The organism is Desulfovibrio sp. (assembly GCF_009712225.1).
Lineage (GTDB): Bacteria > Desulfobacterota > Desulfovibrionia > Desulfovibrionales > Desulfovibrionaceae > Desulfovibrio.
The window spans coordinates 645273-702943 of sequence record NZ_WASP01000006.1 but is presented as its reverse complement, the minus strand read 5'-3'; the positions used below and the strand labels follow the sequence as shown (position 1 = coordinate 702943).

Genomic DNA, 57671 nt, shown 5'->3' with positions numbered 1-57671 from the left:
GGCTCGCCCAGCTTCGGCTGTATTCGCAGTGAGAGGCTGGAGCGGCAGCGCCGTGCGGGCATGTGCCCTTGGGGTACGGCGAAATGTTTCATAAGTTCCAATCACGCCACAGAAGTTGCGGATCACTTGCCTGATCCTGCATCCAGCAAGGGTGAACATTTTTGTTCATGCCCTTCCTGTTTTGCGGCCTGTGTGCGGTGAAAAATACGAGTGAATAAGAAAATTGTTTAATTAAAACAGCTAATTGCTTTGAGTCTAGGATATGTTTTTTTTACGTATTCATTGACACGGTACAAGTCTTTTGAGATTTTCTAGACATTGAAAGCGCCAAGAGCTTAATAGGGAATTCCCGTGAAAATCGGGAGCGGACCCGCCGCCGTATGTCTGATCACAACCGCGTTTCATCACACGCCACTGGGTAAAACCGGGAAGGCCGAAACGCGGCAGGCAAGCCGGAAGACCTGCTTTCAACCGTTCTTAGAAAAGGATCGTCTGCAACGGGCTTTTGCAGAGGAACCGCCACAAATAGGCCAGCATTGGCCTGTCCGCCCGTTTATCCGGGCGGCCTTTTTGTTCATAGCCCAGAAGTTGGAGCGAATTACCCATGCTCGCCAGCATTATAAAGCGCGACGGCACGGAAGTGCCTTTTGATTCGGTCAAGATTCTTAATGCCATCACCAAGGCCAACCAGGCGGTTGGCGGTGAAGACATGTCTCCTACCGACCTGCTCTTTGTCACCGAAAAGGTGTGCAAAAAGCTTGAGTCGCGCAATTTGAAGCATGTGGAAGAAATTCAGGACGTTGTTGAAGAAACCCTGATCCAGTACGACTACGCCAAGAGCGCCAAGGCCTATATACTTTACCGAGCCGAGCATACGAAAATCCGCAACGCGGAATCGTATCTCATGGATATCTATAAAAAACTTACCTATTCGCCTGCACTGCAGGAAGACATAAAGCGCGAAAACGCCAATATCGACGGCGACACGGCCATGGGAACCATGCTCAAATACGGTTCCGAAGGCTCCAAGTTTTTCATCGACAATTACATTCTGCCCAAGGATGCCTCTGCAGCGCATATCAACGGCGACATCCATATTCACGACAAAGATTTTTACATGCTCACGGAAACGTGCTGCCAGATCGACCTTATCCCCCTGTTTAAAAACGGGTTTTCCACGGGGCACGGGCATCTGCGTGAACCCAATTCCATCGAAAGCTACTCGGCTCTTGCCTGCATTGCCATTCAGGCCAACCAGAATGAAATGCACGGTGGCCAGAGCGTGCCGCATTTTGAATTTGCCATGGCCGAGGGCGTCATCAAGACCTACCGCAAGGAATACGAACGCGCCTTTGCCGCCTTTTTGCGCATTGCCGACAACCTTGATGAGCAGGCGGCCATAGACGCTGCCAGGGCCTTCATTGGCCTGCTGCCCGAAGGCCCGCGCCTTGGCACGTGCGACGATTTTGGTACGACTCTGGTGGCTGCCGCTCCCGCAGCGCAGCGTCCCATGGTCGAGCGCGCCCATGCATACGCCACTGGCGAAGCCCTCAAGTACACCGAGCGCCGTACCTATCAGGCCATGGAAGCCCTTATCCATAACCTGAACACCATGAACTCTCGCGCTGGCGCACAGGTTCCTTTCAGCTCCATCAACTACGGTACCGATATTTCCGCCGAGGGCCGCATGGTTGTCAAAAACCTGCTGCGCGCCACCAAGGCCGGGCTTGGTAATGGAGAAACCTCCATCTTTCCCGTGCAGATTTTCAAGGTCAAGGCGGGGATCAACTATAATCCGGAAGATCCCAACTACGACCTTTTCAAGCAGGCCATGGACGTTTCGGCCATGCGGCTTTTCCCAAATTTCAGCTTCCTCGATGCACCGTTCAACCTCCAGTACTACCACGAGGGTGACTACAACACCGAGGTGGCCTACATGGGCTGCCGCACTCGCGTGCTCGGCAACGTGTACGACAAGGACCGGCAGGTTACCTGCGGTCGCGGCAACCTGAGTTTCACGTCCATCAACCTCCCGCGTCTGGGGCTCGACGCCAAGGGCGACCTTGACCGTTTTTACGCCCTGCTGGACGACAAAATTGATCTGGTGTTTCGCCAGTTGCTGCACAGACTCAAAATTCAGAGCGCCAAAAAGGTGCGCAACTATCCCTTCCTCATGGGTGAGGGCATCTGGCTTGATTCAGACAAACTGGGGTGGGACGACAGTATCGAAGAAGTGCTCAAGCACGGCACGCTGACCGTGGGCTTTATCGGCCTGGCCGAAACGCTCAAGGCTCTAGTGGGCAAGCACCACGGTGAGAGCGAAGAGGCCCAGAAACTGGGTATCGAAATCGTCACGCATCTGCGTAAGCGCTGTGACGACGAGGCGGAAAAAACCGGTCTTAACTTCTCGCTTATTGCCACCCCGGCGGAAAGCCTGAGTGGCCGTTTTGTGAACCTCGACAAGGCCAAGTTCGGCAGCATTTCCGGCATTACCGATAAGGATTACTACACCAACTCCTTCCATGTGCCGGTGTACTGCCCCATCAAGGCCTTTAAAAAGATCCAGATCGAGGCCCCTTACCACGCGCTCACCAATGCTGGCCACATTACCTATGTGGAGCTGGACGGCGATACCTGCAAGAACCTTGAGGCCTTTGAAAGCATTATCCGCTACATGCACGATAATGGCGTTGGCTACGGTTCCATCAACCATCCGCTCGACCGCGACCCGGTCTGCGGTTATGTGGGTGTGATCAACGGCACCTGCCCCCGCTGCGGACGCAAGGAAGGCGAAGGCGTGAGCGCCGAACTGCTTGACGAATTACGTAAAAAATTCCCGCACACCCCCAAGTGGGACTAGCGGTCGTATACATTTTTTCACCAACTTTTGCATAAGAGCAAGGAGAGAGCACATGCTGATGAAATCGCGTCTGTTCGAGGAAACCAAGCCCGCACAGAAATTTGTTGGGCAGGATGTGGGCTTTGAACGCACCCGTCGTATCACCGGTTACCTTGTGGGAACGCTTGACCGTTTCAACAACGCCAAACGCTCCGAAGAGCGTGACCGCGTCAAGCATGCCTAAAGCAGGCAGTACCGCGCTTATCAGGGTTTCGGGCATTGTGGATGAATCCATAGTGGACGGGCCGGGGCTGCGGTATGTAGTGTTCACGCAGGGTTGCCCGCACCACTGCAAGGGGTGCCACAATCCGCAGACGCACAGTTTTGAGGGCGGCTTTCTGCTATCGGCAGAGGCCGCCCTTGACCAGATGCAGGAAAACCCCCTGCTGTCGGGCATTACGCTTTCTGGAGGCGAACCTTTTGAACAGGCCGAAGCGCTCTGCGCCCTGGCCGAAGGTGCGAAGGCTCAGGGAAAAAACGTGATGACCTACACAGGCTACGTTTTTGAGGACCTGCTGGCCCGCAACGACCCTTGGACGGACCGGTTGCTGGATTTGACGGATATACTTGTGGATGGTCCCTACAGGGAAGGACTGCGCGATCTTGAGTTGCAGTTCAGGGGCAGCTCAAACCAGCGTCTGCTTGACCGGGCCGAAAGGGAAAAGCTGGCGGCCGCATTTCACAGCCGTTAAACCTGCAAGGCATTAAATCTGCGCATTGCTGCGCACATCGACCCCGCAATGCGGGGCTTTTTTTTTTGTCCAGCGGCAAGGGCAGATGCGTCTGTATGTGGGACGCGCACTGGCGTAAGGCCAGACCCGCGGCAGCACAAAAGGGTGGTGCTGTGGCAGGGCTGCCCCAATGCCTGGAGTCTGCCTGTTACGGTAACCTACTTTGAGCCCCGCTCACTATCGGTCACATAGGGAGCAAAGCCCGCATCAATGCGCTGTATGTGTTCCACAAGCCATGTCTTGAGGTACTCCAGCAGGGCGATGTCGATAAAGGCCTTGCCGTCAAGCACAGCATCGCGCAGCTGGATCACTGTGTTGCGGAAATGCTGGTGTTCTTCAATGTGTTTTTCTGTAAGCGGATAGGCCGAGCGGACGAAGAATATCTCTTCGGTTGCAAAATGGGTAAAGGCGTAGCCCGTAAGATCGTCGAGAATTTCGAGCAGCATGGCTTTGTCGCAGCCATTTTGTATACCGTAGTGTAGCCTGTTGATATACGACAGCAACAACTTGTGCTGTCCGTCAATGACGGGAATATTGGTGCTGTAACTTGCCTTCCACGGAAAGACTTCCACAATGGCCGAATCTGCATTTTCAGCCTCGTTGTTCCCGCTCCAGAATTGCCCGGCGTGGAGCAGAGTTTTTTCGCTTCGGCGCAGGTCCGAGGCAATCTTGAAGAACAGCTGCGGATCATTCCACGGTTCTGCCGCGCCATTGCCCTTGGCCGCGGCCAGGGGAACGGCCAGAGCGTTCAGCTCGGCCTGGGCCTTGCACAACGTTTCCAAAACAGCCAGCTGCGATTGAAGCTCTACAGCGTGTTTTTCGCGTAACTCCTTTATCTCCTGGCGCAGCTTTTCCTGCGTTTTGCGGTTTTCTTCTGTGTCACGCATTATGGCCGAATGCTGAGCGCGCAGGCTTTCTTCCAGCGCGCGCACATGATCGCACGCGGCGTTTATGGTGGGTATTTCCTTACAGCCAGAGCGTGTGATGGCGGAGGTCAGCGTGTTCAGGGGGCGTAGCAGGTATTTGTAGAGCAGGTAAAGGCCGCAAGCGGAAAATACGAGCGAAAGAATCGCAGCAATGCCTGAAAAAGGCGGCATGAGCTGCATGGCGATAATGCCAGCAAGAGGAGCAATAATTAAAAAAATGATCGGAACGCCCATGCATGCTCCTTGAAGAGCGGGGCAAGGCCCAGGCTCCGTTTGGGTATCAGGCGGCTCCGGCCGTATCGCCGCACAACCTGCGCATGACCACAAAGTTGGCAGCAGCCCTGCGCTGGGCGCGAATGCGCGCCCTGTTGACCCGTACCACGTTGTCGGCAAGCAGTGCCACCACGTTGGCGTCAAGGTAACTGAGTTCGGCCATGGACTGGATGATACCCATGGCCTGGGCCAGAGGCATGCCCGCGCGATAGGGGCGGTCTTCTGTGAGGGCGGTAAAAACGTCCGCCACGGCAATAATACGCACGGGCAGGCTCAGGCTGGGGCCGCTAATACCGTGAGGGTAACCTGTGCCGTCGAGGCGCTCGTGATGTCTGCCGCCCCAGTCGCGCACGCAGGTAAACCCGGGTATGGAACCCAGCAGATCAAGGCTGGTTTGCGCATGCTGCTGGATCAGGGAGAGTTCCTCGGGGGTAAGGGCCGCCGGTTTTTCGAGAATTTCGTGCGGAATGGCCAGTTTGCCGATATCGTGCAGCAGCCCGGCAATGAACATGGTTGTAAGGTCGCCTTCATCGGCCATGCGACTGAGTTTGAGCAGCATGCGCGCCGTGTGTGCCACGCCAAGCGAGTGCGTAGCCGTAAAGGGACTTTTGGAGTCGATGGTTTGCGAAAACAGGCCGCACAGGTCCACAAGCTGCACCGGGCCAAGAATTACCGAACCAAAGAGCGAGGCAAGGTGTATCTGCATGTTCTGGGGGCTGGCCAGGCGCGCAACAAGTTCGGCATCGTCGGCAAGGCTGCCCAGAACATTGAGGCAGGCAGGTGCGTATTCACGTTGTCTGGTCTGAAGCGTGGCGCATATGCAGTTCAGGTCTGAAGCATGCTTGTTGCGCAGGGCTACGTCAAGCCTGTCGGCCAGATGAATGCAGTTGGCGGGTAGGGCGTTCTGGTCGTCCTCGCCATAGCTGCACCATTCGGTATGGTGGTTCAGCACCATGTCGCACACCGCGCGGGGCAGCCCGGCGGTTTTGCAAAAAGCCCAGCCGGCCCTGCAGTGCAGCGCCTTGTTGTGCTCGAATATGAGGTCGCGCGTATCGCTTTTGAGCGGTATGGCACCTATATCGTGCAGCATGCTGGCCATGAGCATGTATTTGCGAGTGGCGTGCGAAAGCTGCAGGCGTTCGGCAAGAGCCTGGGCAAGAAAGGCAACCCGCAGGTGATGGCCTGCAAGAACAGGCGAAACCATATCAAGCGCGCGGGAAAAACCCATCAGAAGATCAAAAAGGCGAATGGAACGCATGCAAACCTGTCTCCCGAAACTGGACGGCTATTCAAAGTAAAACGATAGGACAATCTTTGACCGGAAGCAATAGTCTTTATCGTAACGTAGCGCCAAGAAAACAAAAATATACCTTCAGGCAACCAGACTGCACCGTTGCAAGCATGTGACATGAAGACATGGCTTGATGCGAAAACTGTTGATGCGTTAAAGCCCAAAAAAGCAGTGCCGTTCCCACAATGGTGACGGCACTGCCCTTTATTTAGTGTCGTTGCTGCTTTTACGCAGTCCGCTTTACCCGGATTAATCCTTGAAAGGCGAAATCATGCGCAATGTCTTGATCACGCCGGGGAAGTTTTCAATCACAAAGTCAACTTCTTCCTGCGTGGAGTAGCGCGAAAGCGAAAGGCGGATTGAGCCGTGCGCGTAGGTAAAGGGCACGCCCATGGCCCGGAGCACGTGCGAGGGCTCAAGGCTGCCCGAGGTGCAGGCAGAGCCGGAGCTGGCGCACACGCCAAGCCGGTCAAGCATCAGCAGAATGGCTTCGCCTTCTACGTTCTTGAAGGCAATATTGGTCGTATTGGGCAGGCGGTTTTCCATATCGCCGTTGACCATGCAATCGGGAATCCGCTCCAGCAGGCCCTTTTCAAGCCTGTCGCGCAGCATGGCCACGTTGACGCGTTCTTCCTGCATGTGGTCGGCAGCAAGCTTGGCAGCAGCGCCAAGGCCCACGATGTAGGGCACGTTTTCCGTACCGGCACGGCGGCCCTTTTCCTGATGACCCCCCCGCAAAAACGGACGGAAGCGCACTCCCTTGCGCACATAGAGCACGCCAATGCCCTTGGGCGCGTGCAGCTTGTGGCCAGAGAGCGAAAGCATGTCAGCGGGCAGGTGGGCAAGGTCAATGGGGGTTTTGCCCACGGCCTGCACGGCGTCGGTGTGGAACAAAACGCCCTTTTCCTTGGCCATCTCTGCCATTCGCTGGATGGGATAGATGTTGCCCACCTCGTTGTTGGCAAACATGATGGATGCCAGCGCCGTATCGGGTGTGAGGGCAGCCGCGTATTCGTCAAGATCAAGGCGGCCCTTGTTGTCTACCCCAAGATAGGTAACGCGGTAGCCCTGACGTTCCCAGTGCTGCATGACGCTGAGAATGGCCGGGTGTTCCACGCGCGTGGTGATCAGGTGGCGCTTTTCGGGCTGGGTCTGAATGGCTGACCAGATGGCCGCGTTGTCGCTCTCGGATCCGCACGAGGTAAAGATTATCTCGTCCGGGCTGGCTCCCAGCAGGTTGGCCATGGTTTCGCGCGCTGTTTCAACCGCATCAGCCACTTGCCCGCCAAAGGTGTGCATGCTCGAAGGGTTGCCATAAAACTCGCCCAGGTAGGGCAGTATGGCTTCACGAACTTCAGGTGCAACAGCCGTAGTGGCGTTGTTGTCAAAATAGATGGTCTTCATGGCTTTTAGGCCTCCTCAACCACGATGTCGGCTTCAACATGCTCGCGCAGCAGGCGCTGCACCAGATCGCGGATGGTTACCTCGCTCGAGCGGCAGTGCGCGCAGCGTCCCTTGAGGGCAACCACAATGCGCAGGCCGTCCACATCAACCAGTTCAATGTCGCCGCCGTCTGCGGCGAGCTGCGGACGAATTTCTTCATCAATGGTCTTGAGCACCAGCTGCATGCGCTGCACATTGGTGAGGCGCGGCTTGGGCTTGAGCTCTATCAGCGGCTTCTGCTTGAGCTGGGCCGCCAGAATCTCGCCAATTTCATCAAGGCATTCGCCACAGGCGCCGCCAGCCTTGGTGTAGTTGGTGATTTCTTCAACGGTTTTGAGGCCGTTTTCGGTGATGGCGCGTATGATCTGGGCATCGGTAATGCCAAAGCACTTGCACACAAGCTTGCCGTCTTCGTGGGCGTGCGGCACCGGGGGTTCGCCCTTCCACTGACGGATGGCGGCTTCAAGAGCCTCCTGCCCCATAACGGAGCAGTGCATCTTCTGCTTGGGCAGACCGCCAAGGGCATTGGTAATGTCCTTATTGGTGATCTTGAGGGCGTCTTCGACCGACATGCCCTTTACCATGTCTGTGAGCACAGAGCTGGAGGCAATGGCGCTGGCGCAGCCAAAGGTTTCAAAGCTGGCGTCCTCGATGATCTGCTGGTCGTTGATCTTGAGGTAGAGCTTGAGGGCGTCACCACAGGTCAGGCTGCCCACTTCGCCGATGGCGTTGGCACCTTCAAGAGGACCCACATTGTGCGGATGCAGAAAGTGGTCATGAACTGCTTTAGTGTAATTCCACATGATTGCCTCCCGTTACGGAGCATTTCTCTGAATCTATTATTTCCTGCAGGGTGCGCCTTTGCAGGAATGAGCGTATGTGAGCATCAAGTTCTGTCCAGAATCCCCGCGTGGAGCAGTGGGCTTCCCTCTGACAGTGGCGGCCCTTGCTCAAGCAGCGCACAGGGGAGATTTCTCCCTCAAGGTGCTGAAAGACTTCTTCTATGTTAATGTCGGCCGGCGATTTGGCAAGGGAGTAGCCGCCGCCAGATCCGCGTACAGCCCGCAGAATGCCCATGGGGCGCAATGCCCGCACTATCTGTTCCAGATAGCCCGAAGAAATATTTTCTTCGCGGGCCACCTGCCCCAGTTGCAAAAGAGAGCCCTGGGGCTGGGCCGCCAGACGCAGCAAAAAGCGCAATCCGTAACGGGTTCTGGTAGAAAATCGCATAGGCATCCTCGTATCCTAGATGTGTTCAGGAATGAATCTTACTGGCCCTGCCGGTTGCGGGCGATTGCTGTAAGGCTGAAAGGCGTTTCCTGATAGACGTAGTAGTTGAGCCAGTTGCAATAGAACAGGTGCGCGTGAGCCCGCCAGTTTACGCGGGGCAGGTTTGCGGGATCATTGCCAGGGTAGTAGTGACTGGGAGGGATCGGGTTCATGCCCCTCTCCTGATCGCGTCTGAATTCCGCATCGAGGGTGTCCCTGTCGTATTCGAGGTGGCCGGTCATGAAGACCTGCGAGTGGTCGAGGCTTTCGGCTAGGGCGAGACCCGCTTCTTGCGATTCGGCAAGAATGCGCAGGCCGGGCTGCTTGATCAGGTCATTGGCGCGCACTTCCGTGTGGCGCGAATGCGGGGCAGTGAACGTGTCGTCAAAACCCCGGAACAGGCGGCAGCCAGGCTGCAAAATATCGTGTTCAAACACGCCCGATACCTTGGAAGGCAGGGTGTATTTGGGAATACCGTAAAAATGGTACAGGGCCGCCTGCGCCGCCCAGCATATGTACAGGGTAGAGTACACGCGGCTTTGCGCAAAAGCCATGATGTCGAGCAGCTCGTGCCAGTAGTCCACATCCTCGAAAGGCAGATGTTCCACGGGCGCACCGGTCACGATCATGCCGTCAAAGCTGCCGTGGCGTATTTCGGCAAAGGTTTTGTAAAAGCGCTCAAGATGCTGTGCGGGCGTATTTTTTGATTCGTGGGCTTCGGTACGCAACAGGGTAATGTTAACCTGAAGGGGCGAATTACTCAAAAGCCGCAAAAGCTGCGTTTCTGTGGCGATCTTGGTGGGCATGAGATTGACGATGGCTATTTCCAGCGGGCGGATGTCCTGCTGGACAGCGCGGTCTTCCGTCATCACAAAAATATTTTCGCTCTCAAGCGCTGCACAGGCGGGAAGATCCGCAGGAATCTTGATAGGCATGTTTACAGTCCTTCACAGAAAAGCAGTCTTTTTGGGTAGCGCCGTTTGCACCGCCCCCTAACGGCCCCGTCTGCGGGCTTAAGGTTTTGGGCTTATACGTTAATCGAAGCCCGCCCTGAAAACATAGCACTACACTATGTTTTGTCAAGGCGGGCTTAATCAATTTTTTACATGGGGCTCAGAAGATCACATCTGAAACCTGATTGCTGATTACAATTGTACAATATGCGTCTCCGGCGTCAAGGTGCTTCCTGCCGCTTCGATGGCGCGGTGCACGAGTCTTTCAAGCCCACCGCAGCAGGGTACGCTCATGCGCAGTACGGTAATGCCCGAAATGCCGCCATGCTTGATGATGGCGGTCAGCTTTTCTGCCAGCACTTCGTTATCTTCAAGTTTGGGGCAGGCAATAATGGGCACGCGACCACGCATCCATTCGCTGTGCAGGTTGGGCAGGGCAAAACCCGCGCAGTGTGCTGCCAGCAGAATGTTCGCGCCCTTCAGAAACGGGGCGCTTGGGGGCAGCAGGCGCAGCTGTATGGGCCAGGTGGGAACCTGTGCCCGCAGGTCGCCTGCGCCAGCAGCAGCCGGGCCGCCCGTAAGCGGCGTGAGGGTACGGGCCATGCTGCCAGGGCAGCCGCCGTGGTGGTGGCGGGTCGCTGTTGCACCTTCACGTTTGGCCTTGGCGGTCAGTGCTGCTTCTTCGTCAAATTCGGGAGCTTCCCGTTCCACAAGGCGCAGTGCGCCTTCTGGGCAGTTAAGGCAGGCCCCGAGCCCGTCGCAGTATACATCGCTGATAAGCTTGGCCTTGCCGTCAATGATGGCAAGAGCGCCCTCTGCACAATCAAGCACACACTGTCCGCAGCCGTTGCACTTTTCTTCGTCGATCTCGATGATGGGACGTTTCATACTATGCCTCCATGGCAAGGCGCGTCAGCGCCTCTGGTGTTTCGATGACATGATCTGCCTGGGCCGCGCGCAGTTCTTCTGCACCGCGAAAACCCCAGGCAACACCGATTGAGGTCATACCCGCATTGCGGGCGGTGAATATGTCCACGTTGCTGTCGCCCACATAGAAGCTTGCCGAGGGCAAAACCGCCATGTGTCGCAGCATGTCTAGGGGGGCATCTGCCTCGGGCTTGAGGGGCACGCCTTCACGTCCACCGCGCACAAGGGCAAATGGCACGTCTGGAAAGTAACGGCGAACCAGCTCAACAGTGAGGTCGTCGGGCTTGTTTGAAAGCACCGCCAGGGAGTGCCCCTGACCGGCCAGCGTGTGCAGCGCTTCGGTGATACCCTCGTAGGGCTTTGTGCGCACGCACATGTTTTTGCCGTACTGGGCACGTGCCTCGGCAATCAGCGCAGCGAGATCGCCAGAAGAAAGTCTGGCTGTTTCCCCTTCAGGCAGGGCGTCCCCAACAAGCTTGTGAAAGCCTCGACCCACATAGAACCTGTACTTTGGCAGGGGGTGGACGGGGTAACCGTGGCTGGCGAGAACGTCGTTGCAGGCCTGGCCGATGTCTTCCAGGCTGTCAACCAGCGTTCCGTCCAGATCAAAAATAAAAGCTCTCATGTTTGCTCCTGTGGGCCCTGCAATTGGGTCCACGTACTTTAGCTGAAAAGTATATTAAATCACAAGTACACAATGGGTATTTATGTGGCAAAAATATCCATGTGTAATGTTTTCAGTATGTTAAAATTCTCCCTTATAAACTGTAGAATGCAGTTTTGAGTGCAACCTGCTGTTTTTCCACGGCTGGACAGAATTTTCACCCATTGATAGAACAATAACACGGGCAAAATACACTGTATGTGACGCCCGTCACGGAGGATTTATGGCAAGACATATTTTGAGTATCAAAGGTCTTGGTGAAAAGGCTTCCTGGTTGCTGGTGCAGCAGGCTTTAGGCATGCCCGAGCCAAAGCTGCAAACAGATTTCATGGCCCAGCGCGTTGCTCTGCTTATGTTTTCGCAGCATTCACTGCCCGAGCGGCTCTGTGTTTCGGCCGCTGTGCGGCAAATGGGCGGCGCTGTGGTGTACGAGGGTAACCGTGGCAGCTGGCGCACAGAAATGAGCGATTATCAGGAACATCTGCTGCCGGTGTTCAGCTATTACATTGACTGCATGTACATGTACGGCCTGCCCGTGGGCGGCTGGGACATGGAATCCTCGTGCCTGCGCTTTCCCCTGATCAACGCAGGCAGCCCCGATGCCCACCCCGCCCATGCTCTGGCAGACATTGCCTGCATGCTGCGCAATTCGCGCTATCTCAATGGCGTCACCTGCGCCTGGATTGGCTGCGTCAACGGCACACTGCATTCGCTTATTGAAGCAACGGCATGGTTTCCTTTTGCCTTGCGTGTGGCAGTACCTTCGCATACAGATATTGCGCCGCTCAGGGAGGAAGTGTCCCGGCTGGGTTCAGCTGTTACCTTTCATGAAACCCCTGAAGACGCGGTGTGCGGGGCCAACTATGTTTTTGCGGGCTGCCGTAGCGGCCTGACCGACGAAGAACGCGAACACTGGCGTGTGGAGCCGGGGCTGCTGTCCAAAGCGGCCAACGATGTGCGCCTGATGCTCAGTGCTTCGCCGGTGGCAGCCATTGGTGTTGATGATACCATTCTGGCAAGCAAGGCATCGCTGCTGGTGCAGCAGGCCGAGTACCGCCTGCGTGTGCACAAGCGCATGCTGCACTGGGTTTTTCTTGATAATGAAACCAGGATATAGTTTATGGGTTTGATCAACGGGCAGGGTAGTTGTAATGGTCTGCCTGCTATGGCGGCGGTTTGCAACGAAAGCGGCACAATACAGGGCGAAGGCGGCGCTGGTAGCGCCACCGGTACTGATGGGGCTGTGCTTACCGCCAAAGAACTTATCGAGTTTATTCAGGTTTTTTCTTCGACCTTGCTTGGGGCAGGCGGGCAGACCACACGGGTGGACCGCACCGCCTGCCGCATAGCGCGGGCCTACGGCTTTGAGGTTGAACTGGCGATCTTTCCCAAGCATCTCATGCTTTCGGTCATCAAGCCCGCCGAGGGGGGCATTCCTGCGGAGCGTCGCACTGCAGTGAGCTCCATTGTTTCGGGTGCGCCCAATTTTCAGAGGGTGGCCGCGCTCAACGCCCTGAGCTGGAGCATAGCTGACGAGGGCCTCAGCCTTGACGAGGCGCGCCAGCGTTTCAGCGCCATTTGCGCAGTGCCCACTCTCAATCCCGTGTTGCTGCGTTTTCTTGTGGCCTGCGCCAATGCGGCATTTTGCGGTCTGTTTAACGGCGACCTGCCCGCCATGGGGCTGGTTTTTGCTGCAACGCTGCTGGGCTTTTATCTGCGGCAAAAGCTGCTGCACTGGGGCCTTGATCTGAAGGTCACCTTTTTTCTGTGCTCATTTGCGGCATCGCTGCTGGCATCGCTGGGCGTTGTGCTGCAACTGGGCAGCACGCCGCAAACCGCCATGGCTGCCAGCGTGCTCTTTCTTATCCCCGGTATTCCGCTTATCAACGCCATGCTCGACATTCTCGACGGCCATGTGCTCATGGGCGTTTCACGGCTTATTCAGGCAAGCACGTTGATCATCTGCATTGCCTTGGGCTTGGCCACAACCATGTTGCTTATGGGAGTGGACTCGCTATGATGCTGACAGATTGTCTTGTTGATGGTGCGTTGGCGGCGGTTGCCGCCGTTGGTTTTGCCGCCATATCGCGGCCTACCAAGCGCATAGCCGTGATGGCCGGATTGCTGGCCGCCGCCGGGCATATGAGCCGTTTTTTGCTGTTGCAGGCCCACGTGGGCATTGCCAGCGCTTCGCTTTGCGCAGGCCTGATAATTTCATTCTGCAGCATGCCCATTGCGCGGCGGTGTCATACCCCGGCAGAAATGTTTGTGTTTCCCGCACTATTGCCCATGATTCCCGGCATGTTTGCCTACAAGGCCATTCTGGCGACGCTCAAGTTTCTTAATACTGCCGGTACTGCGCAGGGCGAGACTGTGCTGGTGAGTGTGGTCTATAATGGGCTGACGGCTTTTTTTATCATGTGCGCGCTTGCAATCGGGGCCATACTGCCCCTGTTGCTTTTCCATCGTGAAGCCCCGTTGGGGCGCACACTGCACAGGTTGAGCCAGAACAGCAAGCCACTATAGATTGGAGTGGCGCGGATTGAGCCAGATTTTGGGCCGATGAGGCCAGCTGAAAAAATAAACAACGGCCCTGATATGCGTGAGCACGTCAGGGCCGTTTTGCAGTCTGTGGTCAGCTGCTATGGTCAGCTGTTGATGGTTGCAAAAGCCAACCACCAGGCCGAGACCACAAGCAGGGCGGTGACCGCCGCTGCCAGCCATTGTCCAAGCCCCGCGCGGTCGCTGCGCACTCGCCAGGCCTCAAAAGCGCCCAGCGCCAGCCCGCAGCCAAGCCCCGCCAGGTGGGCGGCATAATCGGTATTTTCGCCTTCTGTGCCCAGCATTGCCAGCAGTGCAGCGGCAGCAGCCACGGGCAGCATGGCCTTGCGCCTGCCCTGTTGCTGGCAGGCCATGTAGCCGGAAATTGCACCAATGCTGGCAAACAGCGCGGTTGAAAAGCCCAGGCTGAGCACGGGGCGTGGCCGCAGCAGAACCGTAAGGGCATTGCCCAGCGCGCCGCCCAGCAGGGTGAGCCACAAGGCTCTGCCAATACCGGTAAGGCGGGCCAGCAAGGTGAGAAATATGGAGCCAAAGGCCACATTGCCGCAAAGGTGGGTCAGGCTGGCGTGCAGGGTGAGAGCGGTGACTGTTCTGTACCACTCGTTGAAAACGCGCACCCGCACCACGTCCAGAACACCCGCGCTGTTCCATAGTTCCGGCGCTGGCAGCAGAGGAGGCACGTGCCACCAGCCCACGCGCCAGCCGTACCAGAGTATGAGGGGCAGCAGGGCAAGGGCGGCCACAAAGGCGTGAGGGTACACGGGAAGCGGTGGCGCTTGTGGAGCAGGGGTGATGCTTTCTTTTACAAAGGCCCCCAGCTCGTAAAGGGCCACGTTCTCCAGCAGCGCAGGCACATAGATGTATTCCCTGCCGCTCATCTGGATGGTCTGGTGCGGTATGCCGCAGGCATTGAGTACCAGAAGCAGCTCGCGAAATCGTGTGTAACGCGTAGTGCCCTGGCTGCTGGCAACAGGACGCCAGCTGAGAGGCAGGCTGTTGGGCCTGCGCCTCAAGCGCCAGTAGCGCGAAAAAACAAAAATTCTTGGCGTTATGGTGCGCATAAGCAAAAAAGCCCCGGCAGTAACCTGTCGGGGCTAAAAGCTGCAAAAGACGGGCAATTAAGCCTGCTTACGCACCGTGGGCTTGGTCACCGCGCCGGAGCGAATGCAACGGGTGCACACGGAAAGGGTGCGAACGCTGCCGTCGGGGAACTGGTGACGCACACGCTGCAAATTGGGATTGAAGCGGCGCTTGGTCTTGATGTTGGAGTGGCTCACAAGATTGCCGACCTGGGGCTTTTTGCCGCAAAAGATGCATTCCTTGCTCATACTTTCCTCCGTATATGCAAAAAAACAGTTCGTTTCAAATGCGGCATAAAACTAGGCCCGCGCCGAAAATAATGACAGCGTTGCATGTGGGCGTAACCGCGCGAAAAGGTCATATAGCTCATGCAGTATGGAAAGGCAAGAGATTTTCTCAAAAAATGGCTGCCGGGCTTTTTGTCTTGCCAGCTTGGGGGCCCGGAGCGTCTGGAATGAGCATTGCCTCCTTACGGAACCATGCAAAAATTCCGAAAGGTGCCCATAAAAACACAGCAGAAGGCTAGAATAGCTCTTTGTGGGTGCGGGCCCAGTCGGCAGCATCGAGCTGACGGGGCTGCTTTTCTTCATCCTTGTGCCCAATGGCCAGCAGGCAGAGTACGCCATAGTTTTGTGGAATGCCAAGGGTTTTGCGAACTTCGTCCTCGGCAGATTTTGCACCGTTGGTGCGCAGGCGCATCTGCACCCATGTAGAGCCCAGACCAAGGCTTTCCGCCTCCAGTTGCACCAGTGTGGCGGCGATAGAGGCATTTTCGACCCATACGTCGGCCTTGTTGGTGTCAGCCGTTACAGCCAGCACCAGTGTCGCTGTGCGCAGTGGCATGGTTCCCGAGTCACGGCAGGCGGCAAGGGTTTCAATCATAGCCTTGTCGCGCACTGCCACAAGCTCGACAGGGCGGGTATCTTTTGAGGAAGGGGCCAACAGGGCCGCGGCAAGCAGCTTTTCAAGGTGCTCATCGCTCACGGCTTCGGTTGTGAACTTGCGGATGCTGCGACGGTTGCTCAGAAGTTCGATCATGATTTTCCCTCTGCGTGAAAGGCTGAAATGCAGAAAGGGGGCCGTAGCCCCCTTCGATAGTGCATTCAATATTACATTCTGGCTGATACTGCCTGTTTGCCCTGTTCGCCCGATCCCATGGATGAGGCTTTGGATGTGGCCAGTATGTAGATTTCGTGCGGGTCGAGAATCAGAATGACCGAGCCGTCGCCCATGATGGTTGCGCCAGAAATGCCCTTGAGGTCGCCCAGGTATGCGCCCAGAGGCTTGATAACGATTTCTTGGCGTTCCAGCAGGCGGTCGACCACAAGGCCCAGACGGCGTTCGTTGTCGTGAATGACCACAACCGAGAGCACATCGGGCAGAGGATCGGTGCGGGGCAGGCCCAGCATCTCTGAAAGTTCAACAACACCAAGTACTTCGCCGCGCAAGGTGACGGCCTTGCGTCCCTTGACGTCTGTAAGGCGCTCGGCCTCAATCTTGGTGGTTTCAGAAACCGCATCAAGGGGGATGGCGTACATCTGACCGGAAACATTGACCATAAGAGCATCAATGATTGCCAGCGTGAGGGGCAGGCTCAGGGTAAAGCGCGTGCCCTTGCCCACCTCGGAGTAGGTGTTGACGCTGCCCTTGAGGTTTTTGATGTTGGTGCGCACCACGTCCATGCCCACGCCGCGGCCAGAAATATCGGTGATCTTTTCTGCCGACGAAAAACCGGGTGCAAAGATGAGCTCCAGCGATTCACGGTCGTCGAGCTGGGCGGCTTCTTCGGGAGTGATAACTCCCTTGCGCACAGCGATTTCGCGCATTTTTGCGGGGTCGATGCCCTTGCCGTCATCCTCGATTTCAATGGCCACTGAGTTGCCCTTGTGAAAGGCTCGCAGCACAACCTTGCCCTTGGCGGGCTTGCCAGCGGCCAGCCGCTGCTCTTCGGACTCGATGCCGTGGTCAACAGAGTTACGGATAAGATGCACGAGGGGGTCGCCGATAACTTCCACCACGCTCTTGTCCAGTTCTGTTTCTTCACCTTCCATGACCAGGTCAACTTCCTTGCCGCTTTTGCGCGAAAGGTCGCGTACCAGCCGGGGAAAGCGCGAGAAAACAGAAGAAACCGGAACCATGCGTACCTTCATGATGGTGTCTTGCAAATCATCAGAAATGCGCGCCATGGCATAGGTGGTTTCAGAGAGGCTTTGGGCAACCTGCGAAATATCCACATCATGCCCACTGTCTTCAAGCGAGCGGGCAATAAGGGTGTACCTGTTGCGGTTGATGATGAGTTCGCCAATCAGGTTCATGAGATGGTCGAGGCGCTCATGGTCAACGCGGATGGTAGAAGAGCCCTTGTGATTTTCCTGGGCAGGGGCTGCCGCCTGGGCTGCCGGAGCTGCAGGCTTTGCCGGGGCCGCAGGCTTGGCTGGAGCCGCAGGCTTGGCCTGGGCTGCTGGTTTGGCTGGAGCGGCAGGCTTGGCAGCCTCGGCGGGCTTTTCCTGCGCCACCGGTTTGGCCGCGGCGGGTTCTGCCGTGGCAGGCTGCTGGGGCTTTGCGGCCTCAGGAGCAGCGGTAGATACGGCAGGGGCACTGGCAGCGGCAGGTTCTTTTTCTGCCTTTACTTCCGGCTTGGCGGGGGATTCTTCCTTTTTGGCCTCAGGGGCAGGTGCCTCTGCTGCAGCGGCAGCAGGAGCTGAAGCGCTGTCAATCTTTTGCTGGATCATGTCCCGGATAATGGCAACTTCCTGCTCCAGCAGATCAACCATGAGTTCAAAATCAATGCCGCTGATGCGTCCCTGATCCACAATACCAGCAGTGCGTTCTGCATAGACCTTGATTTCTTCAAATTCCATGAAGGCGCAGGCATTCTTGACCGCCATAAGGCAGCGGTAGAGGGCATCTATGGATTCCTTGTGGCTGCCATCCTTCTTGAGCGTTTCAAGCCCGGCGTGGATGATCTCAAACTGCTGGCGCACGGTGGCGCTAAAAGCGTCAATGTCTTCGTTTTCAGTGCCTACGGCAATGATGGTGGGCATGACCACCTCAACGGGTGCATGCTCCCCGGCGGGTGCCGTTTCGGCAACGGCTTCATCGGCCTCGGCTTCCTGCTGGTCCGAGCCATTCTGGCTGGCCTGGGCTTCGAGAAGCTCCGTGGGCAGGGAAATGGGGCCGCCGGTCTGCGCTATTTGCAGCTGTTTGACCACAGGGTCTATGATGAAGGGGGTGGCAGACCCGCCTTCAATGTTGATTCTCTGTACCAGAGCTTCAAGCACATCCACAACGAGCAGCAAGAGGTCGATGAGCTCGTGCGTGGGCGTAATCTTGCCCTGCCGAACATTGTTGAGCAGGGTTTCTGCTTCGTGGGTAAGGGCATTGAGCTCGGTGTAGCCGATAATGCCGCTGTTGCCCTTCATGTTGTGGAAGAAGCGGAAGATATCGTTGACCAGTTCGTCGCGGCCAATGGGGTTTTCTTCCAGATCCAGCAGGGCATTGGTAAGGTTTTCGATGGTGTCGTTGGACTCATCGATAAAATCTTTCAGGTGGCCCTCGCCAAAGGCGGTAAGGGTATATGAAGGGATTTCGGGCAGGGTAAGCACCCAGTCCTTGCCAGACATGGCAGGCTCGCCCGAATTCTGCTTTATTCCGGCCCCGTTGAGCTGCTTGTCGGCGTCTTCGTCGGCTGCATCTTCAGGGGCGCTGTCGGCTTCTTCAGCCTGTTCAGCGGTTTCCGCGTATGCGGAAGCTTCAGCCGGGGCTTCTGCTGCCACAGATTCTTCTGCCGGGGGCATATCTACGGCCTCTGGCTCCGCCGCTGGCTGCGGCGCAACTTCGCCAGCCATGATGGCGTCGATCTGGGCCATGATATGTTCAATTTCCACGTCGCCTTCGGCGTTGGTGGATTCCAGATTGTCGATCATCTGGCGCAGGGCATCTGTGGAGGCCAGGATGACATCCATGATTTCCGAGGTCACAACCATGGTGCCTTTGCGCAGTTCGTCCAGAATATTTTCTGACTTGTGTGCAAGCTGGTTGATACGGTTCAGCCCCAGAAAGCCCGATGCCCCTTTGAGGGAGTGCATGGGACGAAAGATATCATTCAGCAGGGCAAGGTTGTCCGGAGCTTTTTCAAGCTCAAGCAGATTCGGCTCGATAGTTTCGAGATGTTCCTTGGCTTCCGCGATAAAGTCGGCGAAAAGTTCCGGATCAAAAAATTCCTGGCTCATAACCTATACCTTTATATGGCTGAAAGCACACTATTGTCCGAATTGGACATATACTGTCTTTCTTATCGGCTAGCCCAGAAGCATCTTTATATTACGAACCATTTTTTCAGGCTGGGCGGGTTTAACCATGTAAAGGTTGGCACCGAGGCTCATACCTGTCTGAATGTCCTTTTCCTGACCTTCTGTTGAAAGCACGATGATGGGAATATCCTTATAGGCATCCTGAGCACGAATTGTTCTGATAAACGTAAAACCGTCCATGCGGGGCATGTTCACGTCCGAAACAATAAGGTCGACAGGCTCAAGGCTGTAGAGTTTTTCAATGGCGTCCATGCCGTCTTCGGCAGTACTCACCTTGAAGCCCTCGCCTTTCAGAACAAAGGCCACCAGGTTACGGATAGTCTTGGAGTCGTCAACGACCATGATATGTTTTTTCATAAGTGTGATCCTGTCCGTCTGATGTTGGCTGCCGTATAAAAATTCACAGAACCCTAGAGATTATTCAGATTGTTGGCAAGTCGAATATGTCAAAGTGCCAACTACGCTGAGGTCATACCTCTATAAGCTTTTCCACGATCAGTTCAGGGTCGATAATACCGTGGAGGCGCTCGCCAATATTGGCCAACCCACACAAGAAGTCGGCCCCTTCGCCCAGTTGCGCCTCAATATTCCAGCTTATGCTGTCTTTTGAAACCATGTACATGGTATGCACCTTGTCGATTATCAGGCCCAGTTGCATGTCGTCGGTTCCACAAACAATGATAAAACTCTTTTCCGTGTAGCGCATGGTCTGGTCTGTGGTCAGCAGGGCATCCAGGTGCAGCAGGGGGGTAACCTTGCCGCGCAGGTTGACCACACCTGCGATAAAAGGCGGTGCCATGGGCAGCCTTGTCAGAGGCATGTAGCGCAGCACCTCAACAATGACTGAAACTGGCAGCAAAAAAACCTGTTCGCGAATGTAAAACGAAACCATCTGTACCTGTTCAAGCGCTGCCAACCGGGTACGCAGCGAAGGGGCGTGGGCTCCTGATTCCTTGCGCCCGGCCGGGTGTGCCTCATCGCCAAGCCCATGGGCGGCGCTGGTGGTTTGGGCAGCACCGGCAAGCACCTGCTCCGGTTCCTGCACCGGCATATCCTGCAGCGCGTCACTGCCAAGATATTTTTGTACAAATGCCTGCTCAGCTGCGCTCAGCGTTGAATCCGCAGGCTGCGGTACGGCAAGGCACTGGTCGGCAAAGTATTCTTCGGGCGTTTTTACCATAGTTTTAGCACTTCCTGCGCAAGCGAATCATAACCAATGGCTCCCCGTGAGCGGGCATCAATGTCATAAATGGTGCAACCCTGGGCGCTGGCCTCGCGAAAATGCGTGTCTACGCCAATGACTGTCGAAAACATGGATTGTCCCATCTTGCGGCGCATCAGTTCAAGAACCCGGGTGCACGCCTTTGCCCTTTTGTCATACATGGTCGGAACCGCCCGGTAGCGGATGGCCCTGCCCAATGCCTTGTTCAACGTGTGCAGCGTGTCAAACAGCAGTTTGAGCCCGTGCAGGGCAAGAAAATCTGTCTGGATCGGTATTATCAGCAGGTCTGAGGCCACCAGGGCGTTGACCAGCAGTATGCCCACATGGGGCGGACAATCCAGAATAATATAATCATAGTTATCGCGAATATGCGCAATGCTGCGCAACAGCACGCTGCCTTTGGCCTGCCGCTCGCGAAAATCTACCTCAAGCTCCGACAGGCGTATGCTGCCGGGGGCTACGTCCACGCCCGGCAGCGCCGCCGGATGGATCAGGTCAGGCCACAGAACCGGCCACGTTTCTTCCTGAGCAAGAAACAGGTCATGCAGGCTGCAGTTTATGCCCTCAGGATATATGCGCGCATGCAATGTGGCACAGGCATGCGGGTCCAGGTCGAGCACAAGTATCTTTTTGCCCATACGAGCCAGCGCGCTGCTCAGCGTGATGGAAGTGGTAGTTTTGCCTACGCCCCCTTTCTGATTGGCAATGGCCAGTATCTTTGCGCACATGTATTCAGCATCAGCTCATTTTTCTGTAAACAATAGTGCCCTTGTGGTGCTCAAGCTGAAATGCGCGGCTGATATTGTGCAGCGATTCGGAATGCCCGATAAGCAGCGCGCCATTGATTTCGAGGTTGTCGTAAAAGGCGTTGATGACCTTGCGCTTCATTTCGTCGTCAAAATAGATGATGACGTTGCGGCAAAAGACGATCTGCGACTTTTCAACCCGCTTGAGCTGTTCCCTGTCGTTCAGGTTGATCTGCCCGAATGATATGAGCGATTTCAGTTCAGGCTTGATCTTGTACTGGGTGTCTTCCTTGATGAAGTAGGCGTCTGCAATTTCCTTGGGGGTGGTGCGCAGGGCGTAGTCGTTGTACACGCCACGCCGGGCCGCCGCCAAAACAGCCTCGGAAAGGTCATTGGCGGTGATCTTTATGTCCCAGCTGGAAATTTCGCTCTTGAGCACCTCGTGCAGGATGATGGCCAGCGTATAGGGTTCTTCGCCGGTGGAGCAGCCCGCAGACCAGATGCGCAGCTTTTTGCGCCCCGCCTTGCGGCACTGGTCAAGAATGTCGGGCAGCACGCTTTTCTGGAATACCTCGAGCTGTGGCGGATTACGGAAAAAGCTTGTCTCGTTGGTGGTAACAACCTCAAAGAGTTTGTTAAGCTCTGTGCGGCGGCTGCCGTCAAACCGAAGAAAATTGTAGTAATCGTTGTAGCTTTTAAGGTTCAGTTCCTTGATGCGGTTGGAAAGCCGGTTTTCCACAAGGTACTTTCGATTTTCAGCAATGAAAATGCCACACTGCTGGTAGATAAAATCGCGCAGCTGCAGAAATTCCTCGTCAGATATCTGCAGATCCTTACGAAAGGGCGATGCAGCGCGGGCTGCGTCTGCTGGCTGTGTGGGCGAGCGAAAGGCCGCAGCGGGCGTGAGCGGCGGACGCAGGGCGCTTGTGGCGGGCTGCGTCGATGGGCGCTGGGCCGCCATGCCGCCAGCAAGCGTGGGGCTTGCCGGGCGCGTGGGCAGGGTTGAACCCAGGGGCGGCCTGTTTGCGCTAAACCCGGATTGGCCAAGGCCCGTTTGACCCAGACCAGACTGATTAAGGCCAGACTGGCCCAACGGGGGGCGTGCTGCTGCCGCAGGCGTGCTGCCAAGCCCACTGCCCAGGCCAGAGGCGGGCGTTGTGGGCCGAAAAGCAGAACCCGCCGGAGCGGCTCCCGCCGGTTGGGCAGGTGTGCCAAGAGGCGGGACAGCGGATTTAAAGGGAGAAGCTGGCGCGGGAGTGGCTGGTCTTGGCGGCACAGCTGGCGCAGTACCTGCCGTTGCCGGTGTACCGAGCCTTGGCCGCTGCTCTGCCAGTGTTGAGGGCGTAGCGCTGCCGGTCGACGTGGTGCCACTGGTCTGGCCAGAGCCGAGTGGGCTTTTGGGAAATAACGTAGGGGGCTGAGACATACCTACTCCTGTTCGGCCTGGATCATTGCCAAGGCTTCTTCCGACGCATGCTGAATCTCAGTATCTTCATGATTCATCATGCCGAGCAGCACACTGAAGGCCACATTACCACCGATTTTGCCAAGAGCCTCAACAATTTTGAGAGCAACCATGGGGCTGGCACTTTCAAGCATCTGGGCCAGTTGCGGTACCGCATCGGCTACCCTGTGCATGCCCAGCGCGTCTATGGCACGGATGCGAACCCATTCATTCTCATCGTTAAGCGCATTGAGAATGTATGGCAACACAGTCGAAGAACCGATTTGTCCCAGCAGGTCGATCACGGCAAGGCGAACGTCCTTGTCTTCATCAGCCAGACGGGGCAAGAGCAGCGGCAGGAATTCTTCTGCCTGCTCGCCGAGGTTTAAAAATGCCTCAACCGCCACCTGACGCGTACGCGGGTACTCGTCTTCAAGCGCAGCGGTAATTTCTGCCATATTTTCGGCGATGCTGTAGCGCCCAAGGGCGTACACGGCCATCATGCGCTGCATTGGGTCTTCGCCTCTGGCGCGTTCCTTGAACAACTCGTTGAGCTTGGGGCTGTGCAGGTTGATGCAGGCCTCAAGCGCCATTTCCTTCACGTCCAGATACTTGTGGTCGATCTGGGCAAAGACGAGATCTTCCACATCGGGGCAGGTGGGGTGATTGCCAAAAAATACCAGAGCGCTCTTGAGCACTTCGGCATCTTCAGAATCATTCATGATGGTGACAAAGAAGGGGGAATCGTCGCAATCGCCAAGCAGGGCCATTTCACCGGCGGCCATGCGTTGCAGTTCGGGGCTGACGTTCCAGAAAATTTCCTTGAGGTCGGCCACGCAGCGGCTGTCTGCCATGAGGTGGCAAGCTTCCATGGCCAGCAGAATGCGCGCTTCTTCCTTGCTTGTGATGGCAGCGCGGACGGCATCGTTATAGCCGATGGCCGCAATGGCTTTGATCGCCGCTTCGTACAGTTCGTCCTGCCGGTCCTTATCGAGCCCGGCGGTCATGTCGATGATCGGGCCGGTGCAATCCTCTGCGCCGATGGAACTCAGGCCTTGCAACGATGCCATCAGGATGTCCTCATCGTTGTCGGTGAGGGCATCAAGCATGTAGGCGCGCATACGTTCCTGCGACTTGACCGCAAGCAGCGAGAGCCCCTTGCCGCCGAGAATCTGCACAATGGCCTTTACTATCTTGTGGCGCAGGGCCTCGCGCACGTTTTCGAGTGAGCTGAAGAGCAGGGGGATGGATTTTACGTCGCCCATGTCGCCCAGCGCGTCCACAATGGCCGAGCTGACCAGGGGTGAAGCCTGGTTGAGCAGCTTAACGAGGGCGCTTACAGCCGAGTAATCCTTGATTTTTGCCAGGGCTTCCACCACGGCAAACTGTACCCACTCTTCATCGTGCATGGCCTGGCAAAGCGCATTGACAGCTTCGGGAAAGGCCAGTGTGCCAAGGCTTACGGCGGCCTGATAGCGCACGTTTACTTCCGGATCTTTGAGCAAAGCGCGGCACAGCAGCAGACAGGACTGGTGTGTGCGGCAGTAACCAAGAATATCGGTTACAAAGATGCGCAGGTCGGCATCGTCATTCTGCAGGTAGGGCTGAATGCTTTCTATGCTGTCCGAACCGATTTCGCGCAGAATGTCCATGGCCACATTGCGCACAGGTGCTTCGTCACTGCGCAGCAGGGGTAACAAGGCAATAACCACCTGAGGGCCGCGTATTTTGCGCAGGGCGTACTCTGCCGCTTCCTGAACGCCCACACTGGGGCTTTTGATGTGTTCGCAGAGCATGGGAACCGCATCTTGCAGCCCCTGGTCGCCCGCGCTGAATGCCGCGTCGCGGATCGCGTCATTTGCGCCAGATTGCAAGGCTTCAAGAATTGCTTTGTGCTGGGAATTTTCCATGTTCATAGTCATGTCCTGCTACTGTGGGGTCAGCCTCTGACCGTTGTGATGATAGCGTTAGCAATATCGTCCACATCAAGTATGAGATTGGCAAGCTTGTTATCTACAACTGCCTTGGGCATACCGTAAACCACACACGAGGCTTCGTTTTGCGCAATAAGGCAGCCGCCCTTTTCGCGAAGCACCTTTGAGCCTTCGCATCCGTCTGAACCCATGCCGGTGAGAATTACCCCCAGGGTACGCCTTCCCATCGCCTTGCCCGCAGTTTCAAAAAGCACGTTTGCAGACGGCTTGTAAAGGGCATCGCGGGGTTCTTCTGCCACAAATATTTCGGGCAGGGGGCCGCGCATGCGTATGCCAATGTGCTTGCCCCCAGGGCAGACGTAGGCGTGGCCAGTTTTAAATTTGTCGCCATCCTTGGCCTCGGTGACGCCGATCTTGCACACGCTGTCCAGACGCTTGGCAAAAGGATTTGTGAACGCCGCTGGCATGTGCTGCGCAATAAGTATGCAGGCGGGTAGATCCTCTGGCAGCGTCGACAGAATTTTTTGCACTACCGGCGGGCCGCCGGTGGAAACACCAATCACCACCAAATCTCTTGGGCCCTGGCAGGGCGTTTGAACGTAATCGGCTGGCTGTGAAGGCAGCGGGCGTTGAACCGGAACCTGAATCTGGTTTATGCGCCTGTATTTGAGTTTGATGATGGTTTTACGTCTTGCAATGGCCCGTACTTTCTTTTGCAGCTCGGCAGCAAAGCTTTCGCGGTCGCTGCTGATGTTCTTGGGAATAAAATCGAGCGCGCCGTATTCAAGCGCTTTCAACGTACTTTCTGCGCCGCTCTGCGTGAGCGAACTCACCATCAGCACAGGAAGAGGCGTTTTTTTCATGAGCTGCTGCAAAACCCCCAGGCCATCCAGCTTGGGTAGATCCACATCAAGAGTCATTACGTCTGGGTCCAGCTCCTCGGCTTTTTGTAAGGCCTCTTGTCCATTGCGGGCTGTGCCGACGATTTTGATTTCAGAATCCTGCTCCAAGAGCGAGGTGATGGTGTTACGCATAAAGGTTGAATCATCAACCACAAGGACACTAATCATAGGGTAAGCTCACTCCAAAAAATTCTCTCACTAGTTTTGATATGCTACGTCAGGCATTATTTTTTTACAAATAAAAAATCACTTGCCAAAGTGCTCAGTCTTGCTTATGTTCCCTTTCTCAACGGGATGTGGCTCAGCTTGGCTAGAGCGCAGCGTTCGGGACGCTGAGGCCGCGCGTTCAAATCGCGCCATCCCGACCAGCAAAATCAAGGGTTTACGGTAACCACCGTAAGCCCTTTTTTTGTTTTGATGCTACGTAGTCTCAATATGGTTCGCCCTCATGGTGTTGTGACAGCCCCGGATTAACATGTTCGCACTATTCAGATCAGCCACACTTGCAGCGTGATTTGCAGTTGCATAGGCAACATTTTTTGCGTCTTGCCTGCTATTATCGGTTAAAAAGCCCGTTCCAACAGGGGTGCTTGTGGCATCCGCAGTGGGAACGGGCTTTTCGATTACGGGGTATGCTGCAAAAGTGCAGTCTATGCTTGCTACTGCCTCATTGGCAGAGTGGTATTTTACTGCGCAGAAGCCTAGCTCAGCGAGGCAAGGCGCTTGATGGCTTCTTCCGTATCGGCGGGAGAGCCAAAGGCCGTGAGGCGTACATACCCTTCGCCAGAAGCACCAAAGCCCGCGCCAGGGGTGCACACCAGTGCCGTGTTGTTCAGCACATGGTCAAAGAAGCCCCACGAGGTCATGCCATCGGGCACTCGCACCCAGATGTAGGGGGCGTTGACGCCGCCGTAGACAGAAAGACCCATGGCGGTGGTGGCAGCGCGCAGGTTTTCTGCATTGCGCTGATACCCGTGAATCACGTCCATCACCTGTGCCCGGCCTTCCGGGCTGTAGATGGCGGCTGCGGCACGCTGCACGATATAGGGGCAGCCGTTGTACTTGGTGCACTGGCGGCGGTTCCACAGGCTGTTAAGGGCGATCTTGCCGCCCTTGCCGTCGCTGATATGCAAGGCCTTGGGCACAACCGTGTAGGCGCAACGCAGGCCGGTGAAGCCGGCGGTTTTCGAGAAGCTGCGGAATTCCACGGCCACTTCCTGCGCGCCTTCCAGCTCATAAATGCTGTGCGGAATGGAGCTGTCAGTAATGAAGGCCTCGTAGGCAGAGTCATACAGAATGACGCAGCCTTCGCGGCGCGCATAGTCTACCCAGCCCTGAAGGGCCTGGCGCGAAAGCACCGTGCCCGTGGGGTTGTTGGGGTAGCACAGATAGATGATGTCGGGCCGGGTTTTGGGAAATTCCGGCACAAAGTCGTTTTCCTTGAGGCAGGGCAGGTACACAAGCCTGTTCCACTGCTTGCCATCAAATTCGCCAGAGCGGCCTGCCATGGCGTTGGAATCCACATAGACAGGGTAAACCGGGTCGGTAACGGCCACGATGCTGTCTGCGGCAAACAGTTCCTGAAAATTGCCCACGTCGGACTTGGCTCCGTCGCTCACGAACACTTCGTCGGCGCTCAGATCAACGCCGCGCGCCTTGTAGTCGTGCTCGACAATGATTTCGCGCAGGAAGGCGTAGCCCTGTTCCGGGCCGTAGCCGTGGAAGGTAGGGGCGTCGCCCATGTCATCCACAGCCTTGTGCAGGGCTGCCACAACAGCAGGCACGAGCGGGCGGGTCACGTCGCCGATGCCCAGGCTGATAACGCGCTTTTCGGGGTTTGCTTCCCTGAAGGAGGCGACCTTGCGGGCTATTTCCGCAAAAAGATAGTTACTTTGCAGCTTGAGAAAATTGCTGTTTACGCTGGTCATCACATTCCTCTGAATCAGATGTGGTAAGTACCGGTGAAGACGGTAACGGCCCCGCCGGTCATATAAACATGGTTTGAAATTTCGTCCCAATGGATGTGCAGGGTGCCGCCCTTGAGCTCGACATCAAGCTCACGGCCAGTGAGCTTGTTGAGCACGCAGGCCACGGCCACGGCGCACGCGCCGGTACCGCAGGCCAGGGTTTCGCCGGCACCGCGTTCCCACACGCGCATTCTCACCTTGGTGGAAGAGATCACTTCCACAAATTCGGTGTTGGTGCGCTGCGGAAAAAGCCTGTGGTGTTCAAAGCTGGGGCCGATCTTGGGCAGATCCAGATCGTCAATGCCCTTCATGAACACAACCGCATGCGGGTTGCCCATGGAAACGGCGGTAATATCGTAGCCAGCGCCGTCAACCTCAACGGGGCGGCCCACAAAACGCTGGGCATTGGTGTCGCCCTCTACCAGCACGGGAATGTTGGCGGGGGTCAGCACTGGTTCACCCATGTCTACTGTTGCGCCGCAAACTTCGCCGCCTTCAAACAGCAGGCGAACAATTTTTTCACCGGCGCGGGTTTCAACGCGGATGACATCCTTGGCAATGATGCCGTGGTCGTGAACATATTTGCCCACGCAGCGAATGGCGTTGCCGCACATTTCCGCTTCAGAACCGTCTGAATTGAACATGCGCATGCGCACGTCAGATGTGCCGGAAGGCAGAATAAGCACCAGACCGTCAGAGCCAACACCAAAATGCCTGTCGCTGATCTGGCGGGCGAGGTCGTTGGGGTTCTCCACACGTTCTTCAAAGCCATTCACATAGACATAATCGTTGCCGATGCCCTGCATTTTTGTAAAGCGCAGTGTCGCAGCCATATATACTCCTTATCATACGGGGGGCCGAAACAGGCTGCCCATAATTATCTTGGCAGTATCACAAATAAGTATTTATTCTGATTCAAGGCAAAAGTAAACACAGTGCGGCCTGACCGGTGCCGAACGCATGCCCGCAGCCAGAGGCGCAAAAAAAAGCGGAGAGCCGCCAGACTCTCCGCTTGATGACCACTGGCCTTCGCCGTCCGTTGCGGCGAACGGCGAGGCCTGTGGCTCCCTGCAGCTAAACCGCAGGGGCCGGAGGCAAGGAGACCATCTTCCCCCCCGGGATGAGACCCCCTGCCCCCAACTATTTCTTAACGACCTAGTGAGCCCAAAGCAGTTCTGCATACTTGGGCAGAACCCACAGGTCGTCTTCAACCAGACGTTCAAGAGCGTCGGCATGGGTGCGGCATTCGTTCATGGCGGGCAGAATGCCGTCACGAGCGGCCTTGGCCTGTTCCAGCGCACCTTCGGTGCACAGGGCTTTTTCCACGGCCTTTTCCAGCACCACTACACCCTTCTGGAGTGCAACGACGTGCCCGCGCACTTCGTTAAAGTATTCCTCTTCGCTGCCAGCAGCCTTGTCGCCAAGCACTGCGCGGGTTTTAACAACCGCGTCGGCAGCTTTGTTCTGGGCTGTGAGGCTGGGCGGCAGCACAGAGGCGCGAATCATGTCGGCCATGAGGTTGCCTTCGATGCACACGGTCTTGCTGTAGTTTTCCAGCAGGATATCCTGACGCGAAAGAATTTCGCGTTCGGTCAGGATGCCGTGGCGCAGGAAGACGTTCATGACGTCGGGATCGCTGTAGTGTTCAAGGGCGGTCACGGTGTTGTTGTAGTTGGGCAGGCCGCGGCGTGCGGCTTCTTCGGCCCAGGATTCAGCATAACCATTGCCATTGAAGACGATGGGCATGTGTTCCTTGAACAGGCGGGGCAGCAGAGCCTGCAGAGCCGCGTTCAGCTCGGTGCCAGCGGCAACGGAAGCTTCGAGTTCGGTGGCAATGTCGTCCAGGGCGCTGGCCACGGCCGCGTTCAGGGCGATGTTGACCGGAGCCACAGACTGCGAGGAGCCCACGGCGCGGAACTCAAACTTGTTGCCGGTGAAGGCAAACGGGCTGGTGCGGTTGCGGTCGGAGAGATCCACGGGCAGCGGGGGCAGGGTAGAAACGCCCACTTCCATGACCGCGCTTTTCTTGTTCTTGGAGCCCTTGCCATTGATGATGGTGTCGAGCACGTCGGTAAGCTGTTCGCCCAGGTAGACGGACAGGATGGCCGGCGGGGCTTCGTTGGCACCAAGACGATGGTCGTTGCCAGCACCCACGGTACCGAGGCGCAGGGCTGCGCTGTGCAGATGCACGCCACGCAGCACGGCGGCCAGGAATACCAGGAACTGGGCGTTGTCCACCGGCGTGGAACCAGGGTTGAGCAGGTTGTTGCCGTCAGAATCGCTGATGGACCAGTTGTTGTGCTTGCCGCTGCCGTTTACGCCAGCAAAGGGCTTTTCGTGCACCAGGCACACAAAACCGTGCTTGCCAGCCATGTGGCGCATCATGTTCATGCAAAGCATGTTGTGATCGCAGGCAATGTTGGCTTCTTCGTACACAGGGGCGATTTCGAACTGACCGGGGGCCACTTCGTTGTGGCGGGTCTTGGCCGGAATGCCCAGTGAACGCAGCTCGTTTTCCAGATCCTGCATGAAGCTCATCACGCGGGGAGGAATGGAGCCAAAGTAGTGGTCTTCCATTTCCTGACCTTTGGGCGAGGTGGCACCAATCAGGGTGCGACCAGCCAGCAGAAGGTCGGGACGCAGGGCAGCCAGGTTTTTGTCAACCAGGAAGTATTCCTGTTCTGGGCCCACATTGGCACGCACGTAGGTAGACGAGGTGTTGCCAAAGAGCTTGAGAATACGCGAGGCCTGACGCGACAGGGCCGATATGGAGCGAATGAGCGGGATCTTGCGGTCAAGAGCTTCGCCCGAATACGAGTAAAAGTACGTAGGAATGTGCAGGGCTGCCCCATAGGGAGAGGGGATGATGAACACCGGCACGGAAGGATCCCACGCGGTATAGCCGCGGGCTTCAAACGTGGAACGGATGCCGCCTGAAGGGAACGAGGAGGCGTCCGGCTCACCACTGATCAGCATCTTGCCAGAGAACTCGCTGATGACCTGACCATCGACGGTGGGCGACAGAAAGGCGTCATGCTTTTCGGCAGTGAGGCCGGTCATGGGATGGAACCAGTGGGTGTAGTGCGTGGCACCGTTCTCAATGGCCCAATCCTTCATGGCGTTGGCGACCACATCGGCGATTTCAGGATTCAGACGTTCGCCGTCGCGGATGGTCTTGGCCAGCTTCTTGAACACATCCTTGGGAAGGCGCTTGCGCATGGTAGAGATGCCAAACACATAACGGCCAAAGATGTCTTCCGCGCTACGACCTACTTCATCAGCACTGCTGGGAGTAACCGCAGCAGTATTCACTGCCTTGAAGATTGCCTTTTTACGGGGGGAACTCATACCCTCGTCTCCTTTCTCGTTTTGTTGCTTAACACAGGCTTATACCCGGACTACAGAGCCTCGTCGCCTCGTTCACCAGTGCGGATGCGGATGGCGTCCAAAACTTCACTGATGAAAATTTTCCCGTCGCCAACCTGTCCCGTGCGGGAGATGGAAACCACAGCATTCAGAACAGTTTCCAGCATGTCGTCGTGCAGCACTACTTCCACCTTGATCTTGGGCAGGCAATCTACCTGCATGGTGGTGCCGCGATACACTTCGGTGTGCCCACGCTGACGACCAAATCCCTTGATTTCAACGTAGTTCAAGCCGTGGATGCCCATGTCGGTAAGCGCGTCCTTAACCTTGTCAAACATGCTGGGCCGGATGATGATTTCAAGCTTTTTCATAGGTCGTTCCTTTGCTGTTTCCCGTTGACTACAAGGAGTAGCCGCGTTCGTTGTGCTCGCTCAAATCGAGACCGGTGAATTCTTCCTCAGGCGTAACCCGCAGGCCGACTACAGCGTCAACCACATAGAGGATGATTCGGGAAACAATGTAGCAATAACCCCATGTAGCTACAATGGACACGATCTGGATCCAGGCCTGCTCGGGATTGCCGTAGAAGAGGCCGTCGCTGTTGTTGATGGCCGCGCAGGCGAACAGGCCGGTGGCAAGCGCACCCCAGGTGCCGCCGATGCCATGGATGCCGACCACGTCAAGGGCGTCGTCGTAGCCGAACTTGTTCTTGAGAAGCACGCCGCCGTAGCAGATGATGCCGCCAATAAAGCCGATGAGCATGGCGGGCAGCACTTCAACAAAGCCCGCGCCGGGGGTGATGGCCACAAGTCCGGCCAGCGCACCAGAGATGGCGCCAAGGCTTGTGGGCTTGCCGGTACGAATCCATTCAACGAGCATCCAGCCAAGAATACCGCAGGCAGAAGCCATGTGGGTGGTTACAAGAGCCTGACCAGCAAGAGGACCGGAAACCAGGGCGCTACCAGCGTTGAAGCCGAACCAGCCGAACCACAGCAGGCCGCCGCCAAGCAGGGTAAGGGGCAGGTTGTTGGGCGTGGCATGCGAGCTGCCGGTGGAAAGCCGCGGTCCAAGGGCCTGGGCACAGGCAAGAGCCGCCGCGCCAGAAGACATGTGCACAACTGCACCGCCAGCAAAGTCAAGGGCGCCCATTTTGCTCATCCAGCCGCCACCCCACACCCAGTGGGCCATGGGGGAGTAAACAAAGAGCAGCCACAAGCCAGAGAAAACAAGCATGGCAGAGAAGCGGATGCGCTCAGCGTAGGCACCAGATATAAGGGCCACGGTAAGAGCAGCAAACATGCACTGATAACCCATAAATACCGTATGGGGCAGCTGTGTGGCCGCAGGAGCCGACTCGCCGCCAACACCTTTGAGGAAGAGGTAGGAAAGGTCGCCGATAATGCCGCCCACGTCTTCACCAAAGGCCAGGGTGTAACCCACAACGGCCCACAGTACAGAGATCAGCGCCAGTGCGCCATAGCTGTGCATATGTGTGGACAGGATGTTGCGGGAGCGAACAAGGCCGCCGTAAAACAGGGCTAGTGCCGGGGTCATCAGCATGACCATCGAGGCGCAGATCAGAATAAATGCAGTATCCGAGGCGTTCATACGGACATCCTTCAGCGTAGTTCGAACCGGTGAGGGTGGCAGTGAGTCGCACAGTGCGGCTAGCTGGTTTTCCGTCGTTCCGTTCCGCGTTTAATAAAACCTCATCCTCGTGGGCGGCGCCATGCCCACTACTGCGATACAGCACCGCAGCAATGACCTGTATAGGCATGAAGTGTGCCAAAGTTGTTTTTCTCGGTATTAAAACTATTCAATATACTGATTTAATATTATTTTTTAATTTAATGAGCGCGGTGCTGTGAATGCAGACTCTTGCACGAATCGAATAATTTCTACGTTTGTGTTGAAAAAAAAGACCCTCCCTATGCGCCATTGGGGGACATGGGGAGGGTCTTTAGATATTGTTTTGTATTTTCGCTAGTTACGGAAAACAATCAAAAATACACAAAAATGTAGAAATAATTGATCAAAGTTGCAGTACTTGGTGTGTTTTCTGTGTAACTGTATTAATTTATTTAAAAAAATTTAAAAAAATCGGCCAAAACTGCCTTCCTAAAAATATACCTTTGCGTAGATTTTTATTTTTCTACTCATCGTCGCCCTTACGGTAAACAGGGCGGAACGCCTTGTAGGTGATGCCGTATTTTTTCATGCGCAGAGCCATTATTCTTTCTGTCAAACCAAGGCTGGCTGCGGCTTTGCCCATCTGACCCTGGCTGAATTCGAGTGCCTCGGTGATGGATGCGCGCTCGAGCTCGTCCAGCTGTTCCTGCAGACTGCCGGAAAGCCCCTGCCGGATGAGGCCGGGCGTAAGGCCTGTGCTCACAACCGCCCGGCTGCCGTGCAGGGCAGGGGGCAGGTGCTGGGGCAGCACCAGGCCTTCGCGGCCCAGCAGCAGCACCGCGCGTTCCATAACGTTTTCGAGCTCGCGTATGTTGCCAGGCCACGTGTAGCGTTGCAGCATGTCCATAACAGAGAGGGAAAGCCGCACATTGCTGCGGCCATTGGCCTGCGCGTATTTTTTGATGAAGTGGTTTGCCAGCGGCAGGATGTCTTCTGGCCGGAAGCTGAGCGGCGGCAAAAAGATGGGAAAGACATTAAGGCGATAGAAAAGGTCGCGACGGAAGGTTTCCTCTTCGACCATTTTTTCAAGATCGCGGTTTGTGGCCGTGATAAAGCGCACGTCCACATAGTGCGTTTCCATGCCGCCAAGGCGTTCAAATGCCCTTTCCTGCAGCACGCGCAGCAGCTTTGCCTGAGTCATGAGCGAAAGCTCGCCCACTTCGTCCAGAAACAGCGTACCGCCGTTGGCCAGCTCAAAGCGCCCCTTGCGGGTGGCATTTGCGCCGGTAAAGGCCCCACGTTCGTGGCCGAACAGTTCACTTTCAATAAGGTTTTCGGGCAGAGCGGCGCAGTTGAGCGAAATAAAGGGCTTGTTGGCGCGCGTACTGCCCGAATGGATGGAGCGTGCCGCCAGCTCTTTGCCCGTGCCGGATTCACCCTGCAGAAAAACCGTGGTGCTTGAGGGGGCGACCTGTGCAATCTGCGCATACACCTTTTGCATCACTTCAGAGTTGCCCACAAAGCCCCGTGGCCTAAGCGGAGAGGATGCTTCCTCATCCATGCGGCCCTGCGATTCAAGGGCCGCATGCCCAAGCAGGGTAGATATGATGGTGAGCAGGCGCATTTCGTCTTCAAGCGTGGCGTCGTCGACCAGCAGGTGGTCAACAGAAAGAGCGCCCACCACCTGGTCATTGAGCCGGATGGGAACGCAGATGAACGAAATACCTTCCTTGCCCAGATCGCGCGAGCGCGTGCGGTTAAGAAACAGGGGCTCTTCTGATACATTAGATATGTACATGGAGCGCCCGGTTTCGATGACACGCCCGGTGATGCCCTCGCCGCGAACGTAGCGGCCACGGCGGGCCTCTGCTGGTTTGAGGCCGTAGGCAGCCTCGATGCGTATCTCGCCGCTGTTGGGTGAAATGAGCGTGATGGCGCCGCGCATCATGTGCAGGTGTTCTGCCATGAGCTGGAGCGCCTTGTTCAAGGCAACACCCACATCTGTGGCAGAGTTCACCACGTTGGAAAGGTCCAGAAGAAGGCGCAGTTGCTCTTCGCGGTGGCTGTCTGCCGTGGCAGAAGAGCGCGTCGCGTTGCCGGAACGGGGAGTTGTGTTGCCAGATTTTTGCATGGCGTGTGTATACCCCAGGCCGGGGCAAATTTGCAATGTGTAGAGGGGGTAAGCGCCGCACGTAATGTGTAAAAACGTGCGCCGCCGGCTGATGCGCTTGGGGAGCGGCGCGGGCAGTATGCTGCGCGAGTGGGGATGCTCATCGAGGGCGGCGGAGCAATACCTTCACATTGCCCATATGCCCATTGAAAAAAAATTAGAAAATTTGGTACACATGCTTGACACTTGAGAACCTTTGCCGTAGATACACCCTTCACGACGCGTCCCCATCGTCTAGCCGGCCCAGGACAACGGCCTTTCACGCCGTCGACAGGGGTTCAAATCCCCTTGGGGACGCCAATTGAATTCAAAGGGTTAACGTAGTTGCCCTATTACTGTATGGCATTGGTTACAATGCCTTGGTTACAAGATGCCTCACGAGCTTGACCCTCGTGGGGCATTACTTTTTCCAGCAGATTCTCTGCCGCAGAGCCGATCATGCTCTGGCCCAAAGCCTCCAAGATTCCATCCTGACTTCCATACAGGCCCGCAGACCGCACATAGCGGTCGGTGGTGGTCGCACGGCTGTGGCCAAGGAATACCTGTGCGCCATTGAGGCCCATAGCCTTGAATGTCACCGCCGCCGAGCAATGCCTGATGGCATGAAAGCCAAAAGGCTTCACACCAGCCCGTTTGCAGAGCGTGCCCATAAGCTTGCTGCGCTGCTGAAGGCGGCACCGGCTGACGCAATTTTGCAGGTCACTTTTGCGAGGGTGTATGCCCAGAGTGGGGGGAGAGTCAGTGCAGGGTAGGGAGGATGAAGAAAATGGAGACAGAACTTTAAGAAATTTATTCTGTTATTTTAGTGTGATACATAAAACTTAAAGTAGTGCACTAAAAAAGCCCGCAACCTCAAGAGGCTGCGGGCTGATAGTTATGGCTGTTGGGGTTTAACCCAGCAAGGGCAGGGTGACCCGCACGGTGGGGGCCTGAGCGTTAACCTGCTCAAACACGCCTGGTCAGTCAGCGGACTACTTTTCCTTGTGGGTATTGTATCTCATCCACACCCGAAGATAATTACGAAGAAGCCCCCCAGTGGATAGACCACAGGCGCAAAAAAAACACGCTGTTTACGGAACGCGGGCACCGTTGCGTTCTAGGTGTTTTAGGCACCTAGCATTTCTGTGTCGTAGCCTTTTTACGCTGCAAAGTGATGGAACAAGCTATCCCTCTTTAACAAACTCATAGTGGAGAGCTGGTTTGCCAGAAACACTGTCTGTTATTGCCGTCGGTGGTTTAGGGAAAATTTTTGCTGCGAGTTTTTGGGAAGCTATATTTGCTGTTGATATGACAGCTTCAATGCCAAGTTTTTCACCTTTTGGGATAGGAAAACGTTCTAAAAATTCTTCCAATGCTTTTCGGGTGAGTTGTTCCCCAACGCCTTGCTTGCGAAACTCTTTGCCCACTGCTATTCCGAGTTGGAAGTACGGAATGCCGTTATCCCATCCTGATTGTGCTATTTGTAAAATGCCTTTTGCAATTTTATTTTTAAATGTTGCATAGGTAAACCGAGCACCAGAATCCACTTCATCAAAATACATCTTAATGTCAGGATGGAGTTTGCATGATTCAAGCTGAAGGCTGTCATTTTGAACTTCTTCTCGAAAACTCAAATACGCATCATGTGGATCAATAAATTTTGGCATAATAGCTCCCTTAAATCCTTGTGAACAATTTTTTTGAGAAAATATTCTTGAAAATATTTAAATACTTCTGCATCGACCAAGAAGACTTACAATGATTTGACGACGAACATCATGCTGCTTTTCCTGTGGTTCAATCTGGTCGCAGAGCTTAATTGCTAACATTGTATCTTGTGCAATAACAAGTCGATCATAAAAATTATTTAATTGTTTTGTTGTCTTATTATAGATGTAGAAGCATGTCCCGCCGATAAATTCCATTATGATGGATGAAACCCCAGAAACAACTGCCATTGTAATATTTCTATTTTCGTCAAAATAAAATATCCAAAAACCAGCGATTAGCGTTATAAAGCCCGCTATTATCAAAAAAATACTCATATTAAAACTTCTATATGACTGACGAATGTTTATTGTGTAATATTCATCAAGTCTATTTATATTTAACTGAACAGTATAAAATATATCTTTTTCAGATGAAACTTCATTTTGATCAGAACTTATCTGCAATTGAAGTTTTTCTCGTTCCTCCCAAATTCTTTCAAGATTTAATGAAAAAGGTTCATTGAAGTTAAATTTTGTAAACGAAATAAAAGTATAAAAAAGTAATATTGCACATAAAATTATTGTTACAAATAAACCATCATTTGATAATGCATTGAATTTTTCAAAATAATCAGCAAAAAATAATTTGCAGATTAGGGCTGATAATAAAAAGAAGCAAAGAAAAGCGATTAACGCTATCCTAACCCTAGGAAATGCCCTTAAAAATGGAATAAAATTTTTTGTCAAAATATCTGGAAGGTCGAGTATTAATGACCCAGAAAGCAAGCGTGGGGACTTCCGCCGTGAGTGAAATGTTGATTGAGTTATTTTTGTGGGTGGAAGTTCATCTGTATTTTTATTCATAGATGAGTTCTCGCTACTTATTACAGTTTTTTCTGCTGACCAAAAAAATTGCGAAATACGGATGCTATTCTTAGTGGATTACAATGTTTCCAATAGGGTCAGCACCGCATTAATTTTTATCCCCGGAAACTCGCGGGCGGTGGCGGTGAGCTGAATGGGTGTTGTTGCTGTTGTGCCCATGCCGCCGATAGTTCCGCTGCCGTCAATGGTGAGCTTTTCCACCGGGCCAAAAATAGAAACGCCAGAAGCAAGTCTGTGCTTTTTGGCCAGGAGCACAGCGGTTATGCCATCCCCTTGCTGCTGCCATTGCCCGGTGTAGGTGAAGGAGTGGTCGCCGCCTGCAAGCTTGCCATCCGGCATTATGACCAGAATACCCGCTCCGCTGTCACGATCATTCGCATACTGCAACGCATAGATACCTGTTTGCATGGGAACCTCCATTATTTAAGCCGCGCAGAGCGCCCGGCCTATTTCCTGCTCAACAGCCAACTAAGGCTGGGGCTTTGTCCCTTGAACATGGCAAGGCAAAGTACAGCGGCATCGATGGATTTGCTGCTGCTTTGCGAGCCTTCAATTTTTTATCCCTAATCTTTTCTCAAAATGTATCAATGAAAAAATAAGTCTTCAACGTATTCAACTGCTCTGAGAAAATGCACTTCGTCTCGTGCATAAGGCAGTTAATCCAGGCGTCAAACTTGCTTGATAAAAATCTATGCAAATGTCATTTATCGATTTATTGCTAAATTTGATTGAACAACTTACTCCAAAAATTCGATAAATCACTTTTGTGAGGCATTATGGCACGCCGTTCCCTTCGCCGCACACGTCCCAGGCTTGTTTTTGTTCCCGCATCGCCAATCTCAATATCGGCTAACAAGGCATCTACAGCGAGTATTGAAGATGCTTTGTCTTTGGTGCTGGAAAGTCTTCAAGGGGGCAAAATCGGTGATAGCCCCCTGTTTGATGGTCGATTTAATATTAATATTAAATTGAATGGTGACCAGTGGAACGGAGAATTTAACTACAAACTGGCAGAGTTTGTAATAAGAATACAACGTCAAATTTTATCTATTTACAATCAAAGTAATAATAAAAAACTTACATTTGCATCTTTACGTTCTGGTTATGATGAATTAATAGTAAATGTACGAGTTGATAGAGGCTGTACATTTGTAAAAATAAATATTGAAAATTGTCTTAAATACATTGCAAAAATTGCAGACGGAATGGATAGTAGCCATAAGACAATAGTGCTTTGCTCATTTTTTGCGTGTGTACTCATAGGCTCTTGCTATGTGTACGGTAAAAATGCTGACACGCAAATTGAACTTGCCCAAATCAATGCACAAAAAGAGATTCGTCTAGCAGAAGAAAAAACTCGCCAACAGTATGCTGAAATAGTTACCGAGGGCAAAAGGGCTGTAGGGCATCTTGTTGAGCCGATGGAGCATCTTGCCAGTTCCATGCGCGGCTCCGATACCGTCACAGTTGGGGAAAAATCCTACTCCAAGCCTGAGGCAGAAGAGGTTTTTCGCTCTGTTAAAAAGGTTGAATCGGCAGTTGCAGCTAAGACATATAAAATAGATGGAGAATATGACATCACGGACGTAGCGCTCAAGCAGCGGAGTATAGTGGTCGTTAAAGAAGGTAAGCGGCGTACCATCAGTACCCGTTTTTTGAGCGATGAAGAAATTACGCATTTGCATGACATTTATAGGGAAGCACAGATCGTTGATAATTATCCAAGAAATATTGATCTTCAGATCAATCTAGCTGTGCAGGATGGCAAATGGGATTCTGCCATGGTAGTTGGACTTGGCGAAAAGCGTCCAGGTTCCATTACCATTGGCGAGGCTATAGAAAATTCCAAACCGGTGAAGGTAGCTCAAAAAGAGCAAGCTTCTCTTTTTCCTGGAGAAGACCATTAACAAGTAGATGACGTTGGCGGTGTTGGTTCTAGTGCTGCTGCTGCCCTTCCTCCTGCCGACTAGTTTTTCCCCCGCCATTGACATCCGACATTGTGTGACATATCTGTATGTCATACAATGCGTGACACTTTGAGAGGCCTTTCTTGAGATTTTTCAAGCTTCGGAATTTTGAACGCTTTGCCATCAAGGAAGGCATACCAGACGAAGCCCTGATAGATATTGTTGCGCAAATGGAGTCCGGGCAGATAAATGCCAGTCTGGGTGGCCTGGTATACAAGCAGCGGTTGGCGCGGCAGGGCGAGGGAAAGTCTGGCGGCTACAGGGTTATTCTTTTCTATCGGCAGGGTGAGCGGGTGTTTTTTGCTTTTGGGTTTGCCAAGGCCAACATGGCAAATATAAGCCAAAAGGATCTGACCATCCTCAAGGAACAGGCCAAAGTGCTTATGCAGCAGCCAGAAGAAGCCCTGGGTATCATGCTGGAAAACGGCATCATCATAGAAATTTAGGAGCACACCATGCAGAACAAGTACCACAGCGAAATCGCGGCTGCCGTCCACGAAGACATGCGGGACATGTTCAAGCTTGGCGTTGTAGACAAGCAGACCATGCGCACGTTTGACGAACTGTGCCTTGTGCCCGTGCAGCCCATGACAGCGGAAGAAATTCGTACCCTGCGTGAACGGGAAGGACTCTCCCAGCCCGTGCTGGCGTGGTATCTGAATGTTTCCAAGAATCTCATTTCCGACTGGGAACGCGGCGTCCGCAAGCCCGGCGGGGCAGCACTCAAACTGCTGAATCTTGTCAAAACCAAGGGCGTGCAGGCAATCAGCCTGTAGGCGCTAGTCACTCAACACCGCCTGCCTCGCCAAATACCCCTCAAGGCTGCGCACGGTAATCTGCAAACCTTTGCGGCTGCCGATACGGAAGGCCTTGAGGTGCCCGGCCTCAATCAGCTTATAGACCCACGAGCGGGAGCAGCTCAGCATTTCCGCAGCCCGCATCACATTCACCCGCGCGCCGTCAGCGGTGCGGTCATAGGGCAGGTTCACTCTTTGTCTAGCCATTGCATGCTCCTAAAAGTCTGAACTCCGGCGCATGAAGCCCGGGCGGTTTACGACGCGCTGGGGAGCCTCCCTCGCGGCCATGACACGTTGAGGCAACTCCCGCGTGGCAGGTGCAACCTGGGACATATGACGCTGTGGGGCCGCCCCATGCTCCGGCTCCGGCAAATGGCTGTGCAGCTTTGGTGCAGGCCTGGACTTCTGTGCGGTTTCACGTTCCAGCAGCTGGTGCAGGCTGGGCAACCACGATCCATCCACGCAGGCATGGGCCATCATGGAGCAGTCAAGCAGGTGGTTGGCCCGGCGCTTGACTACCCACACCAGTTTGCCGTTGCGATCGCGCTGCAGGCTCTCGGCAGAGAGCTGATCGGCAAACATCTGGTCGGTATCCCTGTGCAGGGTGATGGGCTGCCTGGCATCTTCTGCCAGCCGGGCGAACAGCAGACTTTTGAAATAGTGCGTGTCCAGCAGGTAGAGCCACAACCCGCCCTTGATGCGCATGCGTGAGCTGGGGAAGCGGTCGATATTCACGGCCCGCACAGGTGTAACGCTTTCATGGCTTGCGCCCTTGCAGGCAAAGATGCGCTTGCCGCCGTACTTGCGCACCCAGCGGTAAACGTCCTCGGTACGAGAGATGGCCTTGTCGTCCGACCTGGTACCACCCGAGTCGATGCCTGCCCTCCAGATACCCAGGTTGCGGCCCGACATTGGGCCGTCTGCCTCATAATCATACCGAGTTTCATACAGCAGGGCATGCACAGCGTCCCAATCTGGCAGCCGCCCGTAGTCTACAAGCACAGAGGCGAGGTTGGGCTTCCAGCCCCAGATCGTGTACCAGAAGCCACGTGCCTGGCTGTCCACCCCGGCCGTGAGCGCCACCACGTCGCCGGGCACGGTTCGCGCCTGCAGGTTTTTGTCGATCCGCTTCAAAATGGCGGTGGCTTCAGTTTCCTGCACCACTGCGCGGTACGGTTTCGCCCACATGCCGTTGATGTAGTGCTGCTTGAGCGCCGGAGAGTCGGAGGCCTCGGCCCGCATTTTTGCAGCCATGATCTCCGAAAGGCTGACGTTTTTTGACAGGATGGCCGGAAGCACAAAGCCCACTCGACGCGGATGGGGAACCGGATCAGCGGCCACCCAGCGCCCCATGTTGACGGCGCGATCGCGCATGTGGTCAGTCCACAGGTAGCCGCACTTGCACCGGTAGCGGCCCAGCTTGCGCCGCTCAACTTCCTGCGGGCTAACCCCTTTTTCCACCAGCGCCAGGTTATCCTCCACCAGCTCGTTGTATTGCATGCAGGCCGGGCAACGGGCCTCGTAGTGACGAACTTCGTCGCACTCTTCCATGGCAAGGACGATGCTGCACTCATCGCCGCCGATAGGCTTGGATTCCCGCAGCACCTTGCGCGTGTTGGAATAACTGCGCGTGCGCTCGAGGAACTCCAGCGCCGGAACACCCTGCCCGGTGATCTGGCGGTACAGAGCCTCTTCGTCGAGCATCAGATCCTGAATGGAGATAGACGCGCGGGCGTTGGGGCTTTGGGCGCTGGCCAGATACAAGGTTGTTGAATCCCTGAACGTGATCTGGCCAGAGCGTTCCTTGGCCAGCAGGTCGCGCACGGGGCGGCTGGCCCGAAACATGGGCAGCAGCTTGTTGGAAACCACTTTGCTCAGGCTTTCGTCGTCCTGCATGGCCAGCATGCGTGGCCCCGGGCGTTTCGCCACGCTGTAGGCCAGGGCTGCATGCATTACCAGCGTTTTGCCCGTCTGGGCGCTGCCGCACACGTCCACCTCTTCCACATCGGGGTGCGACCATGTGTCCATGATCTCCACGAGATAAGGGTTCACGTCCTTGCGGTATCGCCCACCGGCATACGGGCCATCCTTAACAAGCAGATTGGCCGCAGCCCATTCCGACAGCGGTTCATAGGGGCGCTTACGGAAGACGTGCCGCTCGCCATCTGTAAAGCGGATCTGCTTCATCAGTCTTCTCCAATCTCCTCGGTTTCTTCATTGCTGGCCACGAACTGGCGGTCAGACGCCCAGGCGTCCGTCCAGTCCGCAGTCTGCGCCGCCCACCATTTCAGCAGGTCGGGCAGCTTGCTTTCATCTCCATTGACCAGGGCGATAATCTCGCCAGCCTTGCGAAAACCGAAACTGTCCACCTCCGACTTGAAGAACATGGCCCGCGCGGCCAGGTCCTCCTCGTACTGCGCCCGAGGCATCAAGAGGCCCTGCTCTTTTTCCAGCTTCAGACGGGCGCGATCGGCGGTGAGGCGCTTGAGGTCAGCATCAGCAGACACCCGGTTGACTGTGGCGTCAGTCAGCGCCCTGTTTTCTGCCTTGGCCAGTGGCGTAAGATGCAATGATGCATAGGCCAGCAGTGCGCCATCTTCAAAAAATCCCTCGACAGTGGTGGCCACTTTGCCATCGTTGACATCACGGCCGAACTTGCTCTTGGAAACTTTGAAGCCCTGGTTGGTCAAAAATTCTACGGCATCCAGTTGGGTTTTAAGTACTTTCATGCCTGATCCTTCATAATCGTTGCGCCTTCCAGCGCCATCTTTACCCACTGACCGTTGCGGCGCAGCCAGGTGAACAACGCGCAGTAGTCATCCAGCGGCCAGCGCTCATGCCCTGTGAGCGTGAAATCAATGCCATCAGGCACGGCCTCCACGCCTACGCGGCGCAGTATGGCCAGGCTGTCCAGGGGGCCAGCGGCGGTGGACAGGTGTTTGGATATGCCAGGTTCCGGGCGGGGAGGGCGGCGCTTCTTTTGCGCTGGCTGTTCGGCTGCCACTTCCGGCTGCGGTTCGGCCACTTCAATCGGCGGCGCAGGCTGCTTCACAGAAGGCTCTACATGCTCCGCCTTATTTTCGTGCGCCCCTTCCTGCAAGGTCATGTCAGGCGCATGTCCTGCCGGCATAGCCAACTGAAGGCCCTCTGGAATGCCCGCCTGTACCCACAGGCGCAGGTCGAGGCCCGCGCCAAAGGCCTCGCCCGCATCCTTGCCCATGGGCACAGGCCAGCGCTTTGCGCGGGGGAATGTGGCCCGCCAGCGAGGCCACCCCTCTGCGCCGGCCTTGTCGCAGTCGAGCGCCACCAGAATGCAGCTGGCGTTCTTCAGCCGCTCGTACACAGCGGTGGACATGTTGCGGATGTTGCTGGTCATGGACGCCAGGCAGCTGGTCAGGTCGCCGGCCACAGCGTGGAGCATGAACGTATCCAGCTCGGTTTCCTGAACCACCACCACGCCAGTATCGTGCTGCGCAGTGCAGGGCAGCCACAGCAGATCCATGCTGCTGCCCTCGACCACATGGTATTTGTGCTCCGGCCGGAACTCTTGCCGGTCGACATCCAGGCGGCGGATGCGCACTCGCTCGACCAGGTCGGCTCCGTTCGGCCCAGGCATGATTTGCGGCACGATGATGCCGCGCGGCAGCCAAAGTTTTTTGGGCTTGCCGTTATCCTTGAGCATCGAGGGCAGGCCCCAGCTTTCTCGCGGGCGGATGATGCAATTCTTGCCACGTTCGCCCGGGTTGAATCCCAGGCGGTAACGCTGCACTGCCTCGGCATCCAGCCCACGCGCAGCAAGCCACTCCATGTGCTCCGGAGCGCGTAGCATGCACTCTGTCCCCCAGGTCACCAGCTTGGCGGCGTGGGTCTGCCACTTATCGCGGTCGACACCCTCCAGCTGGCCAAGCTGACCGCTCACGGCCTGGAAGGGCTCAACGTGCTTTGACTTGGGTATTGCCGGGGCTTTCAGGTTGGCCACAGGGGCCACGCCAACACGCTTGCAGGCATCGCCGTAGCTTATGCTGGCGTAGTCGCGGAGCAGCTGGATGCCGTCACCCTTGACGTCGCACTGGCGGCACCAGTAGTAGCCGCGCCCTTCCTGTTCATCGGGCCAGATGCTGCACCGGTCTTTTCCACCGCAGCAGGGACAGGCCGAGGCCCATTCCTTTGCGGTTTTTTTGGCCGGGTTAAACCCAAGCTCACGAAAGAGGTCAACAATATCGGCTGGCATGCTGTTTTCCCGAAAGGTCCTGAAAGGTCCTGTTGTTTTAAAAAAGGTCCTACTTCTATCTTTATATTTTTATTTACTTTTTTAAGAACAGGACAATAGGACAATAACGCGGGATATGGTTCAAAAACCCAATTGTGTTAAACGCGTTGACCCCTCTAGGGAGATGTCCTTTTGTCCTGACGCACTTATCCCACTGGTATAAAATAGAATTTCCGCAGGACCTTTGCCCCCTGAAATGTCATGGCAAGGTCATAAACTCCTGATGGCATAGCTATTTGGAGAAGGAGCGCAGGCGTTCGCCTTCCTCCGAGAAGTCGTAGCCAAAATAGTAGGTGTGGCCACCAACCTTGCGGCGCTCAACTTTTGCCGAGAGTTGGCGGCCAAAATAGTGCATAGAGGGAATATTCTTGGCTTTCACATATTTTTTGTGCCAGGCCTGATAGACCTCATACAGCTCAGTGGCACTGAGCCTGTATTCAGCATCAGCCTGCTCCAGGCACAGATCTATGAACAACTGTATTTTGTCTTCCTCAACGCGGTATTCGTCTGTCCATTCTGTGATGGCCACTGGTGGTATCAGCCCGTCTTTCTGGAACTTGAGGCAACCGCGCACGAGCCAGGCGAGAATGCCGGGGAGTTCATCCTCCAGCAGCTTCTCCAGCTTGGGGTTGCGCTGGCGGTCGTACTCGGTCTTCGGCTGGTCCACAAAGCGGTAGGGAAAGTTGATCAGCCGTAGGCGCTCCCAGAAGGCAGAGTCGTGAGCAGGCGCGCTCGGCTTGAAGTTGGTGAGCAGGAACAGGGTGTGGGTGGGCCGGAACTCTGTGTTTTCTTTGTCCCACAGGTAGCGGCCCGTCAGCGAGTCGGAGCCGGAGAGCAGTTTCACCTGCGAGGTGCTGAAACGGCGGTTTTCGTTTGTTTCCGAAGCCCACACAATGCGCAGGCCGTTCAGGTTCATGATGGTCGGGCTGGCGCTGTCCGGGTCTTTAGGCACGTTGCGATCCAGCAGCATCTCTGCCGGCACAGGCCCCATGTATGGGCCAAGCACTTTTTTGAGGGTTTCCATGATGACCGTTTTGCCGTTACGGCCCCGGTCACCAAAGAGCATAAGGAACAGCGGCTCGGTGCTCATACCAGTGATGGCATAGCCCAGCACCTTCTGGACGTAGTCGATGACGCCGTCATGCGCGCCAAGGATCTCTGACAGGCATTGCTCCCAGACCGGGGCCGTAGCATTCAGGCCAGCCCAATCCACGGGGCAAGCCCGGCGCATGTAGTCAGAGGGGCGGCCTGAACGGTGCTCGCCGGTGCGCAGATCCACCACGCCGTTGGTCACGCCCAGCAGCCAGGGATCTTTGTCCCACACGTCAGGCTTGGTGATCAGCGGCTCCTGGTTGGCCAGGGTAAACTTGATGCAGGCGTTAACACCCTTGCTTGAGTTGAGGTAGCCAGACCGCTTGCGCAGCCGCTCGGCTGAAGCCGAAAACTTTGCGGCCAGAGCTTCATCACCTGAATCCTTTTCATCCTGGGCAAGCTTGTCGTAGTGCGCGGCGATCTCACGGAACTTGAGGCCCACCTCTTCGACTGATGCTTCAATCCGGTGGATGTGCGTGGTCTCCCACTGCTGGCCGGTCCAGCGGTACCAGGTCTTTGTCTCAGGGACATAGACAAGCTTTCCCCGAAACAGGGCGCTGTGCAGTATGCCGTCACCCTTCTCGGCGAAGCCTGCGCACTTGGCCACAAAGTCCGGTGTGATTGCCTCGGCCGGAACATCTGTCTTGGCCGCGGACTCTTCTTCCTTGACCTTGGCGTTGACCGCCGCCGCCATTGCCTCCAGGGCGGCTTTGTTTTCATCAGCCATGACGCACCTCCACCACCTGGGCGAGCGCGGCCACGAGTGCTTTCAGTCCTTTGTTGGCGCCGTTTTCTTCCCAAATTCCCATCGAACAAAACCCAAAAAATCCCCGACACTTCGGGGCCGGTAACCCGCCCCTCGAGCGGGGGGCATGGAAGGACCCGTGAAACAATTGTGGGCGGGCAGTCGGCCATGACCTTTTGCCCTGTCTTTCTTGAAGAAGGGGAGCGGGGAAGGGCGCGGGTGCGCCCCCCAGAGCGCCAGCTTCGCCGGCGAAAAAGGATGCGCCCGCTACTGCGCCTAGGATATGGCTGTTGTGATCGTCACAGGGCCAGCTACGGCCCACAGTGTGGGTGCTAGAATGTGAGGGAGAGAGTAGGCCGCTGGCCAATCGTTGAGATGAGATATGGGCGGGCGCTCCCGCCCGAGTGCATGGCAGGGAGAAAAGGGCATAACGGGAATAAGCAGGGGCAGGGTGCAGCGAAAGGGCGCATTCAGGGTGTTGCATCAGCCTGATTGCGCTAGCGGATTGGAAAGTTGCTATGGCACGGTGGTGCTGAATTGAACCGTCTGTACCCGTTGCTCGGTTACATCTGACGGTTACAGAGCATCGCGAAATGGTGTGCATATTGGTGCCCAAGAGGGCACGCTAACACTAAGCTATTCAAAGGCGGCAAGCGCATTCCATACGGCTTTCACGCCGTCGACAGGGGTTCAAATCCCCTTGGGGACGCCAATTGATTCCAAGAGGTTATAGTCAAAACCTCACCAGATACCCACAGGGGGCTTGCCCTGGGGGTTAGTTTTGAAAAAGGCTGCACTTAAGTGCAGCCTTTTTTCGTTTCCAAATAAGAAAGCCTGAATCATATTCTCTACTCCGTTCCAGTTGGGATGAGTTTACCGGAAACCAGCCCCTGATTGCGGCGAACCACGTCTGCCTTTGCCCCTCCACACTGCTTCTCTCCATTTTCACTTGCAAAAGAATCCTTTTTTCGTGAAAGCGCGGAAGGGCAGGAAAGGGGTGACAACTTGCAGGGGCACGGCTTGCCAATGCGCTCAGGGCATCCGAAACTTCCGCGAAAGCTCCAAGGCTGTGCAGATACCTATCTGCGGTTGTCTGCTTTTCATGCCGCAGGGCGTGCTGGATGGCAAAGAGGCTCTTGCCCTCCTGGGCCAGAATGGTGGCCGCTAGGTGCCTGATGGCGTGAAACCCAAAGGGTTTCACATTGGCCTTGGCACAAAGCCTTTTCATCACGTGGGCTGCCGTCTTATAGGGTTGCTCGATGTACGGCTCAACCGGGCAGGTGAACACATGGTTCCCTTTGCCCTGGCGGTATTGCCACAGCCAGAGCATGGTAGTGCGCACGTCCTCATTCATGGGCATTTCGTCACGTTTGGCCGTGCCTGTGCTGGTTTTGCGCGTTGTCAGCACAACAGTGCCGCGCTCAAAATCCACATCCTGCCAAGTCAGCTTAAGCAGTTCGCCCTTACGCGCTGCGAGGTTGAGAAAGCAGTTCAGCATGGCCTTCTCACGTTCTGGAGCCGTCTCGTAGACCTTCCAGAAATCATCTTCCGGCGAAATGTAACGGGGAACCCGTATCTCCGCATGCCGCTGGCAGGCCAGAAACGAATCCGGCATATCCAGCGGAAAGTGGTCGAGGTAGGCTGCGCCCCACTTCCAGGCGGTGGTCAGGATTTTGCGGTCTTTGTTGGAGCAGTTGGGGCCGCGCTGGTCGTGCTGCCAGGCAAGGTACTTGCGGGCCTTTTTTTTGTCGAAGGATTCAACTGTATCATCTGGTGACAGTCCCTTGGTTTGCTCAAGGTAGCGGATGAACCGCCGAAAGCGGTCACGTTTCTCTTTGAAGGTCGCCAGGGTGTTGCGCCGCTGGCATTCTTCAAGGTAGGCCGTTCCCCACTCAAGAATCGTCACCCGTTGGGGCTCGGAGACCAAAGGGGTCACTTTTTCCGGCGCAGTCGCGGCTTCTTCCTCCAGTTGCTTCCTGGTGGTTACTTCCCACGCTATGGCATTCCTCTCGTCGGCCTTGCTGCTGCCGAACCATTTTACCGCTGCCATTCTGCCCTGAAACCAAACCTGTCCTTTCCAACGCTTGGGGGAGCCCTTCTTCTTGCTCGTGAAGGTTGCCATTGAATATCTCCAATATGCGATTTTCAAGGAACCTTAGATGACCTTACCCCACAGCGTACACCACTTGTAAGTTAGTGGTAAGTTTCAGCACGGCGAGATAGTTATGGTGCTGCTGGAGCAAAAGTAGTTATCGAAAAGCAACTACCATATGCGCGCTCCATTAACGGCTGGCCACTTGCGCCAATGATGGTTTTTACCCCTCCCCAACGGCGGGGAATGGGATGAATATCGCCTTCGTAAAAAATTATCGGATATATAAGTGGCAGAAGTAGTACCGTAAGAATTTACCATCAATGTTAGCTAGATACGAAAAATTTTCTGGCTATTATGCGAATTTTTTTAGGTGGATCAGTCCTTGGGGTAGGTCATAGAAGGCTTGACAATGTCTGTGAATTTAAGAAAAAAATAAAAGCCAATTTAAGCACTGTCGTAACGACAATCGTTCTCTTGTGAGAGCATTGGCGGAGGCCGACCCTGAGCCTCTCATAGATATGATTTATACGCCGCACCAACTTCAGGTTCCGGTGTGTCAATAAAAAGGGCTATCGCCAGCACTGGCAGCCGAACATATTTCCTTTTTATTGACGAGGGGTTCCCCTCTGTTATTCCCTAACTATTGCAGCGCAATTCGCGCTTGTTTTCCGCAAACGCGTGAGTGTCGTTTTTTGCGACCTATGTCGTTTTGCGCGTTCAATCGGGTGTTTTTTTGCAACGCCCCGTAAAAAGGATATATTTTCATGGCAGACATCAAGCTTGTTCGTCCCGCCGCTGGGCAGGTGACAGTTATTCCCAGCGCGCCCGATGCCCGCATGCTTCTTGATTTTTCTGCTGACCAGGTCAGCATTGAACGCCCGCAAGGTTCCGACAGCCTCTTTTTCCGTTTCGATGATGGCGCAGCCATTGAATTGCAGAATTTTTACACCCAGTACAACAAGGACGACATTCCTTCATTTGAGGTTGACGGTCAGCTCATTGCGGGTGCGGATTTTTTCAACGCCTTCGGGCCTGACCTTTCCCCTGCCGCCGGCCCTTCGGCGTCGCCCGCCCGCAGTGGCAGATACAGCAACTTTGCTAATACTGAATTGGAAGATGGCATAAACCACCTCGACGGGCTTGATTACCGTCTTGGCTTTGGCGGCGATACCCAGCCGAACATCAATCCTTATGCTTCGCCCTTTCTCACCAATGCCGCCCCCACGTTGTCCACGGGCGGTGCAGCCATTGCCATTGGCCTTACGGAATCCGCATGGGACGGCAAAACCGCCAGCGCCGCGCCAGTGGTCAGTCAGAGCGGTTCATTTTCTGTGGCCGATCCAGATGGCGACAGCCTGACCACCACCGTGAGCATGGGCGGCAAGGTTGTAGCGGTCAGCACCGCTGGCCCCACGACTGTTGAGAGTGACTACGGTACGCTTGTTATCACGCCTTCAGGCGGCGGCAGCAACATTACCTTTACATACACCTACACCCTCAAGCAGGACCCCGACAGCCCCACGGACAGCCTTGCCCAAGGCGAGAAGCAGGCCGACAATATTGTTTTCTCCATCAATGACGGGCAGGGCCATACTGTGACCCAGCCCATCAATGTTGTCATCACTGGCAGCAACGATGCGCCGGATATTACGGGGGTTGGCTCTACGCTGACGCTCAAGGAAGGCGGAGTCTACGCCGACCAGCCTGTGGGGGACAAACTGCATGCGGATGAGCTGAACGGCGCACCCGGTGTGCAGGCTATCCTGAGCGGCACTATTACGGCTCATGATCCCGACCACGGCGCGCAATTGTATTTTGGCCTCAAGGATGTGAACGGCAATCTGCTGGACATGACCAGCGTCAACGCTGACGGCACCCTCAAGGGCACGTTTGTGATCGGCTCTGTTAACAATCCCGACCATACTACTTCCGATGTGGTGGTGACGGGCATAGCCGAGCAGGGCGGTCAGATTGTCATCAGCACCAATTATGGCGATCTGGTACTGGGAAAAACCAGCGACACCACGGCCACGTATACGTTTACGCTGAAAAACGCCGATGGCGAGGGGGCTACCAACAAACTGGCCGAGGGCCAGCAGGTCAGCCTGAAGTTTGAGCCCTATGTGCGTGACGAGCACGGCGCTGAAGACGGCAACAGCTCAACCCTGCGGGACGGCACCGTGGCGGGCAACGCCATTGTTATCAACATCCTGGGCACCAACGATGTGCCCACCATTACGCAAAACTCCTGGAACGGCCAGAGCGGCAGCACCGCCCTGAGCGCCACCCTGACTGAAGCCAGCGACAGCACCGCCCAAAGCTCTGTGACCGGCACGATCATTGGGCATGATGTGGATAATGGCGACTCGCTGCACTACGGTCTGATCCAGCCCGGCAGCGACACCATGCACGGCAAGGTATATGTGGTGCTTGCCAGTGACGGGCATACCTTAACGACCACCACGGATGCATCCACCGCTGCCACAGCCAAAAACTATGTGGGCGAATTCACTCTGACAGAAGATGCAGACCCCACCAAGGGCGCATCCTACAAGTTTACTCTGTACAATGATTCGCCCGCCGTGCAGGGCATGCAAGATGGCGATTCGCGGGATGTTTCCATCGGTCTGGTGGCGCGCGACAGCTTTGGCGCCTATGTGCAGGAAAGCGTCAGCGTTACCGTCAAGGGTGCCAATGACACGCCCGTAATCACTACCGCACCGACTCTCGCCGCACTGTCGGTGGTGGAACTCGGCGTCAAGAATGTACACGGTGATCCCAACGAGGCTTTTGCAGGCACACCCAAGGATGCGGATTCTGGCCACAGCTTTACTGTGACCGATGTGGACAATAACGACACTCAGGCCGTCAGTATTGCGGTAAAGGAATTGCCGGGCGCGGCTTTTAAGGACAACCATGACGGCACCTATACCGTCACCACGCCCGAAGGAACGTTTACGCTCACGGCTGGCGCTGCCGTTGCCAATGATTCCGGCAGCAGCAAAACCTACACGTATTCCTACGAGCTGAATAACAACGCCAGCGAAACGCAGGCCCTTCATCAGGGCGAAACTCGCAATTATACTTTTACGGTTACTGTCACGGACAGCAAGGGCGTGCATGTTGATCAGGCCGTCAGCCTGACCATCACGGGCACCAACGACCAGCCCCATTTGACCGTAACTCCCGGCGACTCCGGCACACTGAAGGAAGACGCTGCCACAACCACATCCGCAGGCATCTGGGCCGTGGCCGATCCTGATAACGATGGTGCCAGCCAGACTCTCTCCATTGCAGGCATGGGACAGACTGCCAGCGGCTCAATGGATATAAACAGCCATGCTGGCAGCCCCGTTTCCGTTGCAACGGACTACGGAACATTGACCCTGAAGTCTGACGGCACCTATACCTACGAGCTGGATAACAGTAAGCCCGCCGTGCAGAAACTTGGCGAGGGGCAGTCGCACACGGAAAGCTTCACCGTTACCACCACAGATATCCATGGAGCCAACCACTCCCAGACAATAACAGTGGTTATTAACGGCACCAATGACAACCCCGTCATTGGCAGCTCCGTTATCGCTGTTGACGTGATTGAAAAGGGTGTGCAGGGCAGCCATGACCCCGCCCACTCCAATGATCTTTTCAACGGCACGGTTGCAACTCAAGGCTACGTTACCGCCACTGATGTGGACGATAACGACAATTCTGGCGGCAAACCCGAGCTGACCTTCAGCGTGGCCGCTGGAACCGGCACCTCGGTGGACAACAGCGGAACCAACAGCGCAACAACCGTAACCACCAGCTACGGTACACTTGTTATTGACCCCAGGGCTGGTGTTTACACCTACACGCTCGACAACACCAAGGCCGATGCGCTCAACGAAAACCAGAAGGTCACGGAAACCTTTGTGGTCAAAGTGGCGGACGGGCATGGAGGGTCAGTAACCCAGCCCATTACCGTGACCATCACAGGCACAAACGACAGGCCCGACCTTTCCCTGGCAGCACCGAGCGCCGGTTCCTTTAAGGAAGACAGCGGCAGCTATCAGGCCAGCGGCACCTTTACAGTGGCTGATGCCGATGCTGACGGCGCGTTCAAGGGCAGCACCAACGGCGCGGCCAACCATAGCTATGCCATTGCTGGCGGCACCTCCGGCGGTGAAACCACTACCGGTACGGCCAGTGTGGATCCAGGCACTGGCGTGGCTACCTATACGACCAAGTACGGTGTTCTGACCGTCAATCCGGACGGCACCTACAAGTATGATCTGAACAATGGCTCCAATGCGGTGCAGAATCTGGGCGAGGGGCAAACCCATACCGAAACCTTCCAGGTCAAGGTGACGGATCTGCACGGCTCCACAGACACGGAAACCGTATCCTTCACAATCACGGGCGCCAATGACCAGACCCTGATTGACAAAACCAGCGGTACCCTGACTGTCAAGGAAGCTGGTGTAGTTTCTCAGGCGGATCCGGCGCACACCGGCTCGTCCTCGAGCATCCCGGGCTACAATAATGTGGCCGCCAGCGGCAGCAAGCTGAACGATGGTTCCAGCGCTGTAAGTGCAGGTTCGTTTACCGTGACGGACATGGACACCAATGATGTTCTCAAGGCTACGCTCAGCAGCTCATCTGGCATCGATGTCAGCAAGCTTCCCGTCCTGAACGGCGCAGGCACATGGACCGTCAATGATACCTACGGTACCCTGACAGTCACTGGAGTGAGCAGCGTCAACAGCGACGGGTCGGAATCCATCACCTATTCGTACAGCTACGCCGTTAATCAAACCAAAACCGCAAGTCTGGCCGAAGGCGAAACCAAAACCCTGAATTACACCATTTCCGTTACGGACGGTCATGGCAATCCTGTGGCGCACAATATCGCCATCAACGTGCAGGGCACCAACGATGCGCCCACCGTGACGGGCAAGACTCTTACGCTGAAAGACGACGGACGGCTGGACGGCGGCAACGCCCATATGCCTTCCGGCACAGGGGATCCCGCGGCCCACGGCAACAGCTATAAAGATTCGGTTGAGGGCGCGTTGACAGGCAAGGATTCCGATACTGGCGCCACGTTGACGTATGGTCTCATCACCGCTACTTCGGGCGCAAATGCCTACAAGCATTTGGGCACGGATTCCGGCGAGCTTTCGACGGGTTCCGTGGCTGGTACCTTTGTCAAGGATGGCACGACCCAGACCACTGCCATCAGTGCAGACATGGTTGCGAGCCCTGGCGCATATCCCGGCACTGGTGGCGGCAACGCCACGGTTATCAACGTCTACGCCGCCGGGCAGCCTCATTCCGCGGAGTCTCTCTATGGTACGCTGTATCTCAACGAAGCCACCGGCAAATATACCTTTACCCTGGCGACGGGCAGCGATGCCGTTAACGCCCTTGGCTCTGGAGAGAAGCTCACGCTGAACTTCAAGGCCGTGGCTGTGGACGAACACAGCGCATCTTCCACAGCGATTACCATTCCCATTGTCATCTACGGCACTAACGACAAGCCCGTGCTGACCCTGACCGACAGTTCCCTTGAAGTGACCGATGGCGGCCCTGCTTCTGACACCGCCCTGGCAGGCAGCGTCAAGGTGACGGATGCGGATGTTAACGATTCGCATACCTTCGGCATCGTGGACAACAGCGTTACCGAAACTGGCAATACCCCTGCAATGACTTCGTCTGTGGCAGGCAGCTACGGTACGCTGAGCATTAACCCGCAGACAGGCGAATACACCTACACCCTCGCCAAGAACAACGCCTCCGTCATCAGCCTGGATGCGGGCGAAAAACTTACTGAAACCTTCCAGGTTGCCGTGGTTGACAAATACGGCGCGTACAGCCTGCAAACCGTCACGGTTACGGTCAATGGCAAGGACGATCCCACCATTATCAATACTGGCTGGGTCACGCCCAGTAATGCCGTTGTGGAGTCTGGGGTAAACCCGATCACCAGTGCCGCTGCTGCTGCCAATGCCGCCAAAATGCAGGACGGTAGCGCTGGCGTACGCACTGCCACTGGCTACATTGGCGCGCATGATGCCGATACCACGGACAACAACGCTCTCGCCTCCGCTGCTGAAAGTGCCAAGCTGCACTATGTTATTCAGGTGGACGGCAAGAACTGCGATCTGAATGCCCTCATGGCTGGCACAGGTCTGCAAACAGGCACAGCCAGCATAGATGCCGATGGCAAGCTGACCCTTACGGGTGGTTCTGCCAGCACTCTTGACGTGGGGCAGGCAGCCAAAGATGCCAGCGGCAATATTGTCATCAAGCTGGAAAACGGTTCGCTGACCATCTCCAAGGATACCTCGCATACTGACGCCAACGGCACGTCCGTGTTCAAATATGTCTACACGGTGGACAATACTGATGCGGATGTGCAGGAAAAGAACTTTCATGAACACACAGAGGACAATTTCTCGGTAGTCGTTCATGACACTGCAACCAATACAGATGTGGCCAAGGCCCCAGTTTCCGTACGCATTGAGGGCGCCAACGACAGGCCCATCATTACGCAGGCCCCTGCCGTCACCCTGGCTGAAAGTGTTGCGCATTCCACAACCGGACAGGTAGAGCTGCTGGATTATGAACAGACCGGGGGCACAGCCCAGACGGTATCTTCGGGTTTCACCTTCTCGCTGGTAAAGTCCACCACTGACTACTCTGGCGACACACCAGTTCAGCAAGGCACGTACGGTCGCCTGATCATCGATCAGGCCACTGGCGAATACCGTTATGAGCGGACAGAAGATCTGACGTCCCTTGCCAAGGGCAGTTCTGTTACCGATACCTTCTATGTGCGCGTCAAGGATGCCGATGGCGCATATTCTGAAATCAAGCCCATTGTCATTACCATCACAGGTGAGGATGCCGCAGGCAAGCTGGCAGGCAACGCCCTGACCGTCAAGGAAGACGGTGTCACAGGTTCAATCCAGGGCGTTCTGCACTATACCGAAGCTGACAAGCTGGGCGCCAACAAGGCACAGCCTGTTGATGCCAGCGGTGGAACACTCGCTGCCGGGGTTATTCGCGGGCATCTTGGAGTGAATGATCCGGATACCAATCTGGATACCGATGGACATGCCCTCAAGAACCTCACCGCAGGCGCGGAGAAAGACAGCTACAGCACCTACACATACAAGACCCTGTCCTATACTGACGGCACGGGGACGCATGATGTTGGCGGCAGCGGCAATGCCGCTGCCGGGTATGACTACAAGGTTGGCGACTACGGCACATTGCATGTGAATGAGGATGGTTCCTATACCTTCACGCCCAATACCAGCAGCACGGCATTCAACGGTCTGGCTCAGGGTGAAAATGTCAGTGTGAACCTCGGCATAACCGCCCACAGCGACAGTGCTTCGCATGGTCAGTCCATTGACGGCTCTCTCAGCATTACCATCAACGGCACCAACGATGTGCCGGTGGTGAAGGCCGCGGCCCCATTGTTTACGGTGCACGACTACACGGATGCCTTTACCGGCGGGCATGAAGACGCCAGCTTTGCCACGCTGGCAAATCCCGCCGCTGCCATCACCTACCTGACTGACCATCCCGATCTCATCCGGGCGTATGTCACACAGGGCATAGACAACATCATGGATGAGGTGAAGAGCCATTCAGGCTTCATCGGCGACATCATCGGCTTTTTTAACGGGTGGAAGGGGGTGCAGGAATGGCTGACCAAGGTCGCCAATGGTGCCGCCAGCACTCTTGATGATTTTGGCAGGCTCGATGATATGCTCACCAAGCTGGGGCTTGGAAATGACGTAAGCTCTTTCCTCTCCACCGCAGTTGGGGCAGATCGTGTCGTTGTGGTGGATTCTGATGAAATTGCGGGCTGGTCCAATGGTTCATTGTTTTCTTCCCCTTCTGGCGACCCTGTGGTGCGCGGTACACTCAATACTACCGACCTCGTGACTGACAATGATCATGGCTCCAGCCTTACGTTCTTTGCTGTTGAAAAAGGCGGCTCGGGCAATCTTGTTCAGGAAATAAAGGGAGAATACGGTACGCTGATCATCAGCCCCAATGGCACGTACCAATACGTGCTGGATCGGGCGGGCAGCAACTACCAGAATTATGTGAAAAATCATGCCAGCGGTGACACCACCACGGAAACATTCACCATCTATGCGCGTGACGACCATAACGCAGTGGCCGAAAAACCCATTGAGCTTATCATCAATGTTGGCAAGATGGGCGATAGTGTTGGCGGAGACGGCACCAAGTTCGGCAATCTCCCGATCAAGGATGTGACTGATTCCGTACAGGAAGACAGTTTGATTGGTGGGCAACCTACGGGCAAGACTGTTGCCGTGGGCAGCGTAACGCCGAGCAACAATGGTAAGTATGATGCCGATATGTTCCTGATTGACGGGGCTGGGCATGAGACATCCGTTATTTCAGATAAATACGGTACGATTACCTTGTTGCCCAATGGCAAATACAGCTACACGCTGAACAATGACCATCCGGACGTGCAGGCGCTGACAAAAACGGATGCGATCATTCAAAAGTTTACGGTCACCAACGGCAGCGATTACAGAACCATTACCATCACCATCAATGGCAGCAACGACAAGCCATACGTGGTTTCACAGAGCGACACCGTGGCCCTTGACCAGCACGCGGACGGTACGTGGGCGCAAACAGACCCCTCTGGCTCATTCACCCTGGCCGATGTTGACAGGGGTGAAACTGACAAGCTCGAGCCGACTTCGTACACTGTTGCAGGCAAGCTCGGTGGCATATTTACTGTCACAAAGGGTAGCAACGGCAACTTCTCCTACACCTATGCGGCTCCCGCTGGCGGCACGAACTACAGCGGGCATATGGAAGACAGCGCAACGCTGACTCTTTCCAATGGCAACACTGCTGGCGACAAGGTGGATGTCAAACTGTCCGCCGATCTTAATTACGCCAACGACAAGCCCAGCGCCCCTGTGCTGGTGGCTGGTTCTGATGTTGCAGTAACGGAAGATTCCCCGGCGGACATGGTGGCCAAGGGCTCCATCACCGCTACAGATCCAGACGTAACCGCGACTGGCGCGCCCAAGGATGCGCTTAGCTTCGCCATTGTAGGCAGCGACGGCAAATCCACGGGTATGGTTACGGACAAGGATTATGGCACCCTGATTATGGGCAAGGATGGCAAGTACGAATTCCACCTCAATACCAGCAGCGAGGCTGTGCAACAGCTTGGCGACGGGAAATCGCATGAAGTGACCTTCACGGTTCGCGCGAGTGATGGACATGGCGGCTACACCGATGCGCCCCTCACCGTCACCGTGAATGGTGTCAACGATGCTCCTGTGATTACCCTGCATGCCGATGGTTCCAGCGTGGCTGGTTCGGGCGCGGCCCTCTTTGTGGCCGGCCGGGCGGCGAAGCGGTCCCG

The 57671-nt window shown here is 55.5% G+C and carries 44 protein-coding genes, 2 tRNA genes and 1 riboswitch; of the genes, 12 read left to right on the top strand and 34 right to left on the bottom strand.

All coding sequences use genetic code 11. From position 1 onward, the window contains the following. Positions 1-305 precede the first annotated feature (305 nt). Positions 306-484: riboswitch (cobalamin riboswitch) on the top strand. Between the two features lie 120 nt (positions 485-604). The 3 genes from F8N36_RS08430 to nrdG are packed head-to-tail and all read left to right on the top strand — an operon-like array spanning position 605 to position 3591. Then, complete coding sequence (locus tag F8N36_RS08430; RefSeq protein ID WP_291332353.1) at positions 605-2860, top strand: anaerobic ribonucleoside triphosphate reductase; 2256 nt, start codon at positions 605-607, stop codon at positions 2858-2860. 52 nt (positions 2861-2912) lie between these two features. Next, a complete protein-coding gene (nrdD, locus tag F8N36_RS08425; RefSeq protein ID WP_291332352.1) occupies positions 2913-3083 on the top strand; it encodes an anaerobic ribonucleoside-triphosphate reductase in 171 nt (56 codons plus the stop codon). Next, positions 3076-3591, top strand: coding sequence for an anaerobic ribonucleoside-triphosphate reductase activating protein (gene nrdG, locus F8N36_RS08420; protein ID WP_291332351.1), 516 nt, complete (start codon positions 3076-3078; stop codon positions 3589-3591). Before nrdD ends, nrdG begins: the two co-directional genes overlap by 8 nt. Before the next feature lie 197 nt (positions 3592-3788). On the opposite strand, the gene F8N36_RS08415 is transcribed toward nrdG, so the two are convergent. The 8 genes from F8N36_RS08415 to F8N36_RS08380 all read right to left on the bottom strand — a co-directional run bounded on the left by F8N36_RS08415 (position 3789) and on the right by F8N36_RS08380 (position 11337). Further along, a complete protein-coding gene (locus F8N36_RS08415; RefSeq protein WP_291332350.1) occupies positions 3789-4790 on the bottom strand; it encodes a bacteriohemerythrin in 1002 nt (333 codons plus the stop codon). Positions 4791-4836: 46 nt separating this feature from the next. Continuing rightward, entirely contained in the window at positions 4837-6087 is a 1251-nt protein-coding gene (locus F8N36_RS08410) for an HD domain-containing phosphohydrolase (protein WP_291332349.1), read from the bottom strand. Between the two features lie 282 nt (positions 6088-6369). Further along, complete coding sequence (gene nifS / locus F8N36_RS08405) at positions 6370-7524, bottom strand: cysteine desulfurase NifS (RefSeq protein ID WP_291332348.1); 1155 nt, start codon at positions 7522-7524, stop codon at positions 6370-6372. Positions 7525-7529: 5 nt separating this feature from the next. Next, positions 7530-8366 (bottom strand): Fe-S cluster assembly protein NifU, encoded by an 837-nt coding sequence (nifU, locus tag F8N36_RS08400; protein WP_291332347.1) that lies wholly within the window; start codon positions 8364-8366, stop codon positions 7530-7532. Next, complete coding sequence (locus F8N36_RS08395) at positions 8350-8799, bottom strand: Rrf2 family transcriptional regulator (RefSeq protein WP_291332346.1); 450 nt, start codon at positions 8797-8799, stop codon at positions 8350-8352. The genes nifU and F8N36_RS08395 overlap by 17 nt, the downstream gene beginning before the upstream one ends. Positions 8800-8831: 32 nt before the next feature. Then, entirely contained in the window at positions 8832-9767 is a 936-nt protein-coding gene (gene metA / locus F8N36_RS08390; protein ID WP_291332345.1) for a homoserine O-succinyltransferase, read from the bottom strand. Positions 9768-9977: 210 nt separating this feature from the next. Next, positions 9978-10673, bottom strand: coding sequence for a 4Fe-4S binding protein (locus F8N36_RS08385; protein WP_291332344.1), 696 nt, complete (start codon positions 10671-10673; stop codon positions 9978-9980). A gap of 1 nt (position 10674) precedes the next feature. Beyond that, positions 10675-11337 (bottom strand): HAD family hydrolase, encoded by a 663-nt coding sequence (locus F8N36_RS08380; protein ID WP_291332343.1) that lies wholly within the window; start codon positions 11335-11337, stop codon positions 10675-10677. 262 nt (positions 11338-11599) lie between these two features. Between F8N36_RS08380 and F8N36_RS08375 the strand changes: the two genes are divergently transcribed. From F8N36_RS08375 to F8N36_RS08365, 3 genes are read left to right on the top strand one after another with little or no spacing between them, the layout of a single operon-like run. Next, on the top strand, positions 11600-12493 hold the full coding sequence (locus F8N36_RS08375; protein WP_291332342.1) for an ornithine carbamoyltransferase: 894 nt from the start codon (positions 11600-11602) through the stop codon (positions 12491-12493). Positions 12494-12496: 3 nt separating this feature from the next. Beyond that, positions 12497-13396: a threonine/serine exporter family protein gene (locus F8N36_RS08370; protein ID WP_291332341.1), complete on the top strand. Its 900-nt coding sequence runs from the start codon at positions 12497-12499 to the stop codon at positions 13394-13396. Continuing rightward, the gene (locus tag F8N36_RS08365; protein ID WP_291332340.1) at positions 13393-13902 is read left to right on the top strand and encodes a threonine/serine exporter family protein; all 510 of its coding nucleotides are present in this window, start codon (positions 13393-13395) and stop codon (positions 13900-13902) included. The genes F8N36_RS08370 and F8N36_RS08365 overlap by 4 nt, the downstream gene beginning before the upstream one ends. Positions 13903-14024: 122 nt before the next feature. On the opposite strand, the gene F8N36_RS08360 is transcribed toward F8N36_RS08365, so the two are convergent. From F8N36_RS08360 to F8N36_RS08315, 10 genes are all read right to left on the bottom strand, one after another. Beyond that, the gene (locus F8N36_RS08360) at positions 14025-14999 is read right to left on the bottom strand and encodes a rhomboid family intramembrane serine protease (RefSeq protein WP_291332339.1); all 975 of its coding nucleotides are present in this window, start codon (positions 14997-14999) and stop codon (positions 14025-14027) included. 57 nt (positions 15000-15056) lie between these two features. After that, positions 15057-15266: a 50S ribosomal protein L28 gene (rpmB, locus tag F8N36_RS08355; protein ID WP_291332338.1), complete on the bottom strand. Its 210-nt coding sequence runs from the start codon at positions 15264-15266 to the stop codon at positions 15057-15059. A gap of 274 nt (positions 15267-15540) precedes the next feature. Continuing rightward, positions 15541-16056 carry a nitroreductase family protein gene (locus F8N36_RS08350; protein WP_291332337.1) on the bottom strand — a complete coding sequence of 172 codons (516 nt, stop codon included), beginning with the start codon at positions 16054-16056 and terminating at the stop codon, positions 15541-15543. 71 nt (positions 16057-16127) lie between these two features. After that, a complete protein-coding gene (locus F8N36_RS08345) occupies positions 16128-19250 on the bottom strand; it encodes a chemotaxis protein CheA (RefSeq protein ID WP_291332336.1) in 3123 nt (1040 codons plus the stop codon). A 69-nt stretch (positions 19251-19319) separates the two neighbouring features. After that, positions 19320-19688 (bottom strand): response regulator, encoded by a 369-nt coding sequence (locus F8N36_RS08340; RefSeq protein ID WP_291332335.1) that lies wholly within the window; start codon positions 19686-19688, stop codon positions 19320-19322. 112 nt (positions 19689-19800) lie between these two features. Beyond that, on the bottom strand, positions 19801-20511 hold the full coding sequence (locus tag F8N36_RS08335; RefSeq protein ID WP_291332334.1) for a chemotaxis protein CheW: 711 nt from the start codon (positions 20509-20511) through the stop codon (positions 19801-19803). Next, positions 20505-21281, bottom strand: coding sequence for a ParA family protein (locus tag F8N36_RS08330; RefSeq protein WP_291332333.1), 777 nt, complete (start codon positions 21279-21281; stop codon positions 20505-20507). The genes F8N36_RS08335 and F8N36_RS08330 overlap by 7 nt, the downstream gene beginning before the upstream one ends. Positions 21282-21291: 10 nt before the next feature. Continuing rightward, on the bottom strand, positions 21292-22128 hold the full coding sequence (locus tag F8N36_RS08325) for a protein-glutamate O-methyltransferase CheR (protein WP_291332601.1): 837 nt from the start codon (positions 22126-22128) through the stop codon (positions 21292-21294). 599 nt (positions 22129-22727) lie between these two features. Then, positions 22728-24659, bottom strand: coding sequence for a HEAT repeat domain-containing protein (locus tag F8N36_RS08320; RefSeq protein WP_291332332.1), 1932 nt, complete (start codon positions 24657-24659; stop codon positions 22728-22730). 23 nt (positions 24660-24682) lie between these two features. Further along, positions 24683-25747 carry a chemotaxis response regulator protein-glutamate methylesterase gene (locus F8N36_RS08315; RefSeq protein ID WP_291332331.1) on the bottom strand — a complete coding sequence of 355 codons (1065 nt, stop codon included), beginning with the start codon at positions 25745-25747 and terminating at the stop codon, positions 24683-24685. A gap of 122 nt (positions 25748-25869) precedes the next feature. On the opposite strand from F8N36_RS08315, the gene F8N36_RS08310 reads away from it, so the two are divergent. Beyond that, positions 25870-25947, top strand: a tRNA-Pro gene (locus tag F8N36_RS08310). Between the two features lie 333 nt (positions 25948-26280). Here F8N36_RS08310 and F8N36_RS08305 read toward each other — a convergent pair. The 6 genes from F8N36_RS08305 to F8N36_RS08280 form a co-directional block, all read right to left on the bottom strand. Then, entirely contained in the window at positions 26281-27507 is a 1227-nt protein-coding gene (locus F8N36_RS08305) for an LL-diaminopimelate aminotransferase (protein WP_291332330.1), read from the bottom strand. A 14-nt stretch (positions 27508-27521) separates the two neighbouring features. Further along, a complete protein-coding gene (gene dapF / locus F8N36_RS08300; RefSeq protein ID WP_291332329.1) occupies positions 27522-28379 on the bottom strand; it encodes a diaminopimelate epimerase in 858 nt (285 codons plus the stop codon). 322 nt (positions 28380-28701) lie between these two features. After that, positions 28702-30894 (bottom strand): glutamine synthetase III, encoded by a 2193-nt coding sequence (locus F8N36_RS08295; protein ID WP_291332328.1) that lies wholly within the window; start codon positions 30892-30894, stop codon positions 28702-28704. Positions 30895-30944: 50 nt separating this feature from the next. Further along, on the bottom strand, positions 30945-31283 hold the full coding sequence (locus tag F8N36_RS08290; RefSeq protein ID WP_291332327.1) for a P-II family nitrogen regulator: 339 nt from the start codon (positions 31281-31283) through the stop codon (positions 30945-30947). 28 nt (positions 31284-31311) lie between these two features. Continuing rightward, the gene (locus F8N36_RS08285; RefSeq protein ID WP_291332326.1) at positions 31312-32520 is read right to left on the bottom strand and encodes an ammonium transporter; all 1209 of its coding nucleotides are present in this window, start codon (positions 32518-32520) and stop codon (positions 31312-31314) included. 544 nt (positions 32521-33064) lie between these two features. Then, complete coding sequence (locus F8N36_RS08280) at positions 33065-34672, bottom strand: sigma 54-interacting transcriptional regulator (protein WP_291332325.1); 1608 nt, start codon at positions 34670-34672, stop codon at positions 33065-33067. 262 nt (positions 34673-34934) lie between these two features. On the opposite strand from F8N36_RS08280, the gene F8N36_RS08275 reads away from it, so the two are divergent. Continuing rightward, positions 34935-35011 (top strand) — tRNA-Glu (locus tag F8N36_RS08275). Positions 35012-35043: 32 nt separating this feature from the next. Here the strand turns inward: F8N36_RS08275 and F8N36_RS08270 are convergent. From F8N36_RS08270 to F8N36_RS08255, 4 genes are all read right to left on the bottom strand, one after another. Next, positions 35044-35289, bottom strand: coding sequence for a hypothetical protein (locus F8N36_RS08270; protein WP_291332324.1), 246 nt, complete (start codon positions 35287-35289; stop codon positions 35044-35046). Between the two features lie 585 nt (positions 35290-35874). After that, complete coding sequence (locus tag F8N36_RS08265; protein WP_291332323.1) at positions 35875-36357, bottom strand: GNAT family N-acetyltransferase; 483 nt, start codon at positions 36355-36357, stop codon at positions 35875-35877. Positions 36358-36414: 57 nt separating this feature from the next. Further along, positions 36415-37263 carry a hypothetical protein gene (locus F8N36_RS08260; RefSeq protein WP_291332322.1) on the bottom strand — a complete coding sequence of 283 codons (849 nt, stop codon included), beginning with the start codon at positions 37261-37263 and terminating at the stop codon, positions 36415-36417. Positions 37264-37341: 78 nt separating this feature from the next. Beyond that, positions 37342-37692, bottom strand: coding sequence for a GrlR family regulatory protein (locus tag F8N36_RS08255; protein WP_291332321.1), 351 nt, complete (start codon positions 37690-37692; stop codon positions 37342-37344). A 368-nt stretch (positions 37693-38060) separates the two neighbouring features. Here F8N36_RS08255 and F8N36_RS08250 point away from each other — a divergent pair, with 368 nt between their 5' ends. From F8N36_RS08250 to F8N36_RS08240, 3 genes are all read left to right on the top strand, one after another. Next, on the top strand, positions 38061-39191 hold the full coding sequence (locus F8N36_RS08250) for a hypothetical protein (protein ID WP_291332320.1): 1131 nt from the start codon (positions 38061-38063) through the stop codon (positions 39189-39191). A 143-nt stretch (positions 39192-39334) separates the two neighbouring features. After that, on the top strand, positions 39335-39697 hold the full coding sequence (locus tag F8N36_RS08245; protein ID WP_291332319.1) for a type II toxin-antitoxin system RelE/ParE family toxin: 363 nt from the start codon (positions 39335-39337) through the stop codon (positions 39695-39697). A 9-nt stretch (positions 39698-39706) separates the two neighbouring features. Beyond that, entirely contained in the window at positions 39707-40027 is a 321-nt protein-coding gene (locus F8N36_RS08240) for a DNA-binding transcriptional regulator (RefSeq protein ID WP_291332318.1), read from the top strand. Positions 40028-40030: 3 nt separating this feature from the next. On the opposite strand, the gene F8N36_RS08235 is transcribed toward F8N36_RS08240, so the two are convergent. The 6 genes from F8N36_RS08235 to F8N36_RS08210 all read right to left on the bottom strand — a co-directional run bounded on the left by F8N36_RS08235 (position 40031) and on the right by F8N36_RS08210 (position 48277). Next, positions 40031-40255: a helix-turn-helix domain-containing protein gene (locus F8N36_RS08235; RefSeq protein ID WP_291332317.1), complete on the bottom strand. Its 225-nt coding sequence runs from the start codon at positions 40253-40255 to the stop codon at positions 40031-40033. A gap of 9 nt (positions 40256-40264) precedes the next feature. Next, positions 40265-42235 carry a terminase gpA endonuclease subunit gene (locus F8N36_RS08230; protein WP_291332316.1) on the bottom strand — a complete coding sequence of 657 codons (1971 nt, stop codon included), beginning with the start codon at positions 42233-42235 and terminating at the stop codon, positions 40265-40267. Continuing rightward, positions 42235-42777, bottom strand: coding sequence for a hypothetical protein (locus tag F8N36_RS08225; RefSeq protein ID WP_291332315.1), 543 nt, complete (start codon positions 42775-42777; stop codon positions 42235-42237). The genes F8N36_RS08230 and F8N36_RS08225 overlap by 1 nt, the downstream gene beginning before the upstream one ends. Then, the gene (locus F8N36_RS08220; protein ID WP_291332314.1) at positions 42774-44279 is read right to left on the bottom strand and encodes a primase-helicase zinc-binding domain-containing protein; all 1506 of its coding nucleotides are present in this window, start codon (positions 44277-44279) and stop codon (positions 42774-42776) included. The genes F8N36_RS08225 and F8N36_RS08220 overlap by 4 nt, the downstream gene beginning before the upstream one ends. A 271-nt stretch (positions 44280-44550) precedes the next feature. Continuing rightward, positions 44551-46137, bottom strand: a complete 1587-nt coding sequence (locus tag F8N36_RS08215) for a phage/plasmid primase, P4 family (protein WP_291332313.1) — start codon at positions 46135-46137, stop codon at positions 44551-44553. A gap of 793 nt (positions 46138-46930) precedes the next feature. Continuing rightward, the gene (locus F8N36_RS08210; protein ID WP_291332312.1) at positions 46931-48277 is read right to left on the bottom strand and encodes a site-specific integrase; all 1347 of its coding nucleotides are present in this window, start codon (positions 48275-48277) and stop codon (positions 46931-46933) included. Positions 48278-49014: 737 nt separating this feature from the next. Between F8N36_RS08210 and F8N36_RS08205 the strand changes: the two genes are divergently transcribed. After that, positions 49015-57671, top strand: an 8657-nt coding sequence (locus tag F8N36_RS08205; protein ID WP_291332311.1) for a VCBS domain-containing protein, incomplete at its 3' end; no start/stop codon positions are given.

Excerpts from the sequence above, each read along its gene's own strand:
- F8N36_RS08430 (WP_291332353.1), top strand. The coding sequence starts at position 605 with ATGCTCGCCAGCATTATAAAGCGCGACGGCACGGAAGTGCCTTTTGAT.
- nrdD (WP_291332352.1), top strand. The coding sequence starts at position 2,913 with ATGCTGATGAAATCGCGTCTGTTCGAGGAAACCAAGCCCGCACAGAAA.
- nrdG (WP_291332351.1), top strand. The coding sequence starts at position 3,076 with ATGCCTAAAGCAGGCAGTACCGCGCTTATCAGGGTTTCGGGCATTGTG.
- F8N36_RS08415 (WP_291332350.1), bottom strand. The coding sequence starts at position 4,790 with ATGGGCGTTCCGATCATTTTTTTAATTATTGCTCCTCTTGCTGGCATT.
- F8N36_RS08410 (WP_291332349.1), bottom strand. The coding sequence starts at position 6,087 with ATGCGTTCCATTCGCCTTTTTGATCTTCTGATGGGTTTTTCCCGCGCG.
- nifS (WP_291332348.1), bottom strand. The coding sequence starts at position 7,524 with ATGAAGACCATCTATTTTGACAACAACGCCACTACGGCTGTTGCACCT.
- nifU (WP_291332347.1), bottom strand. The coding sequence starts at position 8,366 with ATGTGGAATTACACTAAAGCAGTTCATGACCACTTTCTGCATCCGCAC.
- F8N36_RS08395 (WP_291332346.1), bottom strand. The coding sequence starts at position 8,799 with ATGCCTATGCGATTTTCTACCAGAACCCGTTACGGATTGCGCTTTTTG.
- metA (WP_291332345.1), bottom strand. The coding sequence starts at position 9,767 with ATGCCTATCAAGATTCCTGCGGATCTTCCCGCCTGTGCAGCGCTTGAG.
- F8N36_RS08385 (WP_291332344.1), bottom strand. The coding sequence starts at position 10,673 with ATGAAACGTCCCATCATCGAGATCGACGAAGAAAAGTGCAACGGCTGC.
- F8N36_RS08380 (WP_291332343.1), bottom strand. The coding sequence starts at position 11,337 with ATGAGAGCTTTTATTTTTGATCTGGACGGAACGCTGGTTGACAGCCTG.
- F8N36_RS08375 (WP_291332342.1), top strand. The coding sequence starts at position 11,600 with ATGGCAAGACATATTTTGAGTATCAAAGGTCTTGGTGAAAAGGCTTCC.
- F8N36_RS08370 (WP_291332341.1), top strand. The coding sequence starts at position 12,497 with ATGGGTTTGATCAACGGGCAGGGTAGTTGTAATGGTCTGCCTGCTATG.
- F8N36_RS08365 (WP_291332340.1), top strand. The coding sequence starts at position 13,393 with ATGATGCTGACAGATTGTCTTGTTGATGGTGCGTTGGCGGCGGTTGCC.
- F8N36_RS08360 (WP_291332339.1), bottom strand. The coding sequence starts at position 14,999 with ATGCGCACCATAACGCCAAGAATTTTTGTTTTTTCGCGCTACTGGCGC.
- rpmB (WP_291332338.1), bottom strand. The coding sequence starts at position 15,266 with ATGAGCAAGGAATGCATCTTTTGCGGCAAAAAGCCCCAGGTCGGCAAT.
- F8N36_RS08350 (WP_291332337.1), bottom strand. The coding sequence starts at position 16,056 with ATGATCGAACTTCTGAGCAACCGTCGCAGCATCCGCAAGTTCACAACC.
- F8N36_RS08345 (WP_291332336.1), bottom strand. The coding sequence starts at position 19,250 with ATGAGCCAGGAATTTTTTGATCCGGAACTTTTCGCCGACTTTATCGCG.
- F8N36_RS08340 (WP_291332335.1), bottom strand. The coding sequence starts at position 19,688 with ATGAAAAAACATATCATGGTCGTTGACGACTCCAAGACTATCCGTAAC.
- F8N36_RS08335 (WP_291332334.1), bottom strand. The coding sequence starts at position 20,511 with ATGGTAAAAACGCCCGAAGAATACTTTGCCGACCAGTGCCTTGCCGTA.
- F8N36_RS08330 (WP_291332333.1), bottom strand. The coding sequence starts at position 21,281 with ATGTGCGCAAAGATACTGGCCATTGCCAATCAGAAAGGGGGCGTAGGC.
- F8N36_RS08320 (WP_291332332.1), bottom strand. The coding sequence starts at position 24,659 with ATGAACATGGAAAATTCCCAGCACAAAGCAATTCTTGAAGCCTTGCAA.
- F8N36_RS08315 (WP_291332331.1), bottom strand. The coding sequence starts at position 25,747 with ATGATTAGTGTCCTTGTGGTTGATGATTCAACCTTTATGCGTAACACC.
- F8N36_RS08305 (WP_291332330.1), bottom strand. The coding sequence starts at position 27,507 with ATGACCAGCGTAAACAGCAATTTTCTCAAGCTGCAAAGTAACTATCTT.
- dapF (WP_291332329.1), bottom strand. The coding sequence starts at position 28,379 with ATGGCTGCGACACTGCGCTTTACAAAAATGCAGGGCATCGGCAACGAT.
- F8N36_RS08295 (WP_291332328.1), bottom strand. The coding sequence starts at position 30,894 with ATGAGTTCCCCCCGTAAAAAGGCAATCTTCAAGGCAGTGAATACTGCT.
- F8N36_RS08290 (WP_291332327.1), bottom strand. The coding sequence starts at position 31,283 with ATGAAAAAGCTTGAAATCATCATCCGGCCCAGCATGTTTGACAAGGTT.
- F8N36_RS08285 (WP_291332326.1), bottom strand. The coding sequence starts at position 32,520 with ATGAACGCCTCGGATACTGCATTTATTCTGATCTGCGCCTCGATGGTC.
- F8N36_RS08280 (WP_291332325.1), bottom strand. The coding sequence starts at position 34,672 with ATGCAAAAATCTGGCAACACAACTCCCCGTTCCGGCAACGCGACGCGC.
- F8N36_RS08265 (WP_291332323.1), bottom strand. The coding sequence starts at position 36,357 with ATGCCAAAATTTATTGATCCACATGATGCGTATTTGAGTTTTCGAGAA.
- F8N36_RS08260 (WP_291332322.1), bottom strand. The coding sequence starts at position 37,263 with ATGAATAAAAATACAGATGAACTTCCACCCACAAAAATAACTCAATCA.
- F8N36_RS08255 (WP_291332321.1), bottom strand. The coding sequence starts at position 37,692 with ATGCAAACAGGTATCTATGCGTTGCAGTATGCGAATGATCGTGACAGC.
- F8N36_RS08250 (WP_291332320.1), top strand. The coding sequence starts at position 38,061 with ATGGCACGCCGTTCCCTTCGCCGCACACGTCCCAGGCTTGTTTTTGTT.
- F8N36_RS08240 (WP_291332318.1), top strand. The coding sequence starts at position 39,707 with ATGCAGAACAAGTACCACAGCGAAATCGCGGCTGCCGTCCACGAAGAC.
- F8N36_RS08235 (WP_291332317.1), bottom strand. The coding sequence starts at position 40,255 with ATGGCTAGACAAAGAGTGAACCTGCCCTATGACCGCACCGCTGACGGC.
- F8N36_RS08230 (WP_291332316.1), bottom strand. The coding sequence starts at position 42,235 with ATGAAGCAGATCCGCTTTACAGATGGCGAGCGGCACGTCTTCCGTAAG.
- F8N36_RS08225 (WP_291332315.1), bottom strand. The coding sequence starts at position 42,777 with ATGAAAGTACTTAAAACCCAACTGGATGCCGTAGAATTTTTGACCAAC.
- F8N36_RS08220 (WP_291332314.1), bottom strand. The coding sequence starts at position 44,279 with ATGCCAGCCGATATTGTTGACCTCTTTCGTGAGCTTGGGTTTAACCCG.
- F8N36_RS08215 (WP_291332313.1), bottom strand. The coding sequence starts at position 46,137 with ATGGCTGATGAAAACAAAGCCGCCCTGGAGGCAATGGCGGCGGCGGTC.
- F8N36_RS08210 (WP_291332312.1), bottom strand. The coding sequence starts at position 48,277 with ATGGCAACCTTCACGAGCAAGAAGAAGGGCTCCCCCAAGCGTTGGAAA.